This window comes from Mesorhizobium sp. Cs1321R2N1 (assembly GCF_037179725.1).
Lineage (GTDB): Bacteria > Pseudomonadota > Alphaproteobacteria > Rhizobiales > Rhizobiaceae > Mesorhizobium > Mesorhizobium salmacidum.
This window is the reverse complement of record NZ_JAPYKP010000011.1, coordinates 1-55790: the sequence shown is the minus strand read 5'-3', so window position 1 is coordinate 55790 and position 55790 is coordinate 1. Positions and strand designations below refer to the sequence as shown.

The 55790-nt window shown below is 63.5% G+C and carries 54 protein-coding genes, 1 tRNA gene, 1 other RNA gene and 3 pseudogenes (1 of these 59 running past the window's edge); 17 read left to right on the top strand and 42 right to left on the bottom strand.

What is annotated here, in order from left to right; all coding sequences use genetic code 11:
• Window positions 1–1435, bottom strand: partial view of an ABC transporter transmembrane domain-containing protein gene (locus O7A61_RS05325; RefSeq protein WP_337128859.1) — the 5' portion only. 365 nt of this gene lie to the left of the window's left edge; only the first 1435 of its 1800 coding nucleotides appear in the window; the start codon lies at window positions 1433–1435; its stop codon lies off the left edge, out of view.
• 205 nt (window positions 1436–1640) lie between these two features.
• On the opposite strand from O7A61_RS05325, the gene rpmE reads away from it, so the two are divergent.
• Window positions 1641–1862 (top strand): 50S ribosomal protein L31, encoded by a 222-nt coding sequence (gene rpmE / locus O7A61_RS05320; RefSeq protein ID WP_010912060.1) that lies wholly within the window; start codon window positions 1641–1643, stop codon window positions 1860–1862.
• A gap of 84 nt (window positions 1863–1946) precedes the next feature.
• Here rpmE and O7A61_RS05315 read toward each other — a convergent pair whose 3' ends face one another.
• A complete protein-coding gene (locus O7A61_RS05315) occupies window positions 1947–2576 on the bottom strand; it encodes a TetR/AcrR family transcriptional regulator (RefSeq protein WP_337128857.1) in 630 nt (209 codons plus the stop codon).
• Between the two features lie 145 nt (window positions 2577–2721).
• Here O7A61_RS05315 and O7A61_RS05310 point away from each other — a divergent pair, with 145 nt between their 5' ends.
• Window positions 2722–3201 (top strand): anthrone oxygenase family protein, encoded by a 480-nt coding sequence (locus O7A61_RS05310; protein ID WP_337128855.1) that lies wholly within the window; start codon window positions 2722–2724, stop codon window positions 3199–3201.
• A 219-nt stretch (window positions 3202–3420) separates the two neighbouring features.
• Here the strand turns inward: O7A61_RS05310 and O7A61_RS05305 are convergent, their stop codons facing one another.
• The 3 genes from O7A61_RS05305 to O7A61_RS05295 form a co-directional block, all read right to left on the bottom strand.
• Window positions 3421–3717 carry a SelT/SelW/SelH family protein gene (locus O7A61_RS05305; protein ID WP_032934919.1) on the bottom strand — a complete coding sequence of 99 codons (297 nt, stop codon included), beginning with the start codon at window positions 3715–3717 and terminating at the stop codon, window positions 3421–3423.
• Window positions 3718–3734: 17 nt separating this feature from the next.
• Complete coding sequence (locus O7A61_RS05300; RefSeq protein WP_027141768.1) at window positions 3735–4484, bottom strand: YebC/PmpR family DNA-binding transcriptional regulator; 750 nt, start codon at window positions 4482–4484, stop codon at window positions 3735–3737.
• 199 nt (window positions 4485–4683) lie between these two features.
• A complete protein-coding gene (locus tag O7A61_RS05295) occupies window positions 4684–5007 on the bottom strand; it encodes an ArsR/SmtB family transcription factor (RefSeq protein WP_337128884.1) in 324 nt (107 codons plus the stop codon).
• 51 nt (window positions 5008–5058) lie between these two features.
• On the opposite strand from O7A61_RS05295, the gene O7A61_RS05290 reads away from it, so the two are divergent.
• The 3 genes from O7A61_RS05290 to O7A61_RS05280 are packed head-to-tail and all read left to right on the top strand — an operon-like array spanning window position 5059 to window position 6413.
• Window positions 5059–5541 (top strand): SRPBCC domain-containing protein, encoded by a 483-nt coding sequence (locus tag O7A61_RS05290; RefSeq protein WP_337128852.1) that lies wholly within the window; start codon window positions 5059–5061, stop codon window positions 5539–5541.
• A gap of 16 nt (window positions 5542–5557) precedes the next feature.
• On the top strand, window positions 5558–5920 hold the full coding sequence (locus O7A61_RS05285) for a hypothetical protein (RefSeq protein WP_337128850.1): 363 nt from the start codon (window positions 5558–5560) through the stop codon (window positions 5918–5920).
• Window positions 5921–5945: 25 nt separating this feature from the next.
• Window positions 5946–6413, top strand: coding sequence for an SRPBCC family protein (locus O7A61_RS05280; RefSeq protein ID WP_337128848.1), 468 nt, complete (start codon window positions 5946–5948; stop codon window positions 6411–6413).
• Window positions 6414–6535: 122 nt separating this feature from the next.
• Here the strand turns inward: O7A61_RS05280 and O7A61_RS05275 are convergent, their stop codons facing one another.
• The 4 genes from O7A61_RS05275 to ssrS form a co-directional block, all read right to left on the bottom strand.
• Complete coding sequence (locus tag O7A61_RS05275; RefSeq protein ID WP_027141763.1) at window positions 6536–7303, bottom strand: TerC family protein; 768 nt, start codon at window positions 7301–7303, stop codon at window positions 6536–6538.
• A gap of 68 nt (window positions 7304–7371) precedes the next feature.
• Window positions 7372–8196, bottom strand: coding sequence for a TIGR00282 family metallophosphoesterase (locus O7A61_RS05270; RefSeq protein ID WP_140713096.1), 825 nt, complete (start codon window positions 8194–8196; stop codon window positions 7372–7374).
• 63 nt (window positions 8197–8259) lie between these two features.
• A complete protein-coding gene (locus tag O7A61_RS05265) occupies window positions 8260–8847 on the bottom strand; it encodes a 5-formyltetrahydrofolate cyclo-ligase (RefSeq protein WP_027141761.1) in 588 nt (195 codons plus the stop codon).
• An 84-nt stretch (window positions 8848–8931) separates the two neighbouring features.
• Window positions 8932–9087, bottom strand: a non-coding RNA gene (gene ssrS / locus O7A61_RS05260) — 6S RNA.
• Between the two features lie 144 nt (window positions 9088–9231).
• Here ssrS and O7A61_RS05255 point away from each other — a divergent pair.
• The 5 genes and pseudogenes from O7A61_RS05255 to msrB all read left to right on the top strand — a co-directional run bounded on the left by O7A61_RS05255 (window position 9232) and on the right by msrB (window position 13140).
• Window positions 9232–10071, top strand: a complete 840-nt coding sequence (locus tag O7A61_RS05255; RefSeq protein ID WP_140508906.1) for an AAA family ATPase — start codon at window positions 9232–9234, stop codon at window positions 10069–10071.
• A gap of 92 nt (window positions 10072–10163) precedes the next feature.
• Window positions 10164–10609, top strand: a pseudogene (locus O7A61_RS05250) (GNAT family N-acetyltransferase).
• Between the two features lie 6 nt (window positions 10610–10615).
• Window positions 10616–11806, top strand: coding sequence for a vWA domain-containing protein (locus tag O7A61_RS05245; protein WP_337128844.1), 1191 nt, complete (start codon window positions 10616–10618; stop codon window positions 11804–11806).
• Between the two features lie 18 nt (window positions 11807–11824).
• Window positions 11825–12623, top strand: a pseudogene (locus O7A61_RS05240) (MBL fold metallo-hydrolase).
• Window positions 12624–12735: 112 nt separating this feature from the next.
• Window positions 12736–13140 (top strand): peptide-methionine (R)-S-oxide reductase MsrB, encoded by a 405-nt coding sequence (msrB, locus tag O7A61_RS05235; RefSeq protein ID WP_027141754.1) that lies wholly within the window; start codon window positions 12736–12738, stop codon window positions 13138–13140.
• Between the two features lie 63 nt (window positions 13141–13203).
• On the opposite strand, the gene O7A61_RS05230 is transcribed toward msrB, so the two are convergent.
• From O7A61_RS05230 to O7A61_RS05170, 13 genes and pseudogenes are all read right to left on the bottom strand, one after another.
• On the bottom strand, window positions 13204–13503 hold the full coding sequence (locus O7A61_RS05230; RefSeq protein ID WP_337128842.1) for a hypothetical protein: 300 nt from the start codon (window positions 13501–13503) through the stop codon (window positions 13204–13206).
• The gene (locus O7A61_RS05225) at window positions 13500–13943 is read right to left on the bottom strand and encodes a hypothetical protein (protein WP_140509910.1); all 444 of its coding nucleotides are present in this window, start codon (window positions 13941–13943) and stop codon (window positions 13500–13502) included. Before O7A61_RS05225 ends, O7A61_RS05230 begins: the two co-directional genes overlap by 4 nt.
• 192 nt (window positions 13944–14135) lie before the next feature.
• Window positions 14136–14396 (bottom strand): DUF2312 domain-containing protein, encoded by a 261-nt coding sequence (locus O7A61_RS05220; RefSeq protein ID WP_015315223.1) that lies wholly within the window; start codon window positions 14394–14396, stop codon window positions 14136–14138.
• A gap of 159 nt (window positions 14397–14555) precedes the next feature.
• Window positions 14556–18014 (bottom strand): pyruvate carboxylase, encoded by a 3459-nt coding sequence (gene pyc / locus O7A61_RS05215; RefSeq protein ID WP_337128840.1) that lies wholly within the window; start codon window positions 18012–18014, stop codon window positions 14556–14558.
• A gap of 284 nt (window positions 18015–18298) precedes the next feature.
• Complete coding sequence (locus tag O7A61_RS05210; protein ID WP_027141750.1) at window positions 18299–19417, bottom strand: branched-chain amino acid ABC transporter substrate-binding protein; 1119 nt, start codon at window positions 19415–19417, stop codon at window positions 18299–18301.
• A 137-nt stretch (window positions 19418–19554) separates the two neighbouring features.
• Window positions 19555–19902: a DUF6867 family protein gene (locus O7A61_RS05205; protein WP_140509916.1), complete on the bottom strand. Its 348-nt coding sequence runs from the start codon at window positions 19900–19902 to the stop codon at window positions 19555–19557.
• A 16-nt stretch (window positions 19903–19918) separates the two neighbouring features.
• Window positions 19919–20647, bottom strand: coding sequence for an ABC transporter ATP-binding protein (locus O7A61_RS05200; protein WP_140509918.1), 729 nt, complete (start codon window positions 20645–20647; stop codon window positions 19919–19921).
• Window positions 20647–22119, bottom strand: coding sequence for an ATP-binding cassette domain-containing protein (locus tag O7A61_RS05195; RefSeq protein ID WP_337128837.1), 1473 nt, complete (start codon window positions 22117–22119; stop codon window positions 20647–20649). The genes O7A61_RS05200 and O7A61_RS05195 overlap by 1 nt, the downstream gene beginning before the upstream one ends.
• Window positions 22119–23630, bottom strand: a pseudogene (gene livM, locus O7A61_RS05190) (high-affinity branched-chain amino acid ABC transporter permease LivM); the annotation flags it as partial. The pseudogene livM and the gene O7A61_RS05195, both read right to left, overlap by 1 nt.
• 88 nt (window positions 23631–23718) lie before the next feature.
• On the bottom strand, window positions 23719–24621 hold the full coding sequence (locus O7A61_RS05185) for a branched-chain amino acid ABC transporter permease (RefSeq protein WP_015315217.1): 903 nt from the start codon (window positions 24619–24621) through the stop codon (window positions 23719–23721).
• A 335-nt stretch (window positions 24622–24956) separates the two neighbouring features.
• Window positions 24957–25958, bottom strand: a complete 1002-nt coding sequence (locus tag O7A61_RS05180; protein WP_337128833.1) for a 4-hydroxyproline epimerase — start codon at window positions 25956–25958, stop codon at window positions 24957–24959.
• Between the two features lie 14 nt (window positions 25959–25972).
• Complete coding sequence (locus tag O7A61_RS05175; RefSeq protein WP_337128831.1) at window positions 25973–27286, bottom strand: NAD(P)/FAD-dependent oxidoreductase; 1314 nt, start codon at window positions 27284–27286, stop codon at window positions 25973–25975.
• Between the two features lie 39 nt (window positions 27287–27325).
• Window positions 27326–28219, bottom strand: a complete 894-nt coding sequence (locus O7A61_RS05170) for a dihydrodipicolinate synthase family protein (protein WP_337128830.1) — start codon at window positions 28217–28219, stop codon at window positions 27326–27328.
• 112 nt (window positions 28220–28331) lie between these two features.
• Here O7A61_RS05170 and O7A61_RS05165 point away from each other — a divergent pair, with 112 nt between their 5' ends.
• On the top strand, window positions 28332–28982 hold the full coding sequence (locus O7A61_RS05165; RefSeq protein ID WP_246672656.1) for a GntR family transcriptional regulator: 651 nt from the start codon (window positions 28332–28334) through the stop codon (window positions 28980–28982).
• A gap of 13 nt (window positions 28983–28995) precedes the next feature.
• Here the strand turns inward: O7A61_RS05165 and O7A61_RS05160 are convergent, their stop codons facing one another.
• Window positions 28996–29301, bottom strand: coding sequence for a hypothetical protein (locus tag O7A61_RS05160; protein WP_027141741.1), 306 nt, complete (start codon window positions 29299–29301; stop codon window positions 28996–28998).
• 291 nt (window positions 29302–29592) lie between these two features.
• A complete protein-coding gene (locus O7A61_RS05155; RefSeq protein WP_337128826.1) occupies window positions 29593–31089 on the bottom strand; it encodes a CoA-acylating methylmalonate-semialdehyde dehydrogenase in 1497 nt (498 codons plus the stop codon).
• A 212-nt stretch (window positions 31090–31301) separates the two neighbouring features.
• Between O7A61_RS05155 and O7A61_RS05150 the strand changes: the two genes are divergently transcribed.
• The 3 genes from O7A61_RS05150 (at window position 31302) to O7A61_RS05140 (ending at window position 34918) form a co-directional block, all read left to right on the top strand.
• Window positions 31302–32183: a LysR family transcriptional regulator gene (locus tag O7A61_RS05150; protein ID WP_337128823.1), complete on the top strand. Its 882-nt coding sequence runs from the start codon at window positions 31302–31304 to the stop codon at window positions 32181–32183.
• A 141-nt stretch (window positions 32184–32324) separates the two neighbouring features.
• Window positions 32325–32768, top strand: a complete 444-nt coding sequence (locus O7A61_RS05145) for a hypothetical protein (protein WP_337128821.1) — start codon at window positions 32325–32327, stop codon at window positions 32766–32768.
• Window positions 32765–34918, top strand: coding sequence for a phospholipase D-like domain-containing protein (locus tag O7A61_RS05140; RefSeq protein WP_337128818.1), 2154 nt, complete (start codon window positions 32765–32767; stop codon window positions 34916–34918). Before O7A61_RS05145 ends, O7A61_RS05140 begins: the two co-directional genes overlap by 4 nt.
• A gap of 90 nt (window positions 34919–35008) precedes the next feature.
• Here the strand turns inward: O7A61_RS05140 and O7A61_RS05135 are convergent, their stop codons facing one another.
• The 10 genes from O7A61_RS05135 to rsfS all read right to left on the bottom strand — a co-directional run bounded on the left by O7A61_RS05135 (window position 35009) and on the right by rsfS (window position 44688).
• Window positions 35009–36265, bottom strand: coding sequence for a D-amino acid dehydrogenase (locus tag O7A61_RS05135; protein WP_337128815.1), 1257 nt, complete (start codon window positions 36263–36265; stop codon window positions 35009–35011).
• 114 nt (window positions 36266–36379) lie between these two features.
• On the bottom strand, window positions 36380–36925 hold the full coding sequence (locus O7A61_RS05130; RefSeq protein ID WP_337128814.1) for a nucleoside-diphosphate kinase: 546 nt from the start codon (window positions 36923–36925) through the stop codon (window positions 36380–36382).
• A 14-nt stretch (window positions 36926–36939) separates the two neighbouring features.
• Window positions 36940–37359 (bottom strand): nucleoside diphosphate kinase regulator, encoded by a 420-nt coding sequence (rnk, locus tag O7A61_RS05125; RefSeq protein WP_337128812.1) that lies wholly within the window; start codon window positions 37357–37359, stop codon window positions 36940–36942.
• Between the two features lie 275 nt (window positions 37360–37634).
• The gene (gene alr / locus O7A61_RS05120; protein ID WP_337128809.1) at window positions 37635–38774 is read right to left on the bottom strand and encodes an alanine racemase; all 1140 of its coding nucleotides are present in this window, start codon (window positions 38772–38774) and stop codon (window positions 37635–37637) included.
• 92 nt (window positions 38775–38866) lie between these two features.
• Window positions 38867–39382, bottom strand: a complete 516-nt coding sequence (locus O7A61_RS05115) for an RNA pyrophosphohydrolase (protein ID WP_140509947.1) — start codon at window positions 39380–39382, stop codon at window positions 38867–38869.
• A 154-nt stretch (window positions 39383–39536) separates the two neighbouring features.
• Window positions 39537–40718, bottom strand: coding sequence for a divergent polysaccharide deacetylase family protein (locus tag O7A61_RS05110; protein ID WP_337128806.1), 1182 nt, complete (start codon window positions 40716–40718; stop codon window positions 39537–39539).
• A 188-nt stretch (window positions 40719–40906) separates the two neighbouring features.
• Window positions 40907–42238: a S41 family peptidase gene (locus tag O7A61_RS05105; RefSeq protein WP_027141729.1), complete on the bottom strand. Its 1332-nt coding sequence runs from the start codon at window positions 42236–42238 to the stop codon at window positions 40907–40909.
• Window position 42239: 1 nt separating this feature from the next.
• A complete protein-coding gene (locus O7A61_RS05100) occupies window positions 42240–43589 on the bottom strand; it encodes a murein hydrolase activator EnvC family protein (RefSeq protein ID WP_337105636.1) in 1350 nt (449 codons plus the stop codon).
• Window positions 43590–43745: 156 nt separating this feature from the next.
• Window positions 43746–44228, bottom strand: a complete 483-nt coding sequence (gene rlmH / locus O7A61_RS05095; protein WP_337128804.1) for a 23S rRNA (pseudouridine(1915)-N(3))-methyltransferase RlmH — start codon at window positions 44226–44228, stop codon at window positions 43746–43748.
• An 82-nt stretch (window positions 44229–44310) separates the two neighbouring features.
• Window positions 44311–44688: a ribosome silencing factor gene (gene rsfS / locus O7A61_RS05090; protein ID WP_015315198.1), complete on the bottom strand. Its 378-nt coding sequence runs from the start codon at window positions 44686–44688 to the stop codon at window positions 44311–44313.
• A 242-nt stretch (window positions 44689–44930) separates the two neighbouring features.
• Between rsfS and O7A61_RS05085 the strand changes: the two genes are divergently transcribed.
• Window positions 44931–45782, top strand: a complete 852-nt coding sequence (locus O7A61_RS05085) for a mechanosensitive ion channel family protein (RefSeq protein WP_337128801.1) — start codon at window positions 44931–44933, stop codon at window positions 45780–45782.
• Here O7A61_RS05085 and O7A61_RS05080 read toward each other — a convergent pair whose 3' ends face one another.
• The 5 genes from O7A61_RS05080 to obgE form a co-directional block, all read right to left on the bottom strand.
• On the bottom strand, window positions 45783–47081 hold the full coding sequence (locus tag O7A61_RS05080) for an MFS transporter (RefSeq protein ID WP_337128798.1): 1299 nt from the start codon (window positions 47079–47081) through the stop codon (window positions 45783–45785). It lies immediately after the preceding gene.
• A 71-nt stretch (window positions 47082–47152) separates the two neighbouring features.
• Window positions 47153–47740 carry a nicotinate-nucleotide adenylyltransferase gene (locus tag O7A61_RS05075; RefSeq protein WP_337128883.1) on the bottom strand — a complete coding sequence of 196 codons (588 nt, stop codon included), beginning with the start codon at window positions 47738–47740 and terminating at the stop codon, window positions 47153–47155.
• A gap of 331 nt (window positions 47741–48071) precedes the next feature.
• Window positions 48072–49358, bottom strand: coding sequence for a glutamate-5-semialdehyde dehydrogenase (locus O7A61_RS05070; RefSeq protein ID WP_337128795.1), 1287 nt, complete (start codon window positions 49356–49358; stop codon window positions 48072–48074).
• Between the two features lie 3 nt (window positions 49359–49361).
• Entirely contained in the window at window positions 49362–50534 is a 1173-nt protein-coding gene (gene proB / locus O7A61_RS05065; RefSeq protein ID WP_337128792.1) for a glutamate 5-kinase, read from the bottom strand.
• Between the two features lie 3 nt (window positions 50535–50537).
• On the bottom strand, window positions 50538–51569 hold the full coding sequence (gene obgE, locus O7A61_RS05060; protein ID WP_027141722.1) for a GTPase ObgE: 1032 nt from the start codon (window positions 51567–51569) through the stop codon (window positions 50538–50540).
• Window positions 51570–51702: 133 nt separating this feature from the next.
• On the opposite strand from obgE, the gene O7A61_RS05055 reads away from it, so the two are divergent.
• Entirely contained in the window at window positions 51703–52572 is an 870-nt protein-coding gene (locus tag O7A61_RS05055; protein ID WP_337128790.1) for an endonuclease/exonuclease/phosphatase family protein, read from the top strand.
• A gap of 184 nt (window positions 52573–52756) precedes the next feature.
• On the opposite strand, the gene O7A61_RS05050 is transcribed toward O7A61_RS05055, so the two are convergent.
• From O7A61_RS05050 to O7A61_RS05040, 3 genes are all read right to left on the bottom strand, one after another.
• Window positions 52757–53344 (bottom strand): GNAT family N-acetyltransferase, encoded by a 588-nt coding sequence (locus tag O7A61_RS05050; RefSeq protein WP_140509963.1) that lies wholly within the window; start codon window positions 53342–53344, stop codon window positions 52757–52759.
• A gap of 117 nt (window positions 53345–53461) precedes the next feature.
• Window positions 53462–53731 carry a 50S ribosomal protein L27 gene (rpmA, locus tag O7A61_RS05045; RefSeq protein ID WP_015315190.1) on the bottom strand — a complete coding sequence of 90 codons (270 nt, stop codon included), beginning with the start codon at window positions 53729–53731 and terminating at the stop codon, window positions 53462–53464.
• A gap of 97 nt (window positions 53732–53828) precedes the next feature.
• Window positions 53829–54497, bottom strand: coding sequence for a 50S ribosomal protein L21 (locus O7A61_RS05040; protein WP_337128788.1), 669 nt, complete (start codon window positions 54495–54497; stop codon window positions 53829–53831).
• Between the two features lie 460 nt (window positions 54498–54957).
• On the opposite strand from O7A61_RS05040, the gene O7A61_RS05035 reads away from it, so the two are divergent.
• A tRNA-Ser gene (locus tag O7A61_RS05035) sits at window positions 54958–55047 on the top strand.
• The last annotated feature ends 743 nt before the right edge of the window (window positions 55048–55790 follow it).

Below are 55790 nucleotides of genomic sequence, written 5' to 3'. Positions count from 1 at the left end.
TGTCGTAACCGTTCTCGAGCTTGAGGATGAATTCGTCGGCCAACGCATCCTTCGCCGCCGCCTCGATCTCGGCCTCGCTGGCGCCTGGCCGGCCAAAGCCGATATTGTCGCGCGCGCTCGCCGCGAAGATAGTGACATCTTGCGGCACGATGGCGATGCGCTGCCTGACCGCGACAGGGTCAGCCTCACGCACGTCGATGCCGTCGATCAGGATCTTGCCGGTTTCGGGATCGTAGAAGCGCAGGATCAGCGAAAAGACGGTGCTCTTGCCGGCACCCGAGGGACCGACGATCGCCACCGTCTCGCCGGGTTTGACCGAAAAACTCAAGCCATGGACGGCGGCGCGGTCGGGCCTTGCCGGATAAGAGAACGAGACGTCGTCGAAGATGATCGCGCCCTTCACGATTGCCGGCATCGGCTTCGGATCGGCCGGCGCCTGGATCGCCGGCGTCTCGGCCAGGATCTCGGTCAGCCGTTCGGCCGCACCCGCTGCTTGCGCGAGTTCGCCCCAGACTTCCGACAGCGCGCCGAGCGCGCCGGCGGCGAACACCGAATAGAGCAGGAACTGGCCAAGGGTGCCGGGTGACAGATTGCCGTCGAGCACGTCGCGCGAGCCGAACCACAACACCGCGACGACCGACGAGAAAATGGTGAAGATGGCGAAGAAGGTGAGGAAGGACCGCGCGAAGATCGAGGCACGTGCCGCCTCGAAGGCGGCTTCCACCGCGCCCGAAAAGCGACCGGTGACCAGTTTCTCATTGGTAAAGGCCTGCAGCGTGCGCACCGCGCCGATCTGCTCGCTGGCATAGGCTGTCGCCTCGGCGAGCGTGTCCTGTGCCTGCCGGGATTTGCGCCTCACGGAGCGGCCGAAGGCGACCAGCGGCAGCACGATGATTGGAATGGCCGCTATGACCAGGCTGGACAGTTTTGGGCTGGTGACAACCATCATCGCCACGGCGCCGAGCCCAAGGATGACGTTGCGCAGCGCGACCGAAGCCGTGGCGCCTACCGCCGACTTGACCTGCGTGGTGTCGGCGGCGAGCCGCGACACGATCTCGCCCGACTGGGCAGTGTCAAAGAAGGCCGGCGACAGCGTCGTCACATGAGCGAAAACGTCGCGCCTGATATCGGCGACGACGCGCTCGCCGAGCGTGATGACGAAATAGTAGCGGCCGGCCGAGGCGGCCGCCAAAAGCGCCGCCATGGCCACCAGCGCGGCGAAATATTCAGCGATGATGGTGGATCCCGCCGGCGTGAAGCCATGATCGATCATGCGCCGCACCGCCAGCGGCAGCGCCAGCGTTGTCATCGCCGCGACTGCCAGCGAGACGACGGCGCCCGCCACCATTTTCCGGTAGCGGCCGATGTAAGGGAACAGGCGCCTGAGCGGCTTGAGCGAGCGGCGGCGCTCGTCTGCGCTGCTGGATTGCGCCATCCCGGTGTTTCCTCTAGCCGCCTTGTTGTATGCGCCTCAATATGCGCGAGCCACGGCCTTGTGATTCAATTTCGGCTGATGTATAGCCACGCCGACCGTTTTAGAAGCCGTGGCTCCTCAATAGCTGCGGCTTCGAGTTTTAAAAAGGGGCGCATCGACGCAGGCTTATGCCAGTCAGCCGCGCCAGCAAGCCAGGAACCGAGCCATGAAGAGCGCTATTCATCCCGATTACCACACCATCAAGGTCGTCATGACCGACGGCACCGAATACACGACCCGTTCGACCTGGGGCAAGGAAGGCGATACGATGAACCTCGACATCGACCCGACCACCCACCCGGCCTGGACCGGCGGCCAGCAGACCCTGCTCGACCGCGGCGGCCGCCTGTCGAAGTTCAAGAAGCGCTTCGAAGGTTTCGGCCTCTAAGGCAAGAGCTTTTTCGCAGATCAAAAGCCCGCCCTCGTGGCGGGTTTTTTGTTGCTTGGCCGAAGGCTGAGTTTTCGGCTCTCTCTATTCCGCCAGCAATTCCCTGAGCGCCATGCGCTTATAGGCTGCGACCAGCCTGTCGCCCTCCTGCCGCTCGACCGAGATCGCCAGCCGCATGGCCGCCTCGCCCATCTGCCAGACGAGAAAGGCCGTGGTCTCCAGGGAGACGGGGTCGGCGCCGGGACGTAGCCGCTTCAGCACCGCACCGAGGAATTCGGCATTGGCCCGGCTGTCGGCGAGCTCGAGCTGGCGCAGCGCCTTGTCAGCCTGCGTGCCCGACCAGATGTCGCGCATCACCGGTTCGGCCAGGAACAACCTATAGTAGATATCGACCAACTCCAAAAACGCTTGGCCCAGCCCCTCTGCATCCGCAACATCCTTGAGCGCCGCCGAGATGCAGGCCTGACTTTCCACCGTATAGCGTTCGGCCAGCGCCCAGACGATCGCCCGCTTGTCTGGAAAGAACTGGTAGAGCGATCCGATCGACACCCCAGCCCGTTCAGCGACCTCCCCCATACGCATGGCATCGCTGCCTTGCTCGGCAATCAGTGCCGAGGCGGCGGCCAGCATGCGCTCGACCCGCTCGCGGCTGCGCTGCTGGCTTGGTGCCCGGCGCGGCGAAGCGATCTGCTCGTTGGCCGGCGTGCCTTCCATGACTGTCTCCAACAAACGCGCCCGGCAATCGCCTCGAATGACTTGACTCTCAAAATACGAGGGTTTATCACATTTTGCAAATGTGAGGATTAATCACATTTGCAAACAGAGGAACCCGCCGCAACCGGCACTTGGAGCAACCGACATGATTGTCAAACTTCTTCCCATCCTCACCTTCATCGCGGCCCTGGGCGCAGGCGTGGTCGGCGGCGTGTTCTTCGCCTTCTCCAACTTCGTCATGCCGGCGTTCGCTCGCCTGCCGGCGGCGGGCGGCATCGCCGCCATGAATTCGATCAACGTCACCGTCATCACGCCGATGTTCATGACGGCACTCTTCGGCACCGGGCTGGTCTGCATCGTGCTCATCGCCGGCGCCATCATCGGCTGGAACCAGCCGGGTTCGTTCTGGCTTCTGGCCGGTGCGCTGATCTATCTCGTCGGCAATCCGATCGTGACCATGGCCTTCAACGTGCCGCTCAACGATGCGCTGGCCGCCGTCGATCCGGCCAGCAGCAATGGCGCCGCCGTATGGACCAGCTTTCTCCGGGACTGGGTGATGTGGAACCACGTTCGCACCGTAACCGCCATCGTGGCCATGGCATCCTTCTGGTTCGCCGCGCGTTGACATGTTTACAGGCGGCCATAAGCATTGTCGGGAGAAGAGTCGTGAACGATCCTTATCCGACCATGGCATTTCGATCGGCGTCGGCCTCGGCGCTGCTCTTGGCGTGGCGATGGATGACCGCGCCGTCGGCATCGGCATGGGCATAGCGATCGGCGCCGGTATCGGTGCTGTTTCGGAAAGAGGCGCGGCAAGGGAACGTCCCGCTTTCGCGGGAAGATATCAGCTCTTCGCCTTCCGGTCGGCGTGACCGAGATCACGATCCGGATCGATCACGTCGCGGACCAACTGCTTGAGTTTCGCCGCGTCCGGAAAGCCGCCGTCGCGCTTGCGGTCCCAGACCAGTACATCGTTGCACGAGATGGTGAAGATGCCGCCGGTGCCCGGCACCAGCGTCACCTCACCGAGATCGGTGCCGAAGGTGGAGAGCAGCTCCTGCGCCATCCAGCCGGCACGCAGCAGCCACTGGCATTGCGTGCAGTAGGTGATGCGGATGGCGGGCAACCGAGCTTTGCTCATGTCGGATCGGTCTTCACTCACGCCGCGCTGAGCCTGGCCAAGGTTTCGTCGTCGACTTCGAAGTTGGCGTACACGCTTTGCACGTCGTCATCGTCCTCGAGCGTCGCAACCAGCTTCATCAGAGACTGCGCCCGCTCTTCGTCGACCGGGACATTGTTCTGCGGCTTCCAGATCGCCTTGACCGATTCGGCCTCGCCGAGCGAGGCTTCAAGCGCCTTGGACACCTCGCCAAGAGTCTCGAAGGCGCAATAGATCGTGTGGCCTTCCTCGTCCGATTCGACGTCGTCGGCACCGGCTTCGATGGCCGCGTCCATGATCTTGTCGGCACTGCCGGCGGAAGCCGGATAGTAGATTTCGCCGGCGCGGTCCCACATGAACGACACCGATCCGGTTTCGCCGAGCGCGCCGCCGGCCTTGGTGAAGGCGGCACGGACATTGGACGCCGACCGGTTGCGGTTGTCGGTCAGTGCCTCGACGATCACGGCGACGCCGCCCGGCCCATAACCTTCGTAGCGCACGGCTTCATAGTTTTCGGCATCGCCCATCGAGGCCTTGTTGATGGCGCGCTGGATGTTGTCCTTCGGCATCGACACCGCCTTGGCGTTCTGGATCGCCAGGCGCAGGCGCGGGTTCATCGATGGATCGGGCGTCCCGCTCTTGGCGGCAACGGTGATTTCGCGCGCCAGCTTGGAAAACATTTTCGACCGCACCGCGTCCTGACGGCCCTTGCGGTGCATGATGTTCTTGAACTGTGAATGGCCAGCCATGGCACCCCTGTCGTGTTCGGCTAGAGCGTCTTGCGGCGAGGTGGGTCACCTCGCCTTTGCAAAAGGCTCGAATTCAAAATTTCAGAACGTCCTGATGCGTCCGGGTGGACGCGCGGCGCTCTTTGTCGGAATGGCCGGCTTATAGATAAATCGGCTCAATTCGTCCAGCCGCGCCGTGCCGCGGCGATCCTGGCCGTGCCTATGCTTCCAGATCGGACTTCAGCCGGTCGATGATGCTGAGCGCAAGACCGGCATACTGGCTGATCCAGCGGTCGTGGATCTGCTTGATCGGCAGCGCGTTGAGATGGTTCCAGCGCTCGCGTCCATCACGAAGCGCAACGATCAGATCTGCCTCCTCCAGCACCTTGAGATGGAGCATGACAGTGCAGCGGTCGATGTCGGGAAAGGCATCGCATAGCATGCCGGTGGTCTTTGGCTCGTCTTTCAACCGATCCAGCATTTCGCGCCGGCGAGGATGCGCCAGCGCCTTGAAAACATTGTCGTCCTGCGATCGGCTTGACATGTTATGTTTATATAACGTATCGTTGTCGCGATCAAGCAAGGAGCTGTGGATATGTCTCTTGGATTCAGGGTTTCAGGGCGCATCGGTAAACCGGTCGCCGAAGTCTTCGACGCGGTCGTCAATCCGAAGAAGCTCAGCGGTTATTTCACCACCATCGGCGGCGCCAGCGCGCCATTGGTTGCCGGTTCGGGTGTCGTCTGGTGGGGCAAGGTGCCGGTCGAGGTCGACGAAGTGGTCAAGGACAGCCGCATCGTGTTGCGCTGGGATGCCACCGACGCCGACGGCAAGCCCGCCTACAAGACCCGCATCGAGATGAATTTCGAGCCGCTCGACGATGGCGGCACCTTCGTCACCATCGCCGAGAGCGGCTGGCAGGAAGGCGCGGTCGGCCTGAAGAAGTCCTACCTGAATTGCGAGGGCTGGTCGCAGATGCTGGCCTGCATGAAGGCCTATGTCGAATACGGCATCAATCTGCGCGACGGTTATTACCGCAGCGAGATGAAGGGCGAGCCCGCCAGCGAAAACAACATTTAAAAAACGGAACCCAGCAATGACCGCGAAGATCACCGGCGGCATCAACATCGCCATGAAGGTGCCGTCGCACCAGTACGAAGCGACGGTCGCCTTCTACCGCGACGTCGTCGGCCTGGAGCCGTTCACCACCAAGGCGCCGGCCATCGGCTTCGAACTTGGGCCTGTCAGGCTGTGGATCGACGAAGCGCCGATGATGAGCCAAGCCGAGATCTGGCTGGAGCTTTTCACGCAGGATTTTCCGGGCGCCGCGGATCATCTGGCCAAGGCGGGCGTTGTGCGTTGCGATGCCATTGAGCCATTGGGCTTGGGTTTCCGAGGTGGCTGGATCACCAATCCGGCCAACATCATTCACATGGTACGCGAACCCGACGCCTGGTGAGCGCGTATTCGAAAAGGAGATCGCCATGGAAATCCGTGAAACACCGACAGCCGAAGCCGCCATGCTGATCCGGCGGCCGGTCGCTGATGTTTTCGAAGCCATCGTCGACCCGGCGATCACGACCCAATTCTGGTTCACCCACGGCAGCGGCCGGCTTGATGGCGGCAAGCCGGTTCAGTGGGAGTGGCGCATGTATGGCGTCTCGACGACCGTCGATGTCAGCGAGATCGTCAGGGACAAGAAGATCGTCATGACGTGGAGCGATCCGCCGACCACGGTGGTCTGGACCTTCACCGAAATGCCTGGCGAGGCGACCTTCCTCGAGATCCGGAATTTCGGCTTTGCCGGGAATGGCGATGAGCAAGTGAAGGGAGCGGTCGGCTCAACCGGCGGCTTTGCGCTTGTGCTCGCCGGCGCCAAGGCCTGGCTGGAACAGGGCCTGACGCTGGGCCTGATCGCCGACCGCCACCCTAAGGGTGTTCCGGGGCATTAAATCAATTCCAGCAAAAGTGCGAAGCGCTTTTGCGTTCGGAATTGCGTAAAGCAAAGAGATAGCGCATTGGAGGCGATCCTGTTCTCGCCGGAAATGCCGAGGCTCGTCCGATCCGGTCGGTCTCAGTGCCCGTCGCCGGATTTCGCTTTCTTGCGCCGTCGCGCCAGCATGTTGAGCCCTTCGACCAGCGCCGAAAAACCCATCGCGGCATAGATGTAGCCCTTGGGCACATGGTAGCCCATGCCGTCGGCGATCAGTGTCATGCCGATCATCAGCAGGAAGCCCAGCGCCAGCATGACGATGCTCGGGTTCTTGGCGATGAAGTCCGCCAGCGGTCCGGCGGCAAGCATCATCGCCGTGACGGCCACGATGACCGCGATGTACATGATGGCGATCTCGTCGGTCATGCCGACGGCGGTGATGATGGAATCGATCGAGAAGACGAGGTCGAGCAGCAGGATCTGGAAGATCGCGCCGGCAAGCGAGATCTTGAGCGTTTCGCCCAGCATCGTGTCCTGATGGTCGTCGGGATCGACCGTGTGGTGGATTTCCTTGGTCGCCTTCCACACCAGGAACAGGCCGCCTGCGATCAGGATCAGGTCGCGCCAGGAGAAGCCGTGGCCTAAGGCCGTGAACACCGGCGTCGTCAGCTGGACGATGATGGAAATGGTGGCAAGCAGCACCAGGCGCATGATCAGCGCCGCCGAGATGCCAAGGCGGCGCGCACGAGCCCTCTGCTCCACGGGCAGCTTGTTGGTCAGGATGGAGATGAAGATCAGATTGTCGATGCCGAGCACGATCTCGAGCACCACCAGCGTCAGCAACGCGACCCAGGCGGTCGGGTCGGAAACGAATTGAAAATGCGGCGCCAGGAATTCGATAAGCTGCATGGAGGTCGTCCCCTACGATCTAGAGCAGTGTCGCCGGCAATTGGGTATTGCGAACGCCTATATCAATGTCATGACCAGAAGGAGGGAGCCGTTTCCTCCAGCCGGGGGCCGCGACGAAACGGCGCGATCTTCTCGGTCAGCCCGGTGCGGTCGGAGATATTCACGCCGACCCCGCACAATGTCGCCGGGCCGATCGCCGCTTCGAAACGGCCTTTCGGCACCTTCGACAGGAACCGGTTGAGCGGTTCTTCCTTGTCCATGCCAAGCGAGGAATCGTAGTCACCGCACATGCCGGCATCCGACAGGTAGCCGGTGCCGCCATTGAGGATCTGGTGATCGGCGGTGGGCTGGTGCGTGTGGGTGCCGACGACGAGGCTGGCGCGGCCGTCGACGAAATGCGCGAAGCACATCTTTTCCGAGGTTGCCTCGGCGTGGAAGTCGATCACCACCGCATCCGCCTGCTCGCCGAGCGGACAGGCCGCAAGCTCGCGTTCGCCGGCCTGGAACGGATCATCGAGCTCGGGATGCATGAATACCCGGCCCATGATGTTGGCGACCAGCACACGCGCGCCGCTCCTGGCGATATAGACGCCGGAGCCGCGCCCTGGCGTGCCTTTGGGAAAATTGGAGGGCCGCAGGAAACGCTGCTCGCGCGGCGCGAAGGCCAGCGCGTCGCGCTGGTCCCAGACATGGTTGCCGGTGGTCACGACATCGCAGCCCGCCGCGATCGTCTCGCGAAAAATCTCTTCGGTGATGCCGAAGCCGCCGGCGGCGTTCTCGCCGTTGACGATGACGAAATCGAGTTTGAAGTCGGAGATCAGGCCAGGCAGTTGTTCCCACACCGCGGTGCGGCCCGTCTTACCGACCATGTCCCCGAGGAAGAGAAGTCTCATCTATGCCTGATCCCGAAAAGTTGCATGACTTTTCGGCAAAGATCATGCGTTTCAAAGAACTATCTACAATTTTGGTGCAAAGCGGCGCAACCCGCTCTCGGTGAGTATTTCCGCGATGACCACGTCATGGGGTTCGTCCGGAACTTGCGAAACTTCTTGGCAGTCGAAGGCGATGCCGACCAGCCGGGGCGCATGCCCCTTGTCGACGAGCTTCGCGATCGCGCGATCGTAATAGCCGGCGCCATAACCGATGCGGTGGCCGCGCGCGTCGAAGGCGGCGAGCGGCACCAGCATGACCGAGGGGTCGAGAACTTCGGCCTCCGCGTGCGGTCCGACCGTGCCAAAGCCCATGTCGACCATCGGCGCGCCACGCACCAGCTCGCGAAAGACGATGGTGGTCTTGTCGAGAATGGCGGGCAGGCAGAGCCGTGCGCCCTTCTCGCGCAAGGCGAACATCAATGGCCTGACATCCACCTCCGAGCGCATTGGCCAGAAACCGGAGACGATCTGACCGGACCCGACCTCCAGACGGTCGCGCGCCGTCTCCGCCATTTCGAGCGCGGCCTCGACCCGCCAGAATTCATCAAGCGCGTCGCGGCGGGCGAGTGCCTCGAGGCGCAGCCGTTTTTTTAGGTCTTTGGGAGATGTCATGCGGCCAAGGTAGAAAAGGTCAGAACTGTGTGAGGTCTCAAGAGCGACGTTTTCCACCGCGTTGCGTGGACGCCTTGCGACAAGTGACGATCCACACAACCGGTGGAGAGGTCGATCCCGGGTGCCTACAAAGTAGGTGGGCGCCGTATGAGAAAACCCACGGGTCTTCCCAGGGACAGCTCCCTAAGGATCATTAAGGCCCCGGGGAAAAGTGTCTCCTGCCGGGAAGCGCAGACCGCCTCCGCCAATATAGGCCGATGGTGGTCCGAGCGCCAGAGAGACGGCGCTCTTTCCGCACCGGTTGGCCTCATTGCCGTTGCAGACCCGCCCTTGCGCGGACCAGAGGGCCTCCTTACGGTCTCCGGAACGAACCGAGGAGCAAAAATGCGTTTCGAAGGCACGGCGGCCTATGTCGCCGACAAGGATCTGATGGTGGCGGTCAACGCGGCGATCGCGCTGGAGCGGCCGTTGCTGGTCAAGGGCGAGCCCGGCACCGGCAAGACGGAACTTGCCCGCCAGGTGGCGGCGGCACTCGGCCTCGACCTCATCGAATGGCATGTCAAATCGACAACACGGGCGCAGCAAGGTCTTTACGAGTACGATGCCGTGTCGCGGCTGCGCGACAGCCAGCTCGGCGATCTCAGGTTCAACGACATCAAGAACTACATCAAGCGCGGCAAGCTTTGGGAGGCATTCGCGGCCGGCAAGAAGGTCGTGCTTCTGATCGACGAGATCGACAAGGCCGACATCGAGTTCCCCAACGACCTGCTGCAGGAACTCGACCGGATGGAGTTCTTCGTCTACGAGACCGGCGAGACCATCCGCGCTGCGGTGCGGCCGATCGTCATCATCACTTCCAACAACGAGAAGGAACTGCCGGACGCCTTCCTGCGCCGCTGCTTCTTCCACTATATCCGCTTTCCCGATGTCGACACGCTGCACAGGATCGTCGATGTCCACTATCCCGGCATCAAGCAGAACCTGGTGCGCGCGGCGCTGACCCAATTCTACGAAATCCGTGACGTGCCGGGGCTGAAGAAAAAGCCGTCGACATCGGAGGCGTTGGACTGGATCCGCCTGCTGGTCGCCGATGACATCGCGCCAGAGGATTTGCGCGCCGACGCCAAGAACGCGCTGCCCAAGCTGCACGGCGCCCTGTTGAAGAACGAGCAGGACGTGCACCTGTTCGAGCGGCTGGCCTTCATGGCCAGACGGCAGCAATAGGACCGCAGCGATAGCGCTTTCCTCGGCTGTGGACCGTTGCCGCCGGCCGAAGAGCACGTCAGCTACGGCCGGAACCCTTCGGAGGAGATAAAATGTCTGAGATTGTTGTCCGCCCGCTCGCGCAATCCGACCACGCCGACTGGCGCCGCTTGTGGACCGACTATCTGACCTTCTACGAAACCACGCTGCCGGAAGAGGTCTACGCCGTCACCTGGAAACGGCTGTTCACCGAAGGCGAGTTCGAGCCGAAGGGTTTATCGCTACCCTCGACGGCAAGGCGGTCGGCCTCACCCACTATCTCTACCACCGCTCCGGCTGGTCGGAAAAAAACAACTGCTACCTGCAGGACCTGTTCGCCGACCCGCAAGTGCGCGGCAAGGGCATCGGCGCGGCCCTGATCGAGGCGGTGAAGCAGGAGGCCGGCAAGATTGGCGTGAAGAACGTCTATTGGATGACGCACGAGACCAACACCACCGCGCGCAAGCTCTACGACCGCGTCGCGCGCCGCACCGGCTTTATCGAGTATGATTTGCTGTAACCGGCCATGTTCATCCCCTTCTTCCTCGAACTGAAGGCAGCGCGTGTTCCCGTTTCGCTCAGGGAATACCTCTCTCTGCTGGAAGGGCTGGAAGCCGGACTGGTCGACTATGATGTCGAGGGATTTTACTACCTTGCCCGCGCCGCCCTGGTGAAGGACGAGCGTCATATCGACCGCTTCGACCAGGTGTTCGCGCATGTCTTCAAGGGCATCGAGGCGCTGGGTGGCCGGGATGCCGTCAATGTCGCCGACATTCCAGAGGAATGGCTGCGCCGGCTCGCCGAGAAACACCTGACCGAGGAGGAGAAAAAGCTGGTCGAGGCGCTTGGCGGCTTCGACAAACTGATGGAGACGCTGAAGCAGCGGCTCGAGGAACAAAAGGGCCGCCACCAGGGTGGCTCGAAATGGATCGGCACCGGCGGCACCTCGCCCTTCGGCGCCTATGGCTACAACCCCGAAGGCGTCCGCATCGGCCAGCATGAAAGCCGCAACCGCCGCGCGGTGAAGGTCTGGGACAAGCGCGAGTTCAGGAATTTCGACGATGCCATCGAACTCGGCACCCGCAACATCAAGGTCGCGCTGAAGCGGCTGCGCCGCTGGGTCCGCGAAGGCGCGGAGGAAGAGTTCGACCTGCCCGGTACCATCCACGCCACCGCCGAGCACGGCTATCTCGACGTCAAGACACGGCCCGAGCGCCGCAATGCGGTGAAGCTCCTGATGTTCTTCGATGTCGGCGGCTCGATGGACGACCATATCAAAAGCGTCGAGGAACTGTTTTCGGCCGCCCGCGCCGAATTCCGCCAGCTCGAATATTTCTATTTCCACAACTGCATCTACGAAGGCGTGTGGAAGGACAATCGCCGCCGCCATGCCGAGGTGATTCCGACCTTTGACCTCCTCCACAAATATGGTCCGGACTATAAGGTCATCGTCGTCGGCGATGCCTCGATGAGCCCATACGAGATCGCCCACCCCGGCGGCTCGGTGGAACACTGGAACCCCGAGGCCGGAACCGTTTGGCTCGGCCGGCTGCTGCAGCAATGGCCGAACGCGGTGTGGCTTAACCCCGAGAGCGAAAAGAACTGGGGCTTTAACCATTCGATCGCGATGATCCGTGACATCTTCGGCGGCCGCATGTTTCCGCTGACACTAGCCGGGCTCGAAGGTGCTACGAAGCAGCTTTCAAGAAAGCACTGAAGGCCCACGGGAGATCAGATGACCTGCTTCCTCTGCTTGCAGTGCGGCGTCCAGTTCGCGGCGACGGAAACGCCACCGCGACACTGCCCGATTTGCGAGGACGAACGGCAGTATGTGCGCTGGGAGGGCCAGGCCTGGACCACGCCGCAACAACTCGCCGCCGCGCATCGGCTGGTGATGAAGGACGACGCCGGCGTGCTCGCGTTTGGGCATCGAGCCGCGCTTCGCCATCGGCCAGCGGGCGCTGCTGGCGCAAACGCCGCACGGCAATGTGCTATGGGACTGCATCTCGATGGTAAGCGACGAGGCGGTGGCGGAGATCAACCGCCGCGGCGGCCTCGCCGCGATCGCCATCTCGCACTGCCATTACTATTCGGTGATGGTCGAATGGAGCGAGGCGTTTGGCGGCGTGCCGATCTATCTCCATGCCGACGACCGGCAATGGATCATGCGGCCGCATCGCTCGATCGTCAGTTGGCAAGGCGAGACGCTGGCCATCAACCCGTCGCTGACACTCATCCGCTGCGGCGGCCACTTTGCCGGCGGCCAGGTGCTGCACTGGAAACGCGACGGTGCCGATGCCCTGCTGACCGGCGATATCCTGCAGGTGACGCCGACACGCCGCCATGTCAGCTTCATGTACAGCTATCCGAACCAGATCCCGCTCAATGCTGCCGCCATACACCGCATCGCGGCAGCCCTTGCGCCGTTCGCCTTCGACGACATCTACGGCGCATGGTGGAACCAGAACATCATCAGCGATGCGAAGACGGCGCTGGCCGCCTCCGTCACGCGCTATCTCGCGGCGATCGCCTGAGGAATTCCAGGTGGTCCGCTCGAAAATGCGGGCACATGCCGTAACAAACGCCTATCTTGTTGCGAATATCCGGTTGCAACCAAGAACGAGCCGCCAAGGCTGAGGAGATCAAATGGACACCCACACCTACCCCGTAACCCGCACCGACGCCGAATGGCGCGCCCGGCTGACGCCGGAGCAATACGCGGTCATGCGCAACCATGGCACCGAGCGGCCGGGGAGCTGCGCCCTGCTCTATGAGAAGCGTGCCGGCACTTTTTCCTGCGTTGGCTGCGACCAGCCGCTGTTCCAATCCACGCTGAAATTCGAGAGCGGCACCGGCTGGCCGAGCTTCAACGATCCCGTTCCGGGCTCGGTCGAGAACACGGTCGACCGCAGTTACGGCATGGTCCGTACCGAATGCCACTGCTCTCGTTGCGGCAGCCATCTGGGCCATGTCTTCGAGGACGGCCCGCCGCCGACCGGCCTGCGCTACTGCATCAATGGCGTGGCGCTGAAATTCGAGCCCGCGGCCTGAACAGGCGTCATCATTTCTCGCGAAGGGCGGCTCCGGCCGCCCTTTTTCGTACGGGTCGCCTCGTCAGACGACGATCGTGGCGATCAGCCAGAGCACTGATCCCAGCATGAAGAGCGAAGCCCTGGCACCGCCGGCCTTCTCAGCCGTGCGCCAGACCGCCAAAGTCAGGAAGACGTTGTAGGGCACCGGTGCAAAATGCACCGCCAGGACAAGACCGAGCGGCATCTTCAGCCCAAGCAGGATCAGCGCCGCAGCAGACGACGCAATATTGATCACGGTCCCGACAAGCATCATGTCACGCCAGAACAGCCGGTCGACCGGCACCTCGCCAAGCCAACGCGAGCGGAAGAAATCCGCGATCACTTACCCTGCCCCAGCACTTCGGTTACGGCGCGCTCGACCCGTGAGCATTCCGTCACCAGCCAGTCGGTCATGGCAGGCCAGTTGTCCTCGGGAAAGCAATTGACCCGCCACATCGAATTGATGCCGAGGCCTTCGCAGCTTTGTTCCGGCCTGAGTTTCAGCCTGTCTTCGATTGCCGGCCGGAACGGCTCCAGCCGCGACCAGCTTTGCGTGGCGCCGAACTTCTCGTTGCGGCCGAAGAAGACGCCGACATGGTTCTGCGCCGGCGCGACATACATGGAAAGGACCAGTGCGAAGTCGGGCAGCCCGCGCTGCCAGAACCAGGGTCCGCGCCGCGCCAGCCGGGCCCTTTCTTCCGGATGCCGTTCGGCAAACAGCGACCAGAAGCCGCGATGGCGGAATTCCGAGGCGCGACGGCCGCCGAAGTCGAATTCGCTCATGGTTAGATGCCGCTCCAGCATCACCCGGGTTAAGACCGTTGCTGAGCCTTAGAGGCTGTTTCGAAATTCGCTCCGGTCAGTCATGTGGTGGTGGTTTCGAGAACCGTAGCGCAGCGGACATTGGTCCGTGAGCAACGGAAGCGCAGAAAACGCCATCAGATGGCCGCTGGAGTAGAATTTCCAAACAGGCTCTTAGACCATGCCGAGCGCGGCCATGTACAGATCGAGGATGGCATCCTCCTCCTGGCGCTCGGCCTGGTCCTTCTTGCGCAACCGGATGATGGTGCGGATTGCCTTGGTGTCGAAGCCGGTGCCCTTGGCCTCGGCGAAGACTTCCTTGATGTCGTCGGATATCGTCTTCTTTTCTTCCTCGAGCCGCTCGATGCGTTCGATCAAGGCACGCAGCTGGCCGGCGGCAACAGTCTGGCTGGTCTCGGTGATATCGTCGGCCATGTTTTCTCCAAAATCGGTTCCGCGCCGCGACTCGGGGAACGTGCCGCGGCGAATTTCAGCGGTTCGATGCCCGACCCAGGCCGGCGGGTCAAGCCGTTATCGAACAGCTCGCCAAGCCTGCCGCCAGAAGCCGACAGCCTGCTCGTTCCTGGCGAGCTCTCAGTTGAACGCGATCAGCAGATCCTTCGCATCGATCTGGTCGCCGGCCTTGACCAGCACCTCGGCAACCGTACCGTCGCGCTCGGCGTGCAACGCCGTCTCCATCTTCATCGCTTCGATGGAGAGCAGCACGTCGCCGGCCTTGACCGCCTGGCCGGCGGCGACCGCAAGCGCTGAAACCACACCCGGCATCGGCGCCCCGACATGCGCCTCGTTGCCGGGCTCCGCCTTGCGGCGCGCCTTGGCTGCCGAGGCACCATGCGCACGGTCGGGCACCTTCACACGCCGCGGCTGGCCGTTGAGCTCGAAGAACACGGTGACCATGCCCTTCTCATCGACATCGCCGAACGCCTGGCAGCGCACGACCAAGGTCTTGCCCCTTTCGATATCGACGAAAATCTCGTCTTCCGATTTCATGCCATAGAAATAGGTCGGCGTCGGCAGAACGCTGACCGGGCCGTAGGTTTCCTGCGCGGCGACGAAGTCGGAAAACACTTTCGGATACATCAGCCACGAGGCGAACTCGTATTCCGACAGCTTGCGCTCGAGCTTGTCCTCGATCTCCTTGCGGCTCTTCTTGAGGTCGGCCGGCTTCAGCAACGAACCGGGCCGCGCCGTGATCGGCTTGTCGCCTTTCAGTGCCTTCTTCTGCAGCACCCGCGGCCAACCGCCCGGGGACTGGCCGAGGTCGCCGCGCAGCATCGAGACGACCGAGTCCGGGAAGGCGATATCGCGGGCCGGGTTCTCGACATCGGCAACGGTCAGGTCCTGGCTCACCATCATCAGCGCCATGTCGCCGACGACCTTCGAGGACGGCGTCACCTTGACGATGTCGCCGAACATCAGATTGACGTCGTGATAGGTCTGCGCCACTTCGTGCCAGCGTGTCTCTAACCCCAGCGAACGGGCCTGTTCCTTCAAATTGGTGAACTGCCCGCCCGGCATTTCGTGCAGGTAGACCTCGGAAGCCGGACCTTTCAGGTCGCTCTCGAAGGCGGCGTATTGGTTGCGAACGGCTTCCCAGTAGAACGAGATCTTGCGGATCCATTGCGGGTCGAGGCCCGGGTCGCGTTCGGTGCCCTTCAGTGCTTCCACGATCGAACCCAGACATGGCTGCGACGTGTTGCCGGAGAAGGCGTCCATCGCCGCGTCGATGGCGTCGACGCCGCTTTCCACCGCCGCCAGCACGGTTGCCGCCGACAGACCCGATGTGTCGTGGGTGTGAAAATGGATCGGCAGGTCGGTCGCCTCGCGCAGCGCCTTGAACAGCACACGGGCAGCACTCGGCTTCAACAGGCCCGCCATGTCCTTGACCGCGATGATATGGGCGCCGGCGGCCTGTAATTCCTCGGCCAGCCCGACATAATATTTCAGGTCGTACTTGGCCCGCGCCGGATCGAGGATATCGCCGGTATAGCACATCGCCGCTTCGATCAGCTTGCCCTCGGCGCCCACGGCGTCCATGGCGACGCGCATGTTCTCGACCCAGTTCAAGCAGTCGAAGACACGGAAGATGTCGATGCCGCCGCTTGCCGCCTGCTTGACGAAATGCTGCACGACATTGTCGGGATAATTGGTGTAGCCGACGCCGTTGGCGCCGCGCAGCAGCATCTGCAGCAACAGGTTGGGGGCTGCTTCCCGCACCAGCGACAGCCGCTCCCACGGATCCTCGGTGAGGAAGCGCATGGCGACGTCGAAAGTGGCGCCGCCCCAGCATTCGAGCGACAGAAGCTGCGGCAGGGCGCGCGCATAGGTGCCGGCGATCCCGGCAATGTCATGCGTACGCACGCGGGTGGCGAGCAGCGACTGGTGGCCGTCGCGCATCGTCGTGTCGGTGACCAGCACTTCCTTCTGCTCACGCATCCAGGCGGCGAACTTCTCCGGCCCGAGCACGTCGAGCTTCTGCTTGCTGCCGCTCGGCACATTGCCGTTGAGATAGGGCACCACGGGCGGCGCCGCGTCGGCCTTTGGCGTCGGCCGCCCGCGCGTCTCGGGATGACCGTTGACGCTGACGTCGGCCAGATAGTTGAGCAGCTTGGTGGCGCGGTCCTGGCGCTTGACCTGCTGGAACAGCTCCGGCGTCGTGTCGATGAACCTCGTCGTATAGGAATTGTCGGCGAAGCTCGGATGATTGATGATCGCTTCGAGGAAAGTGAGGTTGGTGGCGACGCCGCGGATGCGGAACTCGCGCAAGGCGCGGTTCATGCGGGCGATCGTCTCTGCCGGCGTCGGCGCCCAGGCCGTGACCTTCTCCAGCAGCGGATCGTAGAAGCGGGTGATGACCGCGCCGGAATACGCCGTGCCGCCGTCGAGGCGGATGCCGAAGCCGGTGGCGCCGCGATAGGCGGTGATGCGGCCGTAGTCCGGAATGAAATTGTGTTCGGGGTCTTCGGTGGTGATGCGGCACTGCAAGGCATGGCCGTTCAGCCGGATGTCCCTCTGCGCCGGTACGCCCGATTCCGGCGTGCCGATGGCGAAGCCGTCGAGGATATGGATCTGCGCCTTCACGATGTCGATGCCGGTCACCATCTCGGTGACGGTGTGCTCGACCTGGATGCGCGGATTGACCTCGATGAAGTAGAATTTGCCGGTATCGGCGTCCTGCAGGAATTCGACGGTGCCGGCGCCGATATAGCTGGTCTCGCGCGCGATCTTCAGCGCGTAGCCGCAAAGCTCCTGGCGCAGGTCCTCGCTGAGATAGGGCGCTGGCGCGCGCTCGACGACCTTCTGGTTGCGGCGCTGGATCGAGCAGTCGCGCTCGAACAGGTGCACGGCATTGCCGTGAGTGTCGCCAAGCACCTGCACTTCGACATGGCGAGCGCGCTCGATCAGCTTTTCGAGATAGACCTCGTCCTTGCCGAAGGCGGCTTTCGCCTCGCGCTTGCCTTCCATGACCTCGCGGGCGAGATCGGCCTCGGAACGGATGGCGCGCATGCCGCGGCCACCACCACCCCACGAAGCCTTCAGCATGACCGGATAACCGACCGTCTTGGCGAGTTCCTTGACCGCCTCCAAATCGTCCGGCAACGGATCGGTGGCCGGCACCACGGGCACGCCGACCTCGATGGCGAGATTGCGCGCGGCGACCTTGTTGCCCAGCCGGCGCATCGTGTCGGGCTTCGGTCCGATGAAGGTGATGCCTGCTTGCGCGCAGGCCTCGGCGAATTCGGGGCTTTCCGACAGCAGCCCGTAGCCGGGGTGGATGGCATCGGCGCCCGAAAGCCTGGCGACGCGGATCACCTCCTCGATCGACAGATAGCTCTCGATCGGCCCCATGTCCTTGCTGAGATGCGGTCCGCGCCCGACCTGGTAACTTTCATCGGCCTTGAAGCGGTGCAGCGAATATTTGTCCTCCTCGGCCCAGATCGCCACGGTTTTGAGGCCCAGTTCATTGGCCGCGCGAAAGACACGGATTGCGATTTCTGACCGGTTGGCGACGAGGATCTTCGTGATGGCCAAGGACTGGGCTCCAGCAGCGGAAGGGACGGGAAATCGAGGCAATGATTAACGTGAAAATGCTGCAGTGCAAACAAAATCGACGTCGGTTTAAACCGATTTAAATCAGTTATCCGGCCAACACTCGCATGCATTCGTTCGAACGGACGGAACAATGGCGACAATTTCGATCCTGGATGCGATCTTCCCAACCAAGGGGAACCGACGGGGATGTCACCGCTGCCGGCGCGTCAAAGAAAATGCCCGGCGCGAGGCGCCGGGCATCGTTGGTTTCGGATCCGAATGAATTACGACTTCGGGAACCAGGAATACTTCCCGTCGTCCTTCTTCTTCCATTCGTACATGATGTAGCCTGGCAGCTTCGGATCGCCCTTGGCGTCATAGGCGAGGTCGCCCAGAACGGAGGGGAACGGCCCGTTTTCATGCATCGCCTTGGCGACGGCCTGCGGATCGTTCGTCTTGGCGGCGGCGGCCGCCTCGGCGACCACCTGCACGGCGGCATAGGCGTAGAGTGTGTAGGCTTCCGGCTCGAAACCCTGCGCGCGGAACTTCTCGACGAGTTCCTTGTTGGCCGGGATCAGCCGCGGGTCGGGGCCGAACGTGTTGAGCGTGCCGGCGACGGCGTCGCCCGCGATGGCGGCGAGTTCGTCCGTCACAATGCCGTCACCCGACATCATCGGCGCCTTGAGGCCCTGGTCCGCGGACTGACGGATGATCAGGCCGGCCTCGGTGTGCAGGCCACCCCAGTAGATCAGGGTGACGCCGGCTTCCTTCATCTTGGCGATCAGCGCCGAGAAGTCCTTGTCGCCGACATTGACGCCTTCATACATCACTTCCTTGACGCCCGCGGCGTTCATCGCCTTCTTGGTTTCGTCCGCGAGGCCCTGGCCGTAAGGGGTCTTGTCATGGATCACGGCGACTTTGGCATCCTTGAAGTTCGCGGCGATATAGGCGCCAGCGATGCTGCCCTGCTGATCGTCGCGACCGCAGGTACGGAACACATTCCACAGGCCGCGCTCGGTGAACTTCGGGTTGGTTGCGGCCGGCGTGATTTCGACGATATTGTTTTCAGCATAGACTTCGGAGGCCGGGATCGACACGCCCGAGTTGAAGTGGCCGATCACAAACTTGACGCCGTCGCCGACGAACTTGTTGGCGACCGAGATGCCCTGCTTCGGATCGGAGACGTCGTCGCCGACTTCAAGCTTGATCTGCTCGCCATTGATACCGCCCTTGGCGTTGATATCGGCGACCGCCGCTTCGGCGCCCTTCTGCAGCTGTGCGCCGAAGGCCGCGTTCGGACCGGTGATCGGCCCGGCGACCGCGAACATTACATCAGCCCACGCGTTGCCGCCGAACGCGACGAGCGCGGTCAGGGCTACGGCGGACAAAAGTGACTTTTTCATTTAAACGCTCCCATTAACGGAGTGGGCGTGGATGAAGCTTTCATGCGATGCCCACCCTTATCGCAGAAAGCATAGTTTGCCGATTTTCAGGCACTTGTCACGCCGATTCATCCCTGACGCGGCGTTAATGATGAACGTCAACCTTTCGGTTTCCAGCTCAAGATGGAAGCTCTTTCATAAAGCCAATTATACTGTGTGACCATCTGGTTGGTTCGTGTGTATTGATAGCCGACGAAGCCCAGTATCATCAGCACGATGGTATCGACGATATAGTAATGCAGCGAGAACATCGTGCCGTCGAACAGCGCATGATGGATGAAACGGATACCGATGCCGAGGCCGAGCATATAGGCGAACAGCTGGATGAAGCTGCGCCATGTCTGGGCACTGGCCTTGCCGGTCATCCAGGCCGCCCAGCCGCCGAGCAGGCAGGTGACGAAGAAGAACTGCCAGATCGACGGTTCCTCGTAGAGAATGCCTTGCATGGGAAGTCTCCTGAACTCAGTGATGTCCGCCTTCGAGATAGGCGGCGCGCACTTCCGGATTGGCGAGCAGTTCCTTGCCGGTGCCGCTCATCGTCACATTGCCGTTGACCATGACATAGCCGCGCGTGGCGAGCTTGAGCGCGCCGAACGCGTTCTGCTCGACCAGGAACACGGTCAGCCCTTGGGTGCGGTTCAATTCGCGGATGGCATCGAAAATCTGCTTGACGATCAGCGGCGCCAGACCCAGCGACGGCTCGTCGAGCAGAAGCAGTTTCGGCCGCGCCATCAGTGCGCGTCCGATCGACAGCATCTGCTGTTCGCCGCCCGACAAGGTCCCGCCACGCTGGGCGATGCGCTCCTTCAGTCTCGGGAACAGCGTGAACACCTTCTCGACGTCCTCGCCATAGTATTTGAGGTTATCGAGGCTGGCGCCCATCTGCAGGTTTTCCATCACCGTCATGCGCGGGAAGATGCGACGGCCCTCGGGTGACTGTGCGATGCGCATGCGTGCGATTTCGTGCGTCGGCAACTGGGTAATATCGGCTCCGGCGAAGGTGATGGTGCCCGTGCGGGCCCGTGGAGCCCCGAAGATGGTCATCATCAGCGTCGACTTGCCGGCGCCGTTGGCGCCGATCAGCGCCACGATTTCACCTTGCTTGACGGTGACGTTGACACCGTTCAGCGCACGGATGTTGCCGTAATAGGTCTCCACGCCCTTGATATCGAGCAGCGTTGTCGTGGCCATCACTTGCCCCCTCCACGCTTGCCCTGAACGGGCTTGCCTGTGCCCGCGGCCTTGCCGGAAGCATGACTGGTCGCCACCTTGCCCGCATCGACGCGGCGCGAGAATTGCGTATCCTTGCCCTGACCGAGCAGCTTCGCCTGCTTGACCCATTCCTCTCGCGCGATGCGTCCGTCAAAGGCGAGATAGGCCTCGACCGCCTCGACATCGGCCTTCTTCCAGGCGCCGATCTGGTCGAAGTGGAAGATGCCGTGTTCGTTGAGCTTCTTCTCGTTGACCGTACCGATGCCCTTGATGCGGGTCAGATTGTCGGCCTTGCCGCCACGGGGGGCAGCGAGCCGGTTCGAAACGCCTTCGGCCTTCGCGGCAGGTGTCTTGGCGGCCGTTTTCCGTGGTGCCGCTTTCTTCGGCGCGGGCTTGGCTGGCGCCGGTGCGACAGGCCTGCTTGCCACGGTGGCGGCGCGGGCGTCGACCTGTGCTGCCTTGGAAGCGCCCTTCGACACGGTCACCCGCTCGCCTTCGCTATGGCCGACCGTGTCGCTCACCGGCCCGGCAAGATACGACGACGACGTCCCCGGGCCATGCACCGAGTCGGGACCGATATCGAGCTGTTCGATGACGTCCTCGTCACCGACTTCGGTGAGCGCGGTCTCGACCTCCTCGTCGTCGACGCCGAGATAGGCGGCGATGACGCGCGGGTCGGTGCGCACCGACTGCGGATTGCCGTCGGAGATCTTGCGGCCATATTCGAGCACCACGACGTGGTCGGAAATCTGCATGACCACCGACATGTCGTGCTCGATCAGCAGGATCGAGGTGCCGGTCGTGTGCTTGATGTCCATCAGCAGTTCGTTCAGCGCCGCCGATTCCTTCGGGTTGAGGCCGGCCGCCGGTTCGTCGAGGCAAAGAAGCTCAGGACCGGTGCACATGGCGCGCGCGATCTCGAGCCGCCGCTGCGCGCCGTAGGGCAAGTCGCCGGCCGGATCGTCGGCGCGATCGACGAGGTCGGCCTTTTCCAGCCAGTGCTTGGCAAGCTCCACCGATTCGGCCGAGGCCTTGCGGTAGCCGCTGAAGCCGAACAGGCCCAGGATCGTATAGCCCGAAGCCTTCATCAGCTTGTTATGCTGGGCGACGAGCAGGTTCTCCAGCAGCGTCATCCCCGAGAACAGGCGGATGTTCTGGAAGGTCCGCGCCACCTTGGCGCGCGCCGGGATCTCATGGTTGGGCAGCCGTTCCAGCAAGTAGCTGGAACCATCGGCCCGGTTGAGCGTGATCATGCCCTCCGACGGTTTGTAAAAGCCGGTGATGCAGTTGAACACGGTGGTCTTGCCGGCGCCGTTGGGGCCGATCAGCGCCGTGATTTCGCCGCGCCTGGCGGTGAAGGACAGGTCGCCGATGGCGACCAGGCCGCCGAACTTCATCGACAGATGATCGACCTGCAGGATGGCATCGTTCGTTTGCGTGGTCGCATTCATCAGCCGTGGCCCTCCTTGGTGAAGGAGCCTGAGACAGCTCTTCGTTCCCTTAGGAAGGCTGTCGGTTCACGGCTGCCGACGAAGCCGCGCGGCTTCCACAGCATGACGATGACCATGGCCATGCCGAACAGAAGCATGCGGTAGAGTTCCGGTGTGAAATCGGGCCCGAAGACCTGCTTGAGGAAGTCGAGTTCGCGCAGCGCCTCGGTGCCGCCGATCATCACCATCGCGGCGACGGCGATGCCGACCAGCGAGCCCATGCCGCCGAGCACGACGATGGCCAGGATAATGGCCGATTCCAGGAAGACGAAGGATTCGGGGCTGACGAAACCTTGCCGCGCGGCGAAGAACGAACCGGCGAAGCCGCCGAACATGGCGCCGGTGGCAAAGGCCGTCAGCTTGGTGGTGGTGGTGTTGATACCGAGCGAGCGGCAGGCGATCTCGTCCTCACGCAAGGCTTCCCAGGCGCGGCCGACCGGCAGGCGCCGCAGCCGGATGGTGACGAAGGCGGTTAGCAGGCAGAGCCCAAGGATCAGGTAGTAGAGGAAGATCTTGTAGTAGGCGCTGGACGTGGCGATGTTCAGCACCTTGGCGATGTAATTCGGGTCCGACACGTTGAACGACATCAAGCCGAAGAAGCTGACCTTGGGAATGCCGGAGATGCCGGCCGACCCATTGGTGACCTCGCGCCAGTTGATCAGCACGAGGCGGATGATCTCGCCGAAGGCGAGCGTCACGATCGCCAGATAGTCGCCGCGCAGGCGCAGCACGGGAAAGCCGAGCAGCACCCCCCAGAGCGCGGCCATGGCGCCCGCGGCGGGCAACAGTATCCAGAACGACAGGCCGAAATGCGTGGCGAGAAGCGCATAGGCATAGGCGCCAAGCGCATAAAAAGCGACGTAGCCGAGATCGAGCAGACCGGCGAGGCCGACGACGATGTTCAGTCCCCAGGCCAGCATCACATAGATCAGGATCTGGATGCCGAAATTATCGACCCATTTCAACGAACCCTGCAACCCGGTGGCGACCGACCAGGCGTTGAGTGACAGCACCGCGACGACGAGGATCGGGTACAGCACCAATGCCGAGATGCCCAATTTGGTGAAGTTGGCATGGATGAAGGCGCGGAAGTAATAGATCACGCTGGCCAGCACATAGATGACCGCCAGGGCACGCAGGAATTGCAGGTAGCCGGCCGGTTCTGCCCCAAACCATCCGGCGAGAGAGCTGTTGAACACGAACAGCAGCACCATGGCGATGACCGCTCCGATGAAGATCGGCAGGGTGAAGAAGCGGGATGCCACACTTGCCGGCATGAGCCCGGTGGCGACATCGGCGATCTTCTGGTTAGCCATGAAGGGCTGGCCGTAGGCGACATAGAGGAAACGCCCGACGGCCGTGGCGATCACCACCGCGGCAAGCAGGCCCCAGCGCTGCACCACGACCAGTTCGTTGGAAATGTTCTGGTCGGTCCTGAGGCCGATGAACAGCACGAACAGGCCAAGCGCTATCGCGCCGGCATAGAAGGCCTCGCGCAGCGCGCGCTGCATGGGGCTGGCGACGAGGTCGCGCTCTGGAGATACGGTCACGGCCATGGTCTCAGACCTTTTCGACTTCTGGCCGGCCCAAGATGCCGGAAGGCAGGAAGATCAGCACGATCGCCAGGATCGAGAAGGCGGCGACGTCCTTGTAGTCGATCGAGAAATAGGCCGACCACATGCTCTCGATGAAGCCGATGAGGAGGCCGCCCAGCACGGCACCTGGCAATGAGCCGATGCCGCCGAGAACCGCCGCCGTGAAAGCTTTTACCCCGGGCGTAAAGCCGTCCGAGAAGGCGATGACGCCGTAATACATCAGGAACAGCGTGCCGGCGACGGCGGCAAGGGCTGCGCCCATGATGAAGGTGATCGAGATGGTGCGATCGACGTCGATGCCGAGCAGTGCGGCCATCTTGCGGTCCTGCTCGCAGGCGCGTTGCGCCCGGCCGAGCGAGGTCTTGTTGACCAGGTACCAGAACAGCGCCAGCAGCAAAGCGGTGACGATGACGATGATGATCTGCTTCAGCGACACGCTGACGCCGTTGATGTTGTAGACCTGGCTGACCATCGGCGGGATCGGCTTGTTGCGGGGGCCTTGCGTCACCTGGACGAAGTTCGACAGCGCGATCGACATGCCGATGGCGGTGATCAGCGGCGCCAGCCGGAACGAACCGCGCAGCGGCCGGTAGGCCACCTTCTCGATCGTCCAGTTGTAGAGGCTGGTGAGCAGCATCGCCACGATCATCATGACCAGCAGCGCGATGACCACGGGCACCGAATAAAACAGCGCGCCGAGGATGAGGAAGACGATCAGTGCCGTGAAGGCGCCCACCATGAAGATGTCGCCATGGGCGAAATTGATCATGCCGATGATGCCGTAGACCATCGTGTAGCCGATTGCGATCAGCCCATAGATCGATCCCAGCGTCAGCCCATTGATAAGCTGCTGGACAAAATACTGCATGTGTACATGGCTCCCCTGGAATGTCGCCCATGCAGACGCATTCCTTTTCGTATTTCCCCTAGTCGTAAAGTTTCGAGCCCGGATTGCAACGTGATTTTTTCGACCGCTCCGCGTGGTTCCAAGTCACGTCTTCCCGATCACCCGCTTTTCGCACCCAGCCCCTGGACTATCGCGGACCCTATCATTGGCATAACGCAATGTCTTTGACGATTGCGCCGCATCATGCGCTCCGTTTCGAAGAAATCACCGTCAAGATTAGGTGATGAGAAGAATCGTTGCGTTCCTGACATGGTTCGTTTTTTCGTCACACTCCTTTCCGCAAGGTCAGGATTCTCCTACTTGACCACGAAACCATGCGCGAACGGGTCGCGGTCGCCGATGAAGATGGTGTTCAGTCCGGTCATGCGCGCCCAGCCGCCGATCGAGGGGATGATCGCCGGCTTGCCAGCCACGGTGACCTCTTTTTCGACCTTGCCCTTGAACAGCGAGCCGATGATCGATTCATGGACGAAGGCGTCGCCGGCCTTGAGCTTGCCCTTGGCATGAAGTTGCGCCATGCGCGCCGATGTGCCGGTGCCGCAGGGCGAGCGATCGATCGCCTTGTCGCCGTAGAAAACGGCATTGCGGGCATCGGCGCCCTCGACCGTTGGCTTGCCGGTCCACAGCATGTGCGACAACCCGGCGATGCCGGGGTTCTCCGGATGCACGAAGGAATGCTTCTCGTTGAGCCGCTGCCGCACCACCGGGCTCCAGGCGATGAAGTCGCCGGCGGAATAGTCGGCCATGTCGCGATAGTTCGCCTGCGGTTCGACGATGGCATAGAAATTGCCGCCATAGGCGACGTCGACCGTTATTTCACCCAGCCCTGGACATTCGACTGTCAGCCCTTCGGCATGGAGGAAGGACGGCACATTGGTGATGCGCACCTCCTCGACATACTCGCCGACCTGCTTGTATTCGGCGATGACTAGGCCGGCCGGCGTGTCGAGCCTGAGCACGCCCGGCGTCTTCGGCTTGATCAAGCCGTGCTCGATGGCCATCGTCACCGTGCCGATGGTGCCGTGGCCGCACATGGGCAGGCAACCGGACGTCTCGATGAACAGGATGGCGATGTCGCAATCCTCGCGTGTCGGCGGATAGAGGATCGAGCCGGACATCACGTCATGGCCGCGCGGCTCGAACATCAGGCCGGTGCGGATCCAGTCGTATTCGGCGAGGAAATGCGCGCGCCGTTCCATCATCGTCGAGCCTTGCAGCAGCGGCCCGCCGCCGGCGACCAGCCGCACCGGGTTGCCGCAGGTGTGGCCGTCGATGCAGAAGAAGGATTTCTTGGCCATGTCGCTCCTCAAGATCAAAACCGTTGTGGGCTGAAGGGGGCCAGATCAACGGACGAAGTCTGCCCCAGAACGAATTCCCTGATCAACCGCCCGGTTGCCGCGGCCTGGGTCAGGCCGAGATGGCCGTGACCGAAGGCGTAGATCACCGACCGGCTTCGCGTCGCCTTGCCGATGACGGGCACCGAATCCGGCAGCGACGGCCGGAACCCCATCCATTCGCGTCCGCCCGAGGGATCGAGCCCCGGAAGGAATTTCCGCGCCTTCTGCAGGAGCGCTTTCGACCTGTTGAAATTGGGTGGCCGCTCGATGCCGCCGAGTTCCACGGCACCGCCGACGCGCAGGCCCGTTTCGAGCGGGGTGATGACGAAGCCATGACCGGAAAAGATCAGCTGCCGCGTCACGTCGAAAGCGCTCGTCGGCAGCGTCGTGTTGTAGCCGCGCTCGGTCTCCAGCGGAATGCGATCGCCGAGTTGCCGCGCCAGCAGGTGCGACCAGGCGCCCGCGGCAATGACGATGTGCCTGGCTTGTCTTGTCGAGCCATCGGCCAGCGTCAGTGTCGCACCATCCTGATTCGCGGCGACGCGGTCGATGCGGGCCATCTCGAAGCGGGCGCCTTTGGATTGCGCGTAAGCCCACACCGCCTTGCCGAGCAGTTTTGGATCGGCGACCGTCTTCCATCCCGGCACGAAGGTGCCCTTGACGAAGCGCGGTGACAACCCAGGCTGCAAGCCCGCGAGGTTCTCGCCCTCGACATGGCGGAAGCCGATGCCGAAGCGCTCGCGCGCCGCCCAGCCCGACAGTGAGGCGCGGAACTCGGCTTCGCTTTCGTAGAGCTCGAGCGAACCGTCCTCGCGCAGCATCGGCCGCGTGCCGGACCGATCGAGCAGATCCATCCATTCGGCCTCGGCAAGCTTCATCATGCCGGCCTGGGCCGTCAGGCTCGCCTCGTATTTCCCCGGCGCGCCGGCGCGCCAGAACCGGATCAGCCAGGGCAGCAGCTTGGGCAGGTAGGCGGGCGGGATGCTGAGCGGGCCGAGTGGATCGGCCAGCCATTTCGGCAGTTGCCTGATCATACCCTTGTGCGCCAGCGGCAGCACATCGGAAAAAGCAAAGGCGGCGGCGTTGCCCGAGCTCGTCTCCTCGCAGATGCCGGTGCGGTCGAAGACCGTGACATCCAGCCCGGCCTCGGCGAGGAAGGCAGCCGCGCAAATACCGATGATGCCGCCACCGACGATGGCAATGTCTTTCCCTTCTCCCCGTTCACGGTTAGAAGGCGCCCGAAGGGCGGGGCGGCGCCCCGCTTCTGTCGATTTGGTACTTCCTGTCACGTGGGCGCTGCCCTTCACCTGGCTGCCGGCATCTTCTCCTTAGAATTGCGGCAGCGTTGGCCGTACCGCCAGTGCATCCCTGACGATCTTCTCGACGGTCTTGCGGCGTTCGCCCGACAGTGGCATGCGCGGCATGCGGACGCGATCGTTGGTGTTGATGGCGAACACTTCGGCAAGCTTGATGTTCTGCACCAGATAAGTCGAGACATCGAGGTCGAGCAGCGGCCGGAACCAGCGGTAGATGGCGAGCGCCTCTTCGCGGCGGCCCTGCTTCATCAGCTGGTAGATGGCGACGGTCTCGCGCGGGAAGGCGGTGACCAGGCCGGCCACCCAGCCGATGGCACCGACGGACAGCGCCTCGAAGGCGAGGTTGTCGACACCGGTGAACAGGTCGTAGCGGCTGCCCAGGCGGTTGATGATCTCGGTCGAGCGGCGGATGTCGTCGGAGGATTCCTTGATGGCGACGAAGCGCTTGTCCGATGCCAGTTCCTCCATCTGATCGACGGTGACGTCGACGCGGTAGGCGAGCCGGTTGGAATAGATCATGACCGGCAGGTCGCCGGCCTGGGCCACGGCGCTCAGGGCCGCCACGGTCTCTTCCGCGTTGGTGTGATAGATCGGGCTCGGCACCACCATCAGTCCGTTGGCGCCTTCCTTGGCGGCGCGCCTGGCAATGCTGGCCGCCTCGCGGGTGCCGGCCTCGTTGACCGTCAGCAGCACCGGCTTCTTGCCTGCGACCTTCTGCGCGGTCTTCAGCACCTCGATCTTCTCGTCAGGCGACAGCATCGGCCCTTCGCCGAGCGAGCCGCAGACGATAATGCCGTCGCAGCCGGCCTCCATCTGCAAGCTGAAGCAACGCTCCATTTCGGCGTGGTCGAGCCGGTCGTCGGCGGTGAATTTGGTCGTGACGGCGGGGAAAACTCCGGTCCACATGGCTATTTCTCCATCTGATATATCAGTCGTATATCTGTTAGGAAAGCCGCTGTCAATGCGGAATCCGTTATGATATATTCTAGATATATCAGGAGACCCGGCTTTGATATCCATGGAAGCAACCACCCTGTCCGAGCCCGCGGCGACCAAGGCTTACCGTGTCCTTGAGCACATGGTCGTCACGCTCGAACTGGCTCCGGCGAGTTTTGTCACCGAGGGTTCCTTGATCGAGCGGCTGGCGCTCGGCCGCACGCCGGTGCGCGAGGCGATCCAGCGGCTGGCCTGGGAAGGGCTGCTCGACGTCAGGCCCCGCGCCGGCATCGCGATCGCCCCGCTGCATCCGGGCGACTGGCTGCGTGTGCTCGATGCCCGGCGCGGCGTCGAGGTGGTGCTCGCACGATCAGCCGCCCGTTTCGTCACCCGCGAGGCCGCCGACCTGTTCCACGAGGCGGCGCTCGCCATGCAAAAAGCAGTGATATCAGGCAATGTGCTCGCCTTCATCCAGGCCGACAAAGCGCTCGACGAGGCGCTGGCGCTGGCTGCCGACAACCCGTTCGCCGCCCGGCTGGCCGCCCCCCTGCAGACCCACAGCCGCCGCTTCTGGTTCCGCTACAAGGCGGACACCGGGCTGGCGGAATCCGCCGAGCACCATGTAGCACTGATCCGCTCGATCCTGGACGGCGACGAGGAAGGCGCCGCCAAGGACGCCAAGAAACTGATGGCGCTGCTGCGCGGCCATGCCGAAGTGGCCGCGACGCGCTAACTGCAAAAATAATTCAGGCGCCCGGCAAGGCCGCCTTGATCGTTGGGCTGTCCCAGCCCTCGCCGACCGACAGGATGCAACTCTGGCCCTTCGTGTCGGAAGCCAGAACCGTCCAGCTGCCTTGATCGGAAACGAACACTTCGAGGACCACATTGGGATTGATCAGGCCGCGCCCGGCTTCGCTTTCGTGGAAGTTCTCACCGAGCGCTTTCACGATATCGGCGCGTGCCGCGCATTGCCCGGCCGCATTTGCCTGAGCAGCGCCGGTGCACATCGCCATCGCCGCAACGAACAGTGTCGCCGTAAGACGTCGTGTCATCTGACACCTCCTTGCGCCGGACGATGCAATGCCACCGGCCCGCCGTGCGGCGCCCTGGTTGTCTGCCGCGCCTCCTCCACGGCAGGATTGCAGCCCTAAGTCCCGCGAGCCCCCGCCGGTTCCATCACATTAGCGTTTGCAAAAACAAAAGGCCTAAGTCCGGGGACTTAGGCCTTGAGTAAAATCGCGTCTTCTCGTCCGGTCGGTTCATCGTCCGGATGACGAACTCGGCGCCATCCTGATGCATGCCCGCGCCCGCAGCAAGGACACGCAGACGAAGAAAACGTCCGGCTAGTTCATCGTCGGGATGACGAATTCAGCGCCATCCTTGATGCCGGACGGCCAGCGCGAGGTCACCGTCTTGGTCTTGGTGTAGAAGCGGAACGCGTCCGGGCCATGCTGGTTGAGGTCGCCGAAGGAAGACGCCTTCCAGCCGCCGAAGGTGTAGTAGGCGATCGGCACCGGGATCGGCACGTTGACGCCGACCATGCCAACCTGGACACGGCTGGCGAAGTCACGCGCCGCGTCGCCGTCGCGGGTGAAGATGGCGACGCCATTGCCCATCTCGTGATCGTTGGCGAGCTTGATGGCGTTCTCATAGGTCGGTGCGCGCACCACCGAGAGCACCGGTCCAAAGATCTCTTCCTTGTAGATGCGCATGTCCGCCGTCACGTTGTCGAACAGGCAACCGCCCATATAGTAGCCGTCCTCATAGCCCTGCATCTTGAAGCCGCGGCCGTCGACGACGAGCTTGGCGCCTTCCTTGACACCGGTATCGACGTAACCCTTGACGCGCTCCAGCGCCTGGGCGGTGACCAGCGGGCCGAAATCGGCGGCCGAGTCCGTCGACGGTCCGACCTTCAGGCTCTCGACGCGCGGGATCAGCTTTTCCATCAACCGGTTGGCGGTGTCGTTGCCGACCGGCACGGCCACCGAGATCGCCATGCAGCGCTCGCCGGCCGAGCCGTAACCGGCGCCGATCAGCGCATCGACGGTCTGGTCCATGTCGGCGTCGGGCATGATGATCATGTGGTTCTTGGCGCCGCCGAAGCACTGCACGCGCTTGCCGGCCGCCGTGCCGCGCGAATAGATATAGTGGGCGATCGGCGTCGAGCCGACAAAGCCGATGGCCTTGATGTCGGGATCGTCGAGGATAGCGTCGACGACATCCTTGTCGCCGTTGACGACGTTGAGGATGCCAGCCGGCAGGCCGGCCTCGATGAACAGCTCGGCAATTCGCATCGGCACGCCCGGATCACGCTCCGAAGGCTTCAGGATGAAGGCGTTGCCGCAGGCGATCGCCGGTGCGATCTTCCAAAGCGGGATCATCGCCGGGAAATTGAACGGCGTGATGCCGGCGACGACGCCGAGCGGCTGGCGCATTGAATAGACATCGATGCCGGGGCCGGCGCCGTCGGTGAACTCACCCTTCATCATATGCGGCGCGCCGATGCAGACCTCTACGACTTCGAGGCCGCGCTGGATGTCGCCCTTGGCGTCGGCGATGGTCTTGCCGTGTTCGCGCGCCAGGATCTCGGCCAGTTCGTCATAGTCGCGAGCGACCAGTTCGAGGAATTTCATCAGCACGCGCACGCGGCGCTGCGGATTGGTCGCCGCCCAGTTGGGCTGCGCGGCCTTGGCATTCTCGACCGCCGCGCGCAGCTCCGCCTGCGAGGCCAGCGCCACCGTGCCGCGCACTCTGCCGTCCATCGGCTGCATGACGTCCTGCTTGCGGCCGCTGGTGCCGGCGACACGCTTGCCGCCGATGAAATGACCGTAATCGATCATGATTTCTCTCCCTTTGTTTGTGATGCCGTATTGTCCGCCTTTGCGGCGGCGAAGGCAACGCGACGGAGAACGCAACCGTTGTGCGGGAAATAGATAACAAACGAGACCTGTGCATCAATTGCCGCAAATGGTAAGGTGTGCTGGACATCACTGCATGGTTATATTGGATTCTGTGGACCTCGCCGTTGACGATTGCCCCCCGGAGCATTCCCATGAACTGGGATGACGTCCGCATCTTCCTCGCCGTGGCGCGTGCCGGCCAGATTCTTGGCGCCGCGCGCCGGCTGGAGCTCAACCATGCCACCGTCTCGCGCCGCATCGCGGCCCTTGAGGAAGCACTGAGGACGAAACTCTTTCGCCGGCTGACCACCGGCAGCGAGTTGACGCCGGCGGGCGAGCGCTTCCTCGATATCGCCGAGCGCATGGAAGGCGACATGATCGCCGCGCGCTCGACCATATCAGGCGAAGGAGATGACGTGTCCGGCACCGTGCGCATCGGCGCACCCGACGGCTTCGGCGTCGCCTTCCTGGCCAAGCGGCTGGGCGAACTCACCGCCCTTCACCGCGAACTCACCATCCAGCTCGTGCCGGTGCCGCGCTCCTTCTCGCTGTCGCGGCGCGAAGCCGATATCGCGATCACCGTCGAACGGCCGACCGAAGGCCGGCTGGTGGCGGGAAAATTGGTCGACTATTCGCTCGGCCTGTTCGCCTCCCGCGGCTATGTCGACGCGCATGGCCTGCCCAAAACCGCCGCCGAACTCGGCCAGCACACACTGATCGGCTATGTGCCTGATCTCATCGTCAGCCCTTCGCTCGACTACGCGGCCGAGTTCAGCGCGGATTGGCGCACCAGCTTCGCCATCTCCTCGGCGCTCGGCCAGGCCGAAGCCGTGCGCTCGGGCGCCGGCATCGGCATCCTGCACACCTTCGTCGCCCGCTCGATGCCGGAGTTGGTGGCCGTCGATGTCGTCGCGCCTATCCGCCGCGCCTACTGGCTGGTCTATCACGAATCGGTCAGGCCGCTGCGCCGCGTCCAGATCGTGGCCAGCTTCATCACCAAGGCGGTCGAGCGCGAGCGGGGCCTCTTCCTTTAGAAGCGCCGTCACGGCAAAACAGCCAGGTTTCCACACGCCGCCTTTTCCTTGCCACAAAACCGCACAGTGTGGCATCACCGGTCGCCGGCCATGGGGTCGGTATCGGTGGGGAAATCTTTCAGAAAGCTGGCGCGGATAGACATGCGAGCCGTTCTTGCCATCCCGCCGCTGCTGTTCGTCTCCGCATGCGCCAACCCATGGACAAAAGTGCCGGAAGCCGAATTGCCCAAACCGATCCGCTACGTCATGGCGCGCCCCTCGCCTTTCGTCATCGGCAATTACTGCGGTCCCGGCACCCGCACCGGCGATCTGTCGGCCCGGCCGGTCGACCGCCTCGACGCCGTTTGCCGAACCCATGACGCCTGCTACATCGCTCGCCGCAACCATTGCGACTGCGATGGCGCCCTTGTTGCCTCGGCGAGGGCCATCCGCGACGACAAGACGGCGCCCCGCAAGCTGCGCAGCGAGGCGGAACTGCTGATCGCCACCTTCACCATCCCTGTCTGCAAGGTTTTTCCGCAAGGTTTCATGCCGCCGCGCGACCCGGCGCAATTGAGTGCCATGAAGGCCGGAGCCGCCGGGTGAACGTCCGCACGGCCGTCATCCTCGCCCTGTTCGGACTGGCCGCCCTTGCCGGCTGTGCCGACGCAGGCGGCAATGCCTGCGACCTCCTGGCGGGACAGGCGGCTTGCGCGCGGCCCTCGCTGTCGGCCAGCACGCCCGGGGCACAGGTCGCGGCGGCGCAGTTTTTCGGAGATACCGGCGACAGCGACTACGAACGACGGTTCCTGACGCTGCTTGCCAACAACCAGCTCGGTGCCATGGACCGTGCCAACGGCACCGGCCCCTTCGGGCGCAACCGCCGCGATGTCCAGAACCGCGATTTCCAGGCGACGTATTCGACGCTACGGCAACTGGCCGGACCGATCGCCAAGGCGCATCTGCCGCCGGCCGGTGGGGGCAGCGGCGACGGCCATTTCGACGGCCGCTGGCGGGTGTCGCGGCAGACGCTCTACATCGATGCGGCGGCGCGTCCTTCGACGCCCAAGACCTTCGATTTCTCCGGCCTGCAGGCACGCAGCATCGAGATCGTCGTGCGGCAGGCAGGCAGGCAGCCGGCCGACATCGAGGGCACTTGCGACGGTGCATTGGCGATCCGCGCCGCGGGAACCTCACGCATCATTGCCGCCGGCGCGGCATTCGGCTTTCGCCTGTCGGGCGAGAACGACACGGTCAGCCTGTTTCCGGGTGACAGCCTGAACCGGTGCACGGCAAGGATCCGCTCCAGCCTTGCGCCCACCGGCGCGCCCCTCACCATCCGGCGCGAAGAGACCGCCGATCCGGTGCTCGCCAGCTTGGACAGCCGCTACCAGCGCTGCCCGGTCCCCAGCGGCGCCGGCATCGACGCTCTCGAGCGCGCCTTCTATGCCGGCCGCTGGCTGTCGCAGACCTGCGCCATGCCGATCGGCGAGCCCAGGCTGCTGCGCAAGTCGCGCGACGGCTTCAACGCCAAGGTCGAGGCACTGATGGGCGCGCCGCTGTCCGATGCGACAATAGGCAGGGGCGACCCCGAACAGCCGCTCGATTTCTCGAAGGCGCCAACGCTGAAGCTGATCTATCTGTCCTCGCTCGAGTTCAAGGCGGACTTTTCCGGCCGTATCATCGAACGATTGATCCGCCATCATGCAGCGCTTGGCACCAAGGTGCGCATCATGGTGACCGACGTGCTGGAACGCGACAAGGACGACGCCATGCTGCACCGCCTGGCGGCCGAATTCCCCAATGTCGAGCTGCAGGAATATCGCTGGCAGGCGGACCATGGCGCGCCGATCGACGAGCAGATTTCACAATTGCACAAGGTCCATCATATCAAGATGCTGGCGACGCTGGCGCAGGACCCCGCGCGTTCGCGCGTCATCATCGGCGGCCGCAACATCCATGACGGCTTCCTGTTCCATCATCCGGTCGACCTGTCGCGCTATCCGGACCTCGAGCAATACGGCAAGACCGACGGATTTTCGCTGAACTACTATTCGAACTGGAGCGACTTCGACATCGAGTTCGCCGACCGGGCGACGGTCGAGACGCTGGCCGCGCATCTGTCGACGATATGGCTGCGCGACGCCGACACCAACCTGGCGCGCCCCTTCTCCATCTCGGTCCGCGGAGATGGCCGCCCCCAGGGAAATGCCCGGCATTTCATCTCGGTGCCCTATGAGGATGATCATGCGCTGGAGGCCTATTTTGTCGAGCTTGTCGATGCCGCCCACCACCGTATCCAGATCGTCAACCCTTACCTCAATCTGACCCCCAGCCTCGCCGAGGCCTTTGACCGGGCACTCGCCCGCGGCGTCAGGATCGACATTGTCGGCCGCATCGACCTCAAGGGCGACATCGGCGGCAAGTTCCTTACCGCGCTGAACAAGCTGTTCGTCGAGAAATATGGCGACCGCATCGACATCCGCGAGTTCAAGGCGCCTGACGTGGTGCTGCATTCCAAGATCATGATGATCGACGAAAGGCTGGTCGCCATTTCCTCGGTCAACCTCAACAACCGCAGCTTCTTCCACGATTCGGAGAACGGCATGATGGTGCTCGACCCCGCCTTCTACGCCAGGATGAAGCCGGTCTATGACGACTACCTCGCGCATTCGAACCCGGTTTCCACCAAGGTGACGATCCCGTGGACCTACCGGCTGCTGTTCGACGAGGCGTGGGTCAGGCAGGCGTTCTGATGCATGTCGCCCAAAAGCGGATCCGGTTTTTGGGGGCAACGACATGCATCAAAGCAAAGAACAAAGCGCGTCGGCCAGACGCGCGGGCCGCTATTTCAGATAGCGCTCCTGCGCCAGGGCACGCACGTCGATGTCGGGTACCCGGTTCGACATGATGTCGGCCAGCACTTTGGCCGAGCCGCAGGCCATGGTCCAGCCGAGCGTGCCATGGCCGGTGTTGAGAAAGAGGTTCGACAGTTCGGTGCGGCCGATCAGCGGCGGTCCGTCCGGCGTCATCGGCCGCAGCCCGCACCAGAACGTCGCTTCGCGCATGGCGCCGGCGCCGGGAAAGAGATCGCCGACCGAGTGTTCGAGGGTGCGGCGCCGCGATTCGTGCAGCCTGAGATCGAAGCCGGAAATCTCGGCCGTGCCGCCGACGCGGATGCGATCGCCGAGCCGGGTGATTGCGACCTTGTAGGTTTCGTCCATCACCGTCGACACCGGTGCGGCGGCGGCGTCCTTGATCGGCACCGTGATCGAATAGCCCTTGACCGGATAGACCGGGATCGGCCGCTTCATCCGGCGCATGAGGCCCGCCGAGTAGCTGCCAAGCGCCATCACATAGGCATCGGCGGCCTTGAAACCCTTGCTTGTGCTGAGATTGGCAATGCGGTTGCGGCTGCGGATGACGCGCCAGATGGTCATGTCATATTCGAACTTGACGCCGCGCGCCACGCAGAGCTCGGTCAGCCTGTCGGTGAACATCTTGCAGTCGCCGGTCTCGTCATGCGGCAGCCTCAACCCGCCGACGAACTTATCGCGGACCCCGGCCAGCGCCGGCTCGGCCGCGATACAGCCGTCGGGATCGAGCACTTCGTAGGGCACGCCATATTTCTTCAGCACCTCGACATCGCCTGACGTGCCGTCGAGCTGCTTTTGCGTGCGAAACAGCTGCAGCGTGCCCTGGGTCCGCTCGTCATAGGCAATGCCCGTTGCTTCGCGTAGCGCCTTCAGCGTGTCGCGACTGTATTCCGCCAGCGGCACCATGCGCGATTTGTTGATGGCGTAGCGCTCGGCGGTGCAGTTGCGCAGCATCTTGACCAGCCATGTCCACATATGCGGGTCGAAGGCCGGCCGCACCACCAGCGGGCCATGCTTCATCAAGAGCCACTTGACCGCCTTGAGCGGGATGCCGGGACCGGCCCAGGGCGAGGCATAGCCGGGCGAAATCTCGCCGGCATTGGCAAAGCTGGTTTCCAGCGCCGGGCCTTTCTGGCGGTCGATCACCGTCACCTCATGGCCGGCCTCGGCGAGATAATAGGCCGTGGTCACCCCGATGACGCCACTGCCCAGCACCATGATCTTCATTCATTCACTCCTTACGCCATGTCCTTCATGCCGATGGACATGGCCGCATCTGCGATTCGCACACGATCGCCGGCGAAAATCGATTCCGATCTTCGCGACCTTGCGCCATGGCTTTCATGCCGCTGACGGACCGGGGTCGTCATCTCTCTCTGTCTGCCGCATTCCTGCCGTCCCGCCAAGAGGCCGGATGGAAATGTCGGCGCTGTAGACGAGGGTCAGTCCGTGCGGCCGCGGTCCGCCAGCGGCGGCTCTTTCCCGGGCTGCCCGCCGCGCGGCTTCCGGCTGATAGAGCACCGCCTTGATCCGGATCGATTCGCGCCTGCCGTCGGGGTGCTCGAGCGAAGCCGTCTGGCCTTGCGCCATGCCAAGCATGCACAGCCCGCGCCTGGTTGCCACCGACAGGCTGGAGCCGACTGGTCCACGTATTTCGCTCTGCACCAGGGTGCGCGTCTCGGCCACACCGGCATCGACGCAAAACACCACCCGGCTGTTCAGCGTCACGATATCGGCTTCGATCGACTCGATGGGCACGACGCCGGCATTGGAAAGCTTTTCTTCGATCATCCGGACCATCGGATCCGCGAAGGCCCGTCGCCGCTCAAGCATCACTTCCAGGACGGCGAAATCCTTCGTCGTCAGGCGACAGCTTCCGTTTTTCATCACCGCCTCCACGATCAGTACTCGCCGCCGCCGACGGGCGTATCGACGGCCTCCACGGTCACCGACAGTTTGCGGCCGCCTCGACCGCTCCAGCACACCACCTGCCCGATGCTGGCGCCGACCAGCGCCGTTCCCATCGGCGTCAGCACCGAAATCCGGTTTTCGGCAATATCGGCGTCGCCGGGATAGACCAGCGTAATGTGCTTGATATCACCGCTTTCGCCGCGAACCGTGACCGTCGATCCCATTCGTACTACGTCGGTCGGCATTGCCTCCGCTTCCGTGATCACCGCCCGGTCCAGCTCCGCGAGCAACTCTTCAGCCGTCTCGGGCGCGCGGTCGAGCAAGGTGCTCGCCAGACCGGTCAACCTGTCATGGTCGGTGTCGCTGATCAGAATCTGGGCGGATGGACGCAGTCCCGTTGCATGTTGCATGACAAACCTCATGGATCGGCGCATCGAACAGATGCGCGCTTGCCGCCGCGCTGACGGCGGCCTGATGAAAGCCGGCAGCCGCGGAAAGCGGTGCGGCTTGATGGCGATGGGTGGATGTATGGATGCCCCGGGACGGACGAACGCCGGAAGGCGGCCGCGCCGGGGCTACGATCCCGCGATCGGGCAGACCCTGAACAAGGTTCTGATATAAGCGAGGTTGCTCATGCGCCGAACCTTGCCGACAGGCGTCCGCTTGTCAAGCGCGGCCAAACCGCTCAACCGCCAACATAGCGCCGGTGGAAGCGCGTGCCGAGACTGGCCAGGATTTCATAGCCGATGGTGCCGGCATGGCCGGCGGCGTCGTCGACGCTTTGCGAAGGGCCGAGCAGTTCGACGAGATCCCCTTCGCGAAGCTTGCCGGGCGGCAGGGCGGAAATGTCGAGAATGATCGAATCCATCGACACGCGCCCGAGGAAGGGCAGGCGCGCGCCCTCGAACCAGGCGGCGGACGCTGACCGGCGCAACCAGCCATCCGCATAGCCGAACGAGATGGTCGCCAGGCTGAGCGGCCCTTCCGCATGATGGGTGTGGCCATAGCCGATGCCCGTGCCCTGTTCCACGCAGCGCGTCTGCGCCACCTTGGCCTGCAGCCGCACCACCGGCAGCATCGGGTTGGGTTCGGCAGGCGTCGGATTGATGCCGTAGAGCGCGGCGCCAGGGCGGGCGAGATCATAGTGGTAGGACGGCCCGAGGAAGACGCCGGAGGAATTGGCGAGCGAGGCGGGCGCCTCGGGCAGCATGGCGCGCAGCCGCTCAAAGGCTAACCGCTGCTGTTCATTGGCGGGATGGTCAGGCTCGTCGGCGCAGGCCAGGTGGCTCATCACATATCTGACGTCGATGCAGTCAAACGCGGTGGCATCACCGGCCATCGCCTCGACTTCGGCTGGTGCCATGCCAAGCCGCGACATGCCGCTGTCGACCTGGATGGCGGCCGGAAGTTTTCGGCCAACGCGATGTGCCGCCGCGCGCCAGGCTTTCAACTGCGCGCCACTGTTGACGACCGCGCAGAGATCGGACGCGACCGCTTCCGGCTCGGAGCCCGGCGGCAGTCCGTTCAGCACGTGGATCTCAGGTCCGGCCCCGATCGCCTTCCGGAGCGCGATGCCTTCGGCCAGCAGCGCGACGAAGAAGACGTCACAGCCTTCTCTCGCCAGCGCCGATGCCACTTGGCTCGCGCCGAGACCGTAGCCGTCGGCCTTGACCACGCCGGCGCAGCGCACGCCGCCCAGCCTTGCCTTCAGCCGCCGGTGGTTTTCGCGGATCGCACTGAGATCGATGGTGAGAATGGCCCCGGCCGCCGCCTCGCTTACGGCAGCGCCATCATCAGGCAGCAATCTTGTGGGGGCGTCGTTCATGGCGACCCTCCTTGTAGCGGATAAGATATCAATAGGACCGCTGGGCCGACACGGCAACAGCGGCCCTCGAACCACGGCCGACGCGCGATATACTAGGGAACCAGATGCCGGAACGCCGCCACCACATCTTCATAGACCTGACGCTTGAACGGCACGATAAGGTCGGGAAGGTCCTGCATCGGCCGCCACGACCACTTGTCGAATTCGGCGGTGTGGCCGCCCGGCGGCGGGTTGATCTGGATCTCGCTGGTATCGCCATGGAAGCGGAAGGCGAACCATTTTTGCGTCTGGCCGCGATACCTGCCCTTGAAGGCGATACCGACGAGGTGGTCCGGCAGATCGTAGTTGATCCAGTCCGGCGCTTCGGCCAGCATCGAGACGCTGCGCATGCCGGTCTCCTCATAGAGCTCCCGCTCCGCCGCCTGCAGCGGCTCCTCGCCCATGTCGATGCCGCCTTGCGGCATCTGCCAGAGCTGCGTGGTACCAGCGAATTCGCTGTCGGGTTCGGCAATGCGATGCCCGACCCAGACCAGCCCCTCGCCATTGAGGATCATCAACCCGACACAGGGGCGATAGGGCAGCGTTTCGCGGTCGACTTTTTTGGCCATAGGTGAGGTTCCAGCCGTTTTGAGAATTCGCTCTGGTGAGGCAGGTGGCGAGTGATTTCGAGAACCGGAGCGGAGCGTACTTAAAGTACGCGAGCACCGGAAGCGCGGAAAGCGCCGCCAGATGCCCGCCCGAGTGGAATTATCAAGACGGCTGTTAACCTTTTTGTGGATCGACGGCCACCGCTGAAATCGGCACGATCTCGATGCCGCGCTTCTTGGCCTCGGCCACCCATGACGACACCGTGTCGACCGTCAGGTCGAAAGCCGAGCCGATGCCGACGGCCGTGCCCTTGGCACGCGCGGTCGCTTCGAGACTGTCGAGCTTCTTCAGGATGGCGCCGCGATCCTGCACCGCGTCGATCACCGTGTCGCCGGCGACGAAAGGCACGCCATCCTTCAGCGCCACGTCTGGCGCCAGGCTGCGCGCCGACGAGCCATCGTCGATATAGGCGAGGCCCCTTTTGCCGAGCTCGGCCATGAACGGCTGCATCGCCGCCGCGTCGGAGGAAAACCGCGCGCCCATATAGTTCATGACGCCGGTATAGTTCGTCGTGCGCGACAGCGCCCAGTGCAGGTTTTTCAGATTCTCGTCGGGGGTCGCCGCCACCGTCAGCGTGTTGCGGCCGGGGTTGACGTTGGGATAGTCGAACGGTTCGAGCGGCACCTGCATGACGATCTCATGGCCGCTCTGCCTCGCTGCCTGCATCCAGCGGCCGATGCTGTTGCCCTGTGGCGCGAAGGCCAGCGTCACTTCCGCCGGCAGCCTGGCAATGGCCGCCTGGGTGCCGGTCTGTGAAACCGCGAGCCCGCCGATGACGATTGCCACACGTGCGCCGCGTGTGCCGGACCATGGCCGCGCATAAACGTCGAACGGCCGCCGGCCATCGGCGGAGCGCATCGGCAAGGGTCCGGTTTCACTGGTTTCTATCAGCGCCCTGTCGGGAATATGCGCGATCTTGAGGTTCTGGCCGACGGTCGACGGATCGCGAATGACGATTGCCGCCTTGGGTGGGCCATCGCCTTCTTCCGTCTGCACATGGATGATCTGCGGACCGCCCGTCTTCGCCGGCGTCTCCACTTTTGGCATCGCCGCCGGGGCCAATGCGGGAGACGACGCGGTCGGCTCGGCCGCCGCCGTCACTTTCGGTGTCGAAACGGCGACTTCCTGCGGTTTTCGAAACGGCTTTTCCCTGAGCGCGATCGCGGCCGAGACGCCGACCACGGCCAGCACGACCGCGCTCGCCGCGATCACGCCTACGCTGATCTTGCCGGCGGCACGCGGCGCCCGGACAGTCTGTCCAAGCGGGCGTTCGATGTCCTTGCCGATATCAGCCAAGCCCTGTCCCCGGTGCACGGTTCCGAAGACGACCCCCTTCGGCAACAGATGCACGAAATCATCAATCCTGGCGCCCGCCTGGCGCTGTATCTGGAGGCCTGGTCCTGCCCCCGAATCAAACTGCCGGAACCTTTCGGTCCCGGCAGCATCGCATTGCTTCGTTCAACCGGCCAGACCGGTTGCCGGCCTTACTGGTTGAGCACGGCCTTTTCCGGATTGGGCGGGAAGGACGGATCGGTCTTCTGGCCGCGCAGCAGCTGCTCGGCATAGATGAGCTGCAGGTCGTTCTTCGGATCCGGCGGCACATAGGCTGCGGAACCGGAGCCGGTCTTGCTCTCGTCGGCACCCTTGATATGGCCCTTGAGATCGGATTCGCCGCGCGTCAGGTCCCTGCCCTGCAGTTCCGGCGGCAGCGGCTGGTCTACCTTGATGTCTGGCGTGATGCCCTTGCCCTGGATCGATTTGCCCGACGGCGTGTAATAGAGCGCCGTCGTCAGCCTGAGCGCGCCATTCTCGCCGAGCGGGATGATGGTCTGCACCGAGCCCTTGCCGAAGGACTGCGTGCCGACCACCGTGACGCGGCGCAAGTCCTGCAGCGCGCCGGCGACGATTTCCGAAGCGCTGGCCGAGCCGCCATTGACGAGCACGATCATCGGCTTGCCGTTGATGTCGTCGGTCTGCTTCGGCTTGGCGTCGAAGCGGGTGACGTCCTTCGGATCGCGGCCGCGCGTCGAGACGATCTCGCCGCGCTTCAGGAAGGCATCCGACACGCTCACCGCCTGGTCGAGCAAGCCGCCCGGATTGAGGCGCAGGTCGAGCACATAGCCCTTGAGCTTGTCGTCCGGCACCTGCTTCTTGATGGTGTCGATGGCGTTCTCGAGGTCGTCATAGGTCTTTTCGGTGAAGGAGGTGATCTTCATGTAACCGATGTCGTTCTCGACCCGGAACTTGACCGCCTTGACCTTGATGATGTCGCGCACCACCGTCAGTTCGATCGGCTTGTCGGCGCCCTGGCGCAGGATGGTGAGCTTGATCGGCGTGTTGACCAGGCCGCGCATCTTGTCGACCGCGTCGTTGAGCGTCAGGCCGCGAACCTCCTCGCCGTCGATCTTGGCGATATAGTCGCCGGCCAGCACGCCCGCCTTGGCAGCCGGCGTGTCGTCGATCGGCGTGATCACCTTGACCAAGTCGTTCTCCATGGTGACCTCGATGCCGAGGCCGCCGAACTCGCCCTTGGTCTGCACGCGCATGTCCTGCGCCTGCTCGGCGTTCATGTAGGAGGAATGCGGGTCTAGCGAGGAAAGCATGCCGTTGATGGCGTTCTCGACCAGCGACTTGTCGTCGGGCGGGGTCACATACTGCGCCCGCACCCGCTCGAAGATGTCGCCGAAGATCGCCAGTTGCTTGTAGGTCTCCGACCCTGCAGCGTTCGCCGCCGAGCCGGGTGCGCCATAGACAAGGCTCATGGCGGAGGCGCCCATCAGCGCACCGGCAATCAGAAGCGACAGTTTCCGCATCATTTCACGTCCTTCCAGAAAAACGGTCCGCCCACCATGGGGCCGGATCGACGGGTTTTCCATCCTTGCGGAACTCGACATAGAGTTCCGGCGTGGCATTTCCATTCTTCGAAACCGAGGTGCTTGCCACCCGGGCTTCTCCCATCGCACCGACCGGCTCTCCTGCGAGCACTGACTGGCCAGTCGCGACGCTGATTCTGCTCATCCCAGCCAGGACGACATGATAACCGTCGCCGGCATTGAGGATCAAGAGCTGACCATAGGAGCGAAACGGCCCCGCATAAAGCACATTCCCATCCGCCGGCGCGGTAACGATGGCTCCCGATTGTGTCGCAACCATGTCCCCAAGCATCAAGGCGCCGTTACCGTCGTCGACGCCGAAACGGCGTTTGATGCGGCCGGTGACCGGCAAGGCGATCTGTCCCTGCAGTGCCGAGAAAGGCGTCGCCGCGGTCAACCTGTTGCCTTCGGGAACCGGCAGCGATGCCGTCTGGTCGCCACCGGGCTCGGTGCCCCCGGTCTTTGCCGCATCGGCTGCCTTCGCGGCATCCGCGGCCTTGCGGTTCTTGTCGGCCTGCGCCTCGAGCGAAGCGATCAGATCCTTCAGGCTGCTGGCCTTGGCCGCCAACTGCTCGGAACGCTGCTGTTCGGCCGCCATCTGCGCCTTCGTGTCGGCCTCGAGCTTCTGCTTGGCCTCCAGCAGCATGCCGAGCCGCTTCTTCTCCGCCGCCTGGTCGCCGACCGCTGCCGTCAGCCGCGTCCGCTCGGCCTCGATCGACGCCGTCACCCGGGTCTGCTCCTTGAGGTCGGCCAGCAGCGCATCGGTCTGCTGGCGCAATTCCGGCACCACGGCGCCGAGCAGGATGGCGCTGCGCACCGACGACAGCGCGTCCTCCGGCTTGACCAGGATCGCCGGCGGCGGATTGAGCCCCATGCGCTGCAGGGCGCCCAGCACTTCGGCCAGCACGTCGCGCCGCGCCGCCAGTGAAGCGCGGATCTTCTGTTGCTGGCCCTTCAGCCCTTCCAGCTTGGCGCCGATGTCCTCGATGTCCTGGCCAAGCTTCTGTTCGGTCATCGCAGACTGAATGAGCGCGGCGGTGATCGAGGCGTGGTCCTTCTTGACCGTGGCGATATCGGCGGCGAGCTTCGCCAGCCGTTCCGACGACAGCGTTATTTCCTTGGAAACCTGCTCGTATTCGGCGCGGCTCTGGTCCGGATCGGGCGCCATGTCGAGCGTGTTCTCGGCCCGCACCGCATGGAGCGACAGAAGCACCGCCGCCGCCGCGATACCGCAGCGCGCGCGCCAGGAGCTCCCGGTCGATGAGCCCGTCGTCGATTTCCAGCCTTCAGACATTCGCGATCGATTCTATCCGCGGCTTCGTTAACGAATCATCAACCATGTTAGCGCCTGTCGCCCAAAGGGTTCGCAATAACACCCTGCAAAGCGAAGGCAGCCCCAAAATGAATTTTACGCGGCATTGGGGCTAAATTCGGTGCGACCCGGCGGCTTTCAGGATCTGTGATAGGGATGGCCCGACAGGATCGTCGCCACCCTGTAGAGTTGTTCGCCCAGCATCACGCGCACCAGCTGATGCGGCCAGGTGAGCGCCCCGAACGACAGCACCAGCTCGGCTTGGTCACGCAGCGGCGGATCGTGGCCGTCGGCGCCGCCAATGGCGAGCACCAGCGCCTTGCGTCCGCCGTCGCGCAACTGTCCGATACGGCCGGCGAAATCCTGCGAGGACAGGCTCTTGCCTCTTTCATCGAGCAGGATCAATGCCGTGCCTGGCTGCAGCTGCGCCTGCAGGCGCGAGCCTTCGTCGCGCTGCCGCTCGCTGGCGCTCTGCGCGCGGCCCTCGGCGATCTCGGTGATGCCGGCGAATTCGAGCCCCACGGCGGGTCCGCTCTTGGCGAAGCGCTCGAAATAGCGGTCGGCCAACTCCCGCTCGGGGCCGGTTTTCATTCGGCCCACGGCATGAACTGAAATCTTCATCCTCGCCTCTATAAGCCGCTAGTGCATGTCACCCAAGGGTGGGAGCCGGTTTTTCGGCATGGCATGCATCAACAAAGGCGGCCTAGTGGAGGGTCTCTTCCTCGAGGTCCGGCGCCTGCCACATCTTTTCGAGATTGTAGAATTCGCGGACTTCGGGGCGGAAGACATGGACGATGATATCGCCAGAATCGATCAGGACCCAGTCGGCACCGGACAATCCCTCGACGCGCGCAGTGCCGAGGCCGGCATCCTTGAGCGCCTTGAGGAGATGATCGGCGACAGCCGCGACATGACGGTGCGATCGGCCCGACGCGACGACCATGTAGTCGCCGAGGCTCGATTTCCCCTGAATGTCGATTGAGACAATATTTTCGGCCTTGGAGTCTTCCAGACTGGCAAGGACTGTCTTGATGGCGCGGGACACGGCGTCGTCTACGCTGATCCTGGCCGGCGAAGGCATGATATCGGCCTTCTTCCGCAGTGCTGTTCTCAGTGTATTTCCTTTCGCAGCAAGAACAACCAAATCACCCCTTGAAGCAGGTGACACCTCTTAGATAGGCAGAGTTCCGTTGCAGTTTCAAGACGGAGCCCCAACTCACGCGAACTCGCCGACTGGTATATTGTTCCACGCGAGACGCAGAAACATCGGAACCCAGGCGTTCCGCAGCGGTTATCGGCTGACCGACCAACCGGAATCCCGCCATGCCGATCGACCCGCAAAACACCCTTCTCACCGTCCAGACCGGCCTCGCACAGCTGAGTACGCTGATCGTTTCCTATTCCTTCTCCGCCATCGGCGCCGTCATCCTCCTGGTGGTCGGCTACATCGTTGCCAACCTTGCCGAGCGCTCGATCTCGGCTGGCCTCGGCCATATCCACGGTTTCGACGCGACGCTGCGGCATTTCTTTTCCAAGATCGTCCGCTACGCCATCCTGATCCTCGTCGTCATTATGGTGCTCGGCCAGTTCGGCGTGCAGACCGCATCGATCATCGCCGCGATCGGCGCCATCGGCCTGGCCATCGGTCTCGCCCTGCAAGGCACGCTGCAGAACATCGCCGCCGGCATCATGCTTCTGGCGCTGCGGCCGTTCCGCATCGGCGAATCGGTCGAGGTCGGCGCCATTGCCGGTTCGGTCGAGGAAATCGGCCTCTTCGCCACCAAGCTCAGGACCGCCGACGGCGTCTACATACTGGCGCCCAATTCGACGCTGTGGAACCAACCGGTACGCAATTTCACCCGTAATGGCGTGCGTCGCACCGACATCACGCTCAGCATCGGCTCCTGGAACGACATAGACGGCGCGCAGAAGACATTGCTTGGCATTGCCGGCGCCGAGAAGCGCATCCGCCGCGAACCGGCGCCGATCGCCTTCGTGGGCGCACTCGGCGATACGACCGTTTCGCTCACCTTGCGCTACTGGACCGCGGCGGCGGACTATTTCGCCACCCAGATCGATATGACCAAACGCGCCAAGCAGGCCTTCGACAGTGAAGGCATCTCCATCCCGCTGCCACCCCCGGAAGCACCGTCGCCCGAGACCCGCAAGCAGTAATCAACCGCCTCTGCGGCGGGCCTCTTCGTCCGGCGCGAAGGCGAGTTCCACCGGCAACGGTGCTTGCGCCGACATCGGCGCGAAACTGCCCGTGGCGGCCGCCGGAACGGGCCGCACCGCGATCACCCGCCACAACACGAACAGGCAGAATGCCGAGGCGATGACGATGCCGACATAGATGAAGGTTGCCGTGCCGAAGACGGCGGAAAGCGCCGTGACGATGCCCGGCACGATGAAGCCGGCGAGCGACCAGGCAAACAGCATCGAGCTCGACAGGGCAAGCAGTTCATCCTTCCTGGCGCGGTCGGCGGCATGCGCGCTGGAGAGCGCGTAGATCGATTCCGCCGCCCCGTCCCAGATCAGGTAGATCACCAAAAGGGCCATCAGCGCACCGCCGTCGAAGGCTACGGCCAGCGCGCTGGCGAAGACCGCGAGCGACGCGGCGCCGGCAAGCACGTAACGCCGATCGGTGCGGTCGGAAAGCCAGCCAAGCGGTATCTGCAGGATCAGCGTGCCGACCGGCATTGCCGACAACAGCAGCGCCACGTCGGCCTGGCTATAACCCTTGGCCGTGGCATGGATGGGGGCGAAGCCGGAAATGATCATCGACAGGCCGCCGACCGCCAGCATGCCGGCGACCCCGACCGGTGAAATCCGCCAGGCCCGGCGCAGCGCCACCGAAGCAGCCTGCGGCGCCGGCGGCTGGGCAAGGCGCGTCATGCCGACAGGCAGGATCGACAGAGCGGTGAAGGTAATGCCGATCAACGACGCGGCGGCCGTGTGGATGTCGATGACGGCAAGCGTCGCATAGCCGACGCCAAGGCCGGCAACGTAGGCGACGTAGAACACCGCCATCACCCGGCCGCGTATGGCGTTCGGCAGCGCGTCGTTGAGCCAGCTCTGCGCGACGATGAACAGCCCGCATATGGCAAAGCCGTAAAGCGCGCGCGCCACGATCCACAGCAGCGGATGCGGCCCGGCGCCGATGGCGACATTGGACAGCGCGATCAGTGCCGACAGCACCATGAAGGCGCGTGCGTGGCCGACCCTGCGCACCAGCGGGCCGGTCAGGATACAGCCAGCGAGGCCGCCGGCCGACAGGCCGGTGACGATCAGCCCTGCCCAGACCGGGTCGAACCCCTCCACGCCGAGCCGGACGGGGATATAGGCGAACATCAGCCCGTTGCCGATGGCAACCAAGGCCATCGACACGATGACGCTGGCAATCGCGATCAGCGGCGTGGGTGCACTGCCCTGTTCGGGATCGATTGCAGGATGGGTTTTGGTTTGAACCGCCATGGCTGATCAGCATCGCCCATCGGTCAGGCGGACGCCGCTGTAAAAACGACGTGGCCGGATGGGCGAGATGCTCAACCCTTCGTCATTTTCCGGATCGCCGTCGACGACAGCGAGGAACGCGGACCGTGGATGAAGGTCCAGGCCGGCGCCTTCATGCGGGCGAGCAGCGGCGCGTCGCCCTCGTCGATGCGGGCGTAGTCGAAGGTCTTGGCAACCACCGACGACAGGAACGACAGCGTGGCGCCCGGACGATCGATGACCGCGATCGGAAAGGTGAGCACAATCTCGCGCCATCGCTGCCAGTGATGGAAATCGCGCAAACTATCCGCGCCCATGATCCAGACGAAGTCGACGCCGGGATTGCGCGCCTTGACCAGAGCCAGCGTGTCGGCGGTGTAGCGCACATTGTGTGCCGCCTCCAAGGCGGTGACCTTGATCTTCGGGTTCCTGGCGATCTTCTCCGACAGCTGCAGCCGTTCGGCCAGCGGTGCCAACTCGCGTGCGCTCTTCAACGGATTGCCCGGGGTTACCATCCACCACAGCTGGTCGAGCGCCAGGCGCCGCAAAGCGATTTCGGCAACCAGCGCATGGCCGGCATGCGGCGGGTTGAACGAGCCGCCGAACAGGCCGACGGCGAGACCTTTTTCGGCGTGCGGCATCTTGAGGTAGGCGGACGAGACCGTGGGCTGGGGAGACGAAAGCATGGTGCTAGGCGCCCCCCTCTGCCCTGCCGGGCATCTCCCCCGCAAGGGAGGAGATTGGCAGTTTGATCGCAGCCGCGGATCTTGCAACGTCCACAATCAGCGAAACCGGAAATGCCAGCCGATCTCCCCCCTTGAGGGGGGCAAGGAGTGGTCCGAGAAGAGGACGGAAAGCCAGTTGCCTGGCTTTCTGAATAACAAACGCCCGGAGCGACAGCGAAGGGCCGGGTCCGGCAGGACTGAGGGGGGTGCCTGGGCGCAAAGTTTCAGACCTGGTGGGCGAAAGACATCAAGGCCTCACCTGTCCTGATCCGCGCACCCGGTATTTGAACGAGGTCAGCTGCTCAACGCCGACCGGTCCGCGCGCATGCATCTTGCCGGTGGCGATGCCGATCTCGGCGCCCATGCCGAACTCGCCGCCATCCGCGAACTGCGTCGAGGCGTTGTGCAGCAGGATCGCCGAATCGATCTCGTTGAAGAACCGTTCGACGGCCTTCGCGTCCTCGGCGACGATCGCCTCGGTGTGGTGCGAGGAGAATGTCTCGATATGATCGATCGCACCGCCGATGCCGTCGACCAGCTTCACCGCGATGATGGCGTCGAGATATTCCGTCACCCAGTCGGAATCGGTCGCCGGCCTGGCGTCGGAGGAGATTTTCAACACCTCGGCATCGGCATGAATTTCACAGCCGGCGGCGCGCAGCGCGTCGAGGATCGGCACCAGATGAGTGGTGGCGATGGCGCGGTCGATCAGCAGCGTTTCCGCGGCACCGCAGACACCCGTGCGCCGCATCTTGGCGTTGACCGCGATCCGCACCGCCATGTCGAGCTCGGCTGAGCGGTCGATATAGAGATGGCAGATGCCTTCGAGATGGGCAAAGACCGGCACTCGCGCCTCGCTCTGCACCCGCCCGACAAGGCTTTTGCCGCCGCGCGGAATGATGACGTCGAGATTGCCGCCAAGCCCCTTGAGCATTTCGCCGACCGCGGCGCGGTCCGTGGTCGGCACCAGCTGGATGGCATCCTCGGGCAGACCGGCCGCCTTCAGTCCCTCGACCAGGCAGGCATGGATCGCCGAGGAGGAATTGAGCGAATCCGAACCGCCGCGCAAGATCACCGGATTGCCGGCCTTGAGGCAAAGCGCACCGGCATCGGCCGTCACGTTCGGCCGGCTTTCATAGATGACGCCGACGACACCAAGCGGCGTACGCACGCGCTCGATATGCAAACCGTTCGGCCGCTCCCACGCGGCGATGATATCGCCAATCGGATCCTTGAGCCCGGCAATTTCGCGAATGCCGTCCGCCATGGCGCGGATGCGCGCCGGATCGAGCTTCAGCCGGTCCATGAAGGATGCGGATAATCCCGATTGCTCGCCGTTCAGGACGTCGATGGCATTGGCATCGAGAATGTCCCGTTCCCGGGCGACGATTGCCTCGGCCATGGCGGCAAGCGCGGCGTTCTTGGCGGCGGTGGTGGCGATGGCCAGCGGTCGGGCGGCAGCGCGGGCGCGGCGGCCGATATCGGCCATCAGCGCCACGGTGTCATCCCCGGATTTTTCATGCAGCTTCAGCATGGCTCATCCTCCGCTTATGTCGCCTTCAGCCCGCACTTGGTCACTGGCCTGTACTTGGTCACTAGAATGACTCACCACAAGATCGTCGCGGTGGATCATCGCCGAACGCGCCTCGTAACCGAGCACCGTCTCGATCTCGGCCGTCTTCAGGCCTGCGATCCTTACGGCATCGGCGGCATCGTAGGCAACCAGCCCGCGCGCGATCTCGCGGCCCTCGGGCGACAGGATCGCCACCGTGTCGCCGCGCGAGAAATTGCCGCTGACCAGTTTGACGCCGGCCGGCAGCAGCGATTTTCCCGAAATGAGCGCGCCGATGGCGCCGGCATCGACCGTCAGCCGCCCGGCCGGCTCCAGCTGGCCGGCGATCCAGGTCTTGTAGCCTTTGACAGGATTGGTGCTCGGCTTGAAGAAGGTGGCGCGCTCGCCGCGTTCGATCGCCATCAGCGGCGACAGCCTAGTGCCCGAGGTGATGATCATCGCGGTGCCGGCGGCGGTGGCGATCTTGCCGGCATCGAGTTTCGTGCGCATGCCGCCGCGCGACAGCTCGGACGCGGCGGCTCCCGCCATCGCCTCGATATCAGGCGTGATGCGGTCGACCACCGGGATGAACTTGGCTTGCGGGTCGCGGGCCGGCGGCGCGGTGTAGAGCCCGTCAATGTCGGACAGCAGCACCAGAAGGTCCGCGCCCATCATCGTCGCCACGCGGGCGGCCAGCCGGTCATTGTCGCCATAGCGGATTTCGGAGGTCGCCACCGTGTCGTTCTCGTTGATGACCGGCACCGCCTTCATCTTGAGCAGCGTCGAGATCGTCGCGCGTGCGTTGAGGTAGCGGCGGCGCTCCTCGGTGTCGCCGAGCGTCAAAAGGATCTGGCCCGACTTCAGGGCGCCTTTGCCGAGTGCGTCCGACCAGGCGCCGGCCAGCGCGATCTGGCCGACGGCGGCCGCCGCCTGGCTTTCCTCGAGCTTCAGCGCACGCTTGCCGAGGCCAAGTATGGTGCGGCCAAGCGCGATGGCGCCCGACGATACGACCAGGATCTCGGCACCGCCATTGGCAAGCACGGCGATATCGTCGGCGAGCGAGTCGAGCCAGTCGCGCTTCAGGCCGCTCGCCCGGTCGACGAGCAGCGCCGAGCCGATCTTAACGGTGATGCGCCGGTATTTCCTGAGCGACTGCATGGCCTACTTTTCCCAGCGCGTCTCGACCGGGGCGGCAATTTGCGCGCGGGCTTCGGCGATCACCGCCATCAGCGCGCGCTGCACCGCCTCGACGCCCTCACCGGTGACAGCGGACAGCAGCATCGGCGCTCGCCCGGCGGCGCGCTTCAATGAGGCGACCTTCTTCTTGCGCGCGTCGGCGTCGAGCGTGTCGACCTGGCTCAGCGCCAGGATCTCGACCTTGTCGGTCAGTCCGTGGCCATAGGCTTCAAGTTCGGCGCGCACGGTCTTGTAGGCCTTGCCCGGATTTTCTTCCTGCGCCGAAACCAGATGCAGCAGCACACGCGTGCGCTCGACATGGCCAAGGAAGCGGTCGCCGATGCCGACGCCTTCATGCGCGCCTTCAATCAGACCCGGGATATCGGCGATGACGAATTCGCGCGCGTCGATGCGCGCGACGCCGAGGCCCGGATGCAGCGTCGTGAACGGATAGTCGGCGATCTTCGGCTTGGCCGCGGTGACGGCGGCGAGGAACGTCGACTTACCGGCATTGGGCAGCCCGACCAGGCCGGCATCGGCGATCAGCTTGAGCCGCAACCAGATGTTGAGCTCCTCGCCCGGCAGGCCGGGATTGGCCCGGCGCGGCGCCTGGTTGGTCGAGGTCTTGAAATGCTGGTTGCCGAAGCCGCCATTGCCGCCCTTGGCGAGCAGGAAGCGCTGGCCGACCACGGTCATGTCGCAGATCATCGTTTCGTTGTCTTCCTCGAAGACCTGCGTTCCGGCCGGCACTTTCAACGTGACGTCGGCGCCCTTGGCACCGGTCATGTTGCGGCCCATGCCGTGGACGCCGGTCTTGGCCTTGAAATGCTGCTGGTAGCGATAGTCGATCAGCGTGTTCAGCCCGTTGACCGCTTCCAGCCAGACATCGCCGCCACGGCCGCCGTCGCCGCCATCCGGTCCGCCGAATTCGATGAATTTTTCGCGCCGGAACGACACCGAACCGGCGCCGCCGTCGCCGGAGCGGACATAGACCTTGGCTTGATCGAGAAATTTCATGGGATCGCAGTTTCTTTTATTGGCCTTGCGGCATTGCTCTAAACCTTGGGCCTTGCTCTAAACCAAGGCGCGGCGAAGGGCGAGGCCGTTTTATGACGATGGCCGGCGTGGGGTTGGCCGGAGAGATTGCGGCATGAAGCTTGTAACCTACAACATCCAATACGGCATCGGTCTCGATGGGCGCTACGATGTCGGACGTATTACCGATGCCGTGCGCGGCGCCGACGTGATCGCCCTGCAGGAGGTCACCCGCAACAACCCCAGGAACGGCAGCCGCGACATGGTCGCCGAGATCGGCGAGGCGCTGCCCGAATATTTCGCCGTCTACGGCAGCAATTTCGAGGCCAATATCGGCTCGCGCATCGAGGACGGCCGCGCCATCACCACCACCTTCCAGCTCGGCAATATGGTCCTGTCGAAAACGCCAATTCATCTGTCGCGCAACCTGCTTTTGCCGCGCAGCCGCAGCTTCGAGATGATGAACTTCCAGCGCGGCGCGCTGGAAGCGCTGATCGAGACGCCGCTTGGTTTCATCCGCTTCTATTCCATCCATCTCGATCACCGCAGTCCGGTCGAACGCGCCAGCCAGATCCAGTTCCTGCGCCGGCGCCTGTTGAACTATGCGCTCGAAGGCGGCGCGCTGTCCGGCGTGGCCGAGATCGGCCTGCCGGAATTGCCGCATCCGGAAGCCTTTGTCGGCATGGGCGATTTCAACATGCTGGCCGGGTCGCCCGAATATGTCGAACTCGCCGGCCGGCCGGACCATGAATTCGGCATGCCGCTGACCGCCGACTTCGCCGTCGATGCCGCCATGCGCCTTGATATCGCCGGCGACGATCTCGTCTCCTGGGTCGATCCCAAGGACCCCGCCAACGCCAGCCGCCACAAGCGCATCGACTACATCTTCACCAGCGCGTCGCTGGCCCGCTCGCTGAAGCGCCTGTGGGTCGACCGGAAGGCGAGCGGTTCGGACCACCTGCCGGTCTGGGTCGAGCTGGGTTGAGCCCAGTCCAGCCCGGCACCCTTGGTATCGAGCTGGACCCCCGATGTGTGTTGAGATTCAGGTCAGGCCGAGCCGAAAACATTGGTTTTCGAGAACCGGAGCGGAGCGTACTTTTCGTACGCGAGCACCGGAAGCGCAGAAAATCAACGTTTGCAGGCCGGCCTCACCTGAATATCAGCACACATCAAAAATGCACCCAGTTGCGCAGGCTGGTCCAGGTCTTCCTGTCGAGCCGGTAGCGCTCGACCGGCACCTGGCCGGCGACGATCGAGTTCAGCATGCCCTGGCCGGCATACTGGAAGCCGCACTTGTGGATCACCCGGCGTGAGGCCGGGTTGATGACCCGCGTCGAGGCATGCAGCACCTGGATCGAGGTGCTCTGGAAAGCGAGATCGACCAGCGCGTGAGCTGCTTCGGTCGCATAGCCGCGCTTCCAGTGGGGCTCGCCGATCCAGTAGCCGAGCTCCAGCCCGCGATCGGTGGTGTTCAGCCCGGCGCAGCCGACGAAAGTGTCGGTGCCGGCCAGCGTCAGCGCATAGGCAATGCCGGCGCGGCGTGACTTGGTCATGGCGAGGAAAGCGCGAGCCTCGGCTTCGCCATAGGGGTGCGGCATGCGCGCCAGCATTTCGGCGACGTGACGGTTATCGGCAAGCTCGACCAGTTGCGCGATATCCCGCTCGTCTGGAGCCCGCATCACCAGCCGCTCGGTGACCAGCACCGGGCAATCTATCGCGTAACTTTCGTCTTCTGAGTCTTCCGCTTCGGCAACCATTTCAAAGTCCTCCAGGCAAAAGAAAAGGGAGATGGAAACCCATCTCCCCTGATCCTTTTCCTGGCTTTGCCAGACACCGGTCCCGAGATGGGCGCCGGTGTTCTAGTGCGGAACCGGCTACTCCGCGGCTTTGGTAATCGGATTGACCGATACGTAGGTTCGGCCGTTGGCTTTTTTGTTGAACGTCACGGCGCCTGTTTCGAGCGCGAAAAGGGTGTGGTCCGTGCCCATGCCGACATTGACGCCGGGATGCCAGGTGGTGCCGCGTTGACGAATGATGATGTTGCCCGGGATGACGGCTTCGCCGCCGAACTTCTTCACGCCCAGACGCTTGGAATGCGAGTCGCGACCGTTGCGCGACGAGCCGCCAGCTTTCTTGTGTGCCATCTAACTAACTCCGTTGCGCCGCGAGGCGCCTAAAAGGCCTTATGAACGCGTTCGCGTTCCGTTTCAAGTCCGATCCGGCGACCTAATCGCCAGAAAATTACTTCGCGGCCAATTCCTTGGCCTGTTCGCGCCAGTCCTTGATCTGGTCGGCGCTGAAGGGCATGTGCTCGTCGATCTTGGCGACATCCTTGTCAGACAGCTTGGCGAGCTGCGCGAAGGTGATGATGCCCTGCTCGGCGAGATCCTTGGCGGCGACCGGGCCGATGCCCTTGATCACGGTCAGGTCGTCCGGCTCGCCCTTCGGCGCCTTGAACAGCGGCGCGGCCGCGGTCTCGGCTGCCTTGGCCTTGGGCTCCTTCTTCGGCGCGGCTTCCGCCTTTGCTTCGGTGGCTGCTTCTCCCTTGGCTTCCTTCTTCGGCGCCTTGACCGCTGCCGTCTTCGTCGGCTTGGCGCCACCCAGCAGGATCTCGGAGATCCGCACGGTGGTCAAAAGCTGGCGATGGCCGATCTTGCGGCGCGAATTCTGGCGGCGGCGCTTCTTGAAAGCGATGACCGTGCGGTTCTTGCCCTGCTCGACGACTTCGGCGGTGACCAGAGCGCCATCGACGAACGGCGCGCCGAACGTGACATTCTCGCCCTCGCCATGCGCGAGCACGTGGCCGATCTCGACGATGTCGCCGACATTGGCTTCGACTTTTTCGATCTTCAGGAGATCGTTGGCGGCAACGCGATACTGCTTACCGCCCGTTTTAATGACTGCGAACATTTTTTGCCTTTCGCTGTTCGGTCGGCCTTGATGAACCGCCTCTGGCGGTTCGGCCGTCTTTTTGTCAGTCTGCGGGTTCAAAAGACAAGCGGCGCGGAAGAACCCTCCACGCCGATTGCGCGCTGTCCCTAACCGAAGGTTGAGTGGGAGTCAAGGCAAGTAGCCCTTGCCGAGACTGTTATTGGCCGCTCGGCGATGCAGCCAGGGCAAGCGGCTCCGGCGAAAACGACGGCAGGGCATACGCACCCGGAAAACCCGGTGACGACAGCGACGACTGCCAAGGCCACCAATGCCGCACCCCGCCGATGAGCGGCGGACGCCACCTTGACGCCACTGCCTGAACCCACTGCCTGAACCCACTGCTTGTCCGGCAAGCCAAATATCGCTGGATTTGGCCTTGTAACCTGCCCGTTCAGCCGTTATCTAGTGCGCCGCGCCGGCAACGGCCGACCATGACCGCGGAGAGGTGGCAGAGTGGTCGAATGCACCGCACTCGAAATGCGGCATGGGTGCAAGCCCATCGGGGGTTCGAATCCCTCCCTCTCCGCCAGAAATCTTATAACCGCCTGGTTTCATAGCGCTTTTAGGGACGGAATTTAGGCGGTTCTCCGGCCCGGTACAGAAACCTGGACCAGAATGGAGGACGGCGTGCCCAGATCCACGCCCGTGTCGTCAGGCGACGCCAGACGACTGCACGCGCATGAGATCAAGTTCTCGCTGCGGACAGCGGCCTAAGCAGCGCACTGGATATGCACCTGCTGGGATTGCCCCGCATGCCGGACCTGACCTCCGAACAAATATGCGACCTCATAAGGGGCTACTTTGAGCATGCTCTCGGCCTATCGATTTGGCTTCATCGCATTGGACCCACGCCAAAGGCCGGCAATGGCACGCCAATCGCCCATGTTGCACGGCATTCCAATCCATCAGCCCACCTTGACCAAGGCCGCCCAAAACGAAATCACCTTGGTGTAGCCGCCATTTTGGGACGTTGGTTCTGTTAGTCGGGCGCAATCCCGGCGCGCCCAGTCCATTTCGGTCTGCCGTCAGCTTGCACTCCGTGCCACGGCGCCTCGCCATCTCGGAAGCGGACGCGCGCTCGGCCGCGGTGAGGTGGCGCTTGAGTATTCAAGGAGGCAGGCGAGATTTTTCTCGGCGCCATTGGCGCGCATCAAGCCGGGGCGTCGGTCCGAGGTCTCAATATCGGCGAACTCTGTCGCCGTAGGTGCAAGCGGAGCACAAGGCAGAACCCCTATGTCAGCCTGATCACTTTACCCGTTGCGTCCAGGTGGC

Excerpts from the sequence above, each read along its gene's own strand:
- O7A61_RS05145 (WP_337128821.1), top strand. The coding sequence starts at position 32,325 with ATGCGAGCCGTTCTTGCCATCCCGCCGCTGCTGTTCGTCTCCGCATGC.
- O7A61_RS05265 (WP_027141761.1), bottom strand. The coding sequence starts at position 8,847 with ATGACATCTCCCAAAGACCTAAAAAAACGGCTGCGCCTCGAGGCACTC.
- O7A61_RS05075 (WP_337128883.1), bottom strand. The coding sequence starts at position 47,740 with ATGCCGCACGCCGAAAAAGGTCTCGCCGTCGGCCTGTTCGGCGGCTCG.
- O7A61_RS05050 (WP_140509963.1), bottom strand. The coding sequence starts at position 53,344 with ATGGTTGCCGAAGCGGAAGACTCAGAAGACGAAAGTTACGCGATAGAT.
- rnk (WP_337128812.1), bottom strand. The coding sequence starts at position 37,359 with ATGCAACATGCAACGGGACTGCGTCCATCCGCCCAGATTCTGATCAGC.
- O7A61_RS05210 (WP_027141750.1), bottom strand. The coding sequence starts at position 19,417 with ATGAAAAAGTCACTTTTGTCCGCCGTAGCCCTGACCGCGCTCGTCGCG.
- O7A61_RS05070 (WP_337128795.1), bottom strand. The coding sequence starts at position 49,358 with ATGCTGAAGCTGCATGAAAAATCCGGGGATGACACCGTGGCGCTGATG.
- O7A61_RS05295 (WP_337128884.1), bottom strand. The coding sequence starts at position 5,007 with ATGTCAAGCCGATCGCAGGACGACAATGTTTTCAAGGCGCTGGCGCAT.
- O7A61_RS05150 (WP_337128823.1), top strand. The coding sequence starts at position 31,302 with ATGAACTGGGATGACGTCCGCATCTTCCTCGCCGTGGCGCGTGCCGGC.
- O7A61_RS05195 (WP_337128837.1), bottom strand. The coding sequence starts at position 22,119 with ATGAATGCGACCACGCAAACGAACGATGCCATCCTGCAGGTCGATCAT.
- O7A61_RS05205 (WP_140509916.1), bottom strand. The coding sequence starts at position 19,902 with ATGCAAGGCATTCTCTACGAGGAACCGTCGATCTGGCAGTTCTTCTTC.
- O7A61_RS05225 (WP_140509910.1), bottom strand. The coding sequence starts at position 13,943 with ATGAGCGAATTCGACTTCGGCGGCCGTCGCGCCTCGGAATTCCGCCAT.
- O7A61_RS05310 (WP_337128855.1), top strand. The coding sequence starts at position 2,722 with ATGATTGTCAAACTTCTTCCCATCCTCACCTTCATCGCGGCCCTGGGC.
- O7A61_RS05040 (WP_337128788.1), bottom strand. The coding sequence starts at position 54,497 with ATGTTCGCAGTCATTAAAACGGGCGGTAAGCAGTATCGCGTTGCCGCC.
- O7A61_RS05155 (WP_337128826.1), bottom strand. The coding sequence starts at position 31,089 with ATGATCGATTACGGTCATTTCATCGGCGGCAAGCGTGTCGCCGGCACC.
- O7A61_RS05255 (WP_140508906.1), top strand. The coding sequence starts at position 9,232 with ATGCGTTTCGAAGGCACGGCGGCCTATGTCGCCGACAAGGATCTGATG.
- rlmH (WP_337128804.1), bottom strand. The coding sequence starts at position 44,228 with ATGAAGATTTCAGTTCATGCCGTGGGCCGAATGAAAACCGGCCCCGAG.
- O7A61_RS05165 (WP_246672656.1), top strand. The coding sequence starts at position 28,332 with ATGGAAGCAACCACCCTGTCCGAGCCCGCGGCGACCAAGGCTTACCGT.
- O7A61_RS05200 (WP_140509918.1), bottom strand. The coding sequence starts at position 20,647 with ATGGCCACGACAACGCTGCTCGATATCAAGGGCGTGGAGACCTATTAC.
- O7A61_RS05285 (WP_337128850.1), top strand. The coding sequence starts at position 5,558 with ATGACCGCGAAGATCACCGGCGGCATCAACATCGCCATGAAGGTGCCG.
- rpmA (WP_015315190.1), bottom strand. The coding sequence starts at position 53,731 with ATGGCACACAAGAAAGCTGGCGGCTCGTCGCGCAACGGTCGCGACTCG.
- proB (WP_337128792.1), bottom strand. The coding sequence starts at position 50,534 with ATGCAGTCGCTCAGGAAATACCGGCGCATCACCGTTAAGATCGGCTCG.
- rsfS (WP_015315198.1), bottom strand. The coding sequence starts at position 44,688 with ATGCCTTCGCCGGCCAGGATCAGCGTAGACGACGCCGTGTCCCGCGCC.
- O7A61_RS05180 (WP_337128833.1), bottom strand. The coding sequence starts at position 25,958 with ATGGCCAAGAAATCCTTCTTCTGCATCGACGGCCACACCTGCGGCAAC.
- O7A61_RS05300 (WP_027141768.1), bottom strand. The coding sequence starts at position 4,484 with ATGGCTGGCCATTCACAGTTCAAGAACATCATGCACCGCAAGGGCCGT.
- rpmE (WP_010912060.1), top strand. The coding sequence starts at position 1,641 with ATGAAGAGCGCTATTCATCCCGATTACCACACCATCAAGGTCGTCATG.
- O7A61_RS05185 (WP_015315217.1), bottom strand. The coding sequence starts at position 24,621 with ATGCAGTATTTTGTCCAGCAGCTTATCAATGGGCTGACGCTGGGATCG.
- O7A61_RS05055 (WP_337128790.1), top strand. The coding sequence starts at position 51,703 with ATGAAGCTTGTAACCTACAACATCCAATACGGCATCGGTCTCGATGGG.
- O7A61_RS05220 (WP_015315223.1), bottom strand. The coding sequence starts at position 14,396 with ATGGCCGACGATATCACCGAGACCAGCCAGACTGTTGCCGCCGGCCAG.
- O7A61_RS05305 (WP_032934919.1), bottom strand. The coding sequence starts at position 3,717 with ATGAGCAAAGCTCGGTTGCCCGCCATCCGCATCACCTACTGCACGCAA.
- alr (WP_337128809.1), bottom strand. The coding sequence starts at position 38,774 with ATGAACGACGCCCCCACAAGATTGCTGCCTGATGATGGCGCTGCCGTA.
- O7A61_RS05160 (WP_027141741.1), bottom strand. The coding sequence starts at position 29,301 with ATGACACGACGTCTTACGGCGACACTGTTCGTTGCGGCGATGGCGATG.
- O7A61_RS05115 (WP_140509947.1), bottom strand. The coding sequence starts at position 39,382 with ATGGCCAAAAAAGTCGACCGCGAAACGCTGCCCTATCGCCCCTGTGTC.
- O7A61_RS05270 (WP_140713096.1), bottom strand. The coding sequence starts at position 8,196 with ATGAGACTTCTCTTCCTCGGGGACATGGTCGGTAAGACGGGCCGCACC.
- O7A61_RS05280 (WP_337128848.1), top strand. The coding sequence starts at position 5,946 with ATGGAAATCCGTGAAACACCGACAGCCGAAGCCGCCATGCTGATCCGG.
- O7A61_RS05085 (WP_337128801.1), top strand. The coding sequence starts at position 44,931 with ATGCCGATCGACCCGCAAAACACCCTTCTCACCGTCCAGACCGGCCTC.
- O7A61_RS05315 (WP_337128857.1), bottom strand. The coding sequence starts at position 2,576 with ATGGAAGGCACGCCGGCCAACGAGCAGATCGCTTCGCCGCGCCGGGCA.
- O7A61_RS05080 (WP_337128798.1), bottom strand. The coding sequence starts at position 47,081 with ATGGCGGTTCAAACCAAAACCCATCCTGCAATCGATCCCGAACAGGGC.
- O7A61_RS05135 (WP_337128815.1), bottom strand. The coding sequence starts at position 36,265 with ATGAAGATCATGGTGCTGGGCAGTGGCGTCATCGGGGTGACCACGGCC.
- obgE (WP_027141722.1), bottom strand. The coding sequence starts at position 51,569 with ATGAAATTTCTCGATCAAGCCAAGGTCTATGTCCGCTCCGGCGACGGC.
- O7A61_RS05105 (WP_027141729.1), bottom strand. The coding sequence starts at position 42,238 with ATGATGCGGAAACTGTCGCTTCTGATTGCCGGTGCGCTGATGGGCGCC.
- O7A61_RS05100 (WP_337105636.1), bottom strand. The coding sequence starts at position 43,589 with ATGTCTGAAGGCTGGAAATCGACGACGGGCTCATCGACCGGGAGCTCC.
- O7A61_RS05275 (WP_027141763.1), bottom strand. The coding sequence starts at position 7,303 with ATGCAGCTTATCGAATTCCTGGCGCCGCATTTTCAATTCGTTTCCGAC.
- O7A61_RS05130 (WP_337128814.1), bottom strand. The coding sequence starts at position 36,925 with ATGAAAAACGGAAGCTGTCGCCTGACGACGAAGGATTTCGCCGTCCTG.
- msrB (WP_027141754.1), top strand. The coding sequence starts at position 12,736 with ATGGACACCCACACCTACCCCGTAACCCGCACCGACGCCGAATGGCGC.
- O7A61_RS05245 (WP_337128844.1), top strand. The coding sequence starts at position 10,616 with ATGTTCATCCCCTTCTTCCTCGAACTGAAGGCAGCGCGTGTTCCCGTT.
- O7A61_RS05290 (WP_337128852.1), top strand. The coding sequence starts at position 5,059 with ATGTCTCTTGGATTCAGGGTTTCAGGGCGCATCGGTAAACCGGTCGCC.
- O7A61_RS05170 (WP_337128830.1), bottom strand. The coding sequence starts at position 28,219 with ATGTGGACCGGAGTTTTCCCCGCCGTCACGACCAAATTCACCGCCGAC.